Below are 57,671 nucleotides of genomic sequence, written 5' to 3'. Positions count from 1 at the left end.
CCATGACGCGCATCCTGTCGTCGTGCCCGGATCAGCCGGCGATGACGTCGGCCTTCGCGCCCGCCCCCAAGCCGGCTCCCAAGCCCGTCGCGACCGTTGCGCCTGCCCCGGTCGTCGTTGTCCCTGTGCCGATTCCGGTGCCGGCTCCGGTCGCACCGGCTCCGGCGCCCGCGCCCGCGACGGCTCCTGCTCCAGCCCCTGCCCCGGCCCCGGCTCCCGCCCCCAACGTCGTCCACCCCGGAGCGTTCTGCGCTCCGGCAGGGGCAACCGGTGTCACGACCATCGGTACGCCCATGATCTGCGGCACAACAACCAACAGCCCCGACCGGGCTCGCTGGCACAAGCGGTAGCGCTGAGGGAACGCGCAAGGGTCACGCGCCCAGGGGCCGCAGCATCCGCGGATGCCTGCGCATCCGCGGATGCCTGCGGCCGATGAACGCGACCTGAGAGAATAGGAGCAATTATGAAGACCCTCCTCAACATCATCTGGCTCCTGCTCTCGGGCATCTGGCTCTTCCTCGGCTACATGCTGGCGGCGCTGATCATGTTCGCGCTCATCATCACCATCCCCTGGGGAATCGCGGCGGCGCGGATCGGCGTCTACGCGCTCTGGCCGTTCGGCAAGACCGTGGTCGACAAGCCAAGCGCGGGCGTCGGCTCCCTCCTCGGCAACGTCGTCTGGGTGGTGCTGGCCGGCTGGTGGATCGCGCTCGGACACCTCGTCTCCGGCATCGCACTCTGCATCACGATCATCGGCATCCCGTTCGGGATCGCCAACTTCAAGCTGATCCCGGTCGCGCTCATGCCGCTCGGCAAGCAGATCGTGGACATGCCCTAAGCGTCTCGCCGTAGGCACTCACGCTCGTCCCTCAACCCCTCAGCGGCCAAACAGGGGCGCGGGTACGGGCTCGGGCGCGAGGGCGGGCTCGGGCGCGGGCGCGAGGGCGGGCTCGGGCTCGGCCGACGAGCGACGCTTCGTGCGCCCCCAGGCCGCGCGGCCCGCGATCGCCAGCAGAGCCGGCACGAGCACCAGCATCACGACGAGCGCGTACACGGCGATGGCCATGGCCAGGCCGAAGCCGAACATCGTCACGGTGCGCTGGTCGTTGAGAATGAAGCTGCCGAAGACGACGACCATGACGGATGCCGCGGCCAGAATGACCCTGGCCGTCGCGGCCAGCCCGTCCCGAACCGCCCGGTTCGGATCTCCCGTGCGGGCGAGCTCCTCCTTGACCCGGCTGAGCAGGAACACGGTGTAGTCGGTGGACAGGCCGAAGAGCACGGCGAAGAGCATGACCGGAACGAACGACTCGACCGGGCCGGGCACAACCCCGAGCAGTTCGGCCGGCCACCAGCCCCACTGGAACACGGCGACAACGGGACCGTAGGCGGCCCCCACCGCGAACAGGTTCATGACCACGGCCATGGCCGCGATGAACGGCGCCCGGAACTCGATCAGGAGAACGATGAAGGCCAGCACGACGACCACCAGGATGAACCAGCCGATCTGCGCCAGCAGCGTGTCGGCCAGGTCGATACTGGTCGCCGTCGCCCCGCCGACGTGGGCGGCCGCGCCCGGCGCCGCCTCAGGCAGGACCGTGTCGCGCAGGTCGTGGACCAGCGTTTCCGTGGCCGCGTCATCCGGCGAACTCGTGGGGATCACCGTGTACAGCGCGGTCGCCCCGTCCTCCCCGAGCCGCGGCGGGGTGACCGCGCTGACGCCGTCGGTTGCCGCCAGTTCGGCGTGCAGTTCGGCGCTCGCGGCCTGGTTCTCGGCCGGCGTCGAATCGTCGCCGAAGTCGACGGTGACCAGGAGCGGGCCGGCCCAGCCCGCACCGAACCCGTCCACGATCAGGTCATAGGCCTTCCGCTGGGTGGTGTCCGCGGCCTGGGATCCGCCGTCGGCCGTGCCGAGGCGCAGCGACAGCAGCGGCAGGGCCAGAATGGCCAGGACGAGAACGGCGGCGAACGCGGCGACCCATCGGCGGCGCTGAATGCCTCCCACCCAGCCACGCCAGCCCGACGCGGGCGAGGATTCCGGCTGGCCGGCAGCAACCCGGCCGGCGGCATCCGTCGTGGCCGGGGTCTTCTTGCCAATCTTGCGCACCCGCACCCGGTCGAGGTTCCGGCCGAAGATGGCCAGCAGCGCCGGCAGCAGGGTGACGGATGCCAGCATCGTCGCGCTGACCACGATGGCGCTGGCCAGGCCCAGTGACGACACGAACGGGATGCCGATGGCATAGAGGCTGAGGATGGCAATGATCACCGTGGCCCCGGCGACGAGCACAGAGCGGCCGGCGGTGGTCATGGCCGCTGCGATCGACTCGTTCGGGGCCAGGCCCCGGGACATCCCCTCCCGGTGTCTGGTCACGATCAGCAGGGCGTAGTCGATGCCTACGCCCAGGCCGATCATGGCGGCAACGATGGGACCGGACGTGCCGATCGTCACCGACGAGGCGAGCATGGAAATCGAGGCGAGCCCGATGCCGAGGGCCATCAGGGCGGTGAGCAGCGTGACCAGCATCGCGAACAGTGAGCCGAACACCAGGAGCAGCACCAGGGCCGCCGCGAGCAGCCCGAAGGCCTCGCCGCCGGATGGCCCGGACTCGGCCTGCGCGGCGGGGCCGCCGAATTCGACCTGGCCGCCGGCATCCCGCACGCCCTCGAAGGCCGCCTGGGCCTCGGTCACCGTCTCGACCGGGATGTCCTTGGCTCGCTCGGTGAACTGGATGGTCACCATCGCCGTCATGCCGTCCTCGGACACCATCGGCTGGGGCGGCCCGTACGGCGACCGCGCGGCGGCCACGCCGTCCAGCGCGGCAACCGTGGCCACGGCATCCTCCACCGCGGCGCGCAGGGCCGGCGATGTGACGGGCTCGCCGGCATCCGCGCTGTGAACGATGGCCTGCATGCCGTCACCGGCAAGCTCGGGGAACTGCTCGCGGAGGGTGTCGTAGGCGGCCTGCGAGTCGGTGCCGGCGAGGGTCAGGTCGTTGTTGAACGTTCCGCCGATCGCCCGGCTGCCGAGCAGAGCGCCCACGATCAGCACCAGCCACACTCCGACCACGATCCAGCGGTACCGGGTTGACATGCGAGCGAGTGCAGAGAGCACGGGTAGTCCCATCACGGTTCATCGAGTCCGGCGGCACCATTCGGGCCGCCTGAACCGAGACTAGACGAAATGAGACACCGTTGTCTAGTTTTGTCGATCGCCCGTCGAGTCGTCCGCCGCGATCCCGCCGACCAGGGTGCGGAAGATCAGGTCGGACACCTCCGCGTCGGAGTGTTTCGTTTGCGGCGCCGCCCGCACCGCCGAAATGAGCAGCGAGGCCATGGCCGTGACGATCCACTCCGGCGAGAGATCGGCACGGATGTCGCCCTCGGCCTGCCCCCGCTTGATGACCTCGACCAGGGGGGCGAGCACCTGGTCGCGCTGGGTGAGGAATCGCGCGTTGTGGTCGGACGCCCGGATCAGAATGATCCGGAAGCGCATCCCGTGCTTGCCCAGCGAACCGATCACGCGCCGGAGCACCTCCAGCGCGTTCCCCTCGTCGAGGCGACACGCGATGAGGGTCTCCGACGCGCGCGCGAGGGCCTCGGCCTGGATGGCCCCCAGCAGACTCTGCCGGTTGCTGAAGTGGCGATACAGGGTCGCCCTGGTCAGATTTGCCGCCTGCGCCACATCCGCCATGGAGGAGTCGGGGTCGCGGGCGAGTTCATCGGCCGCGGCCTCGAGGAGGGCCCGACGGTGGCGTTCGACGTCGATGCGCGGGACCGCTGGCTGTTTGGGGCTGGGCATGCTGCCTTTCCGGGGAGTGCGTCGACCTCGACGATACGCGACGAGAACGGATCAGCCGGTGTTGGACGCACTCCGCCGGCCCCGGCGCCGCGTGGCAGGAGCAGCAGCATCAGCACCAGCACCAGCACCAGCACCAGCACCAGCCGGCCGCTTCCGAAGCTGAACGCCGAGCATGACGAACCAGAGCGGCCAGGCGAGCCAGACCCCGCCGGCGATGAAGACTCCGAGGCCGAGGGTAAGCACCTGCGGCACGGTCAACCACGGAAACAGCGCGCTGACGCCCACGATGAGCAGCCCGACCAACAGTCCGGCTCCCACGAACTCACCGCACCGGCTGAGCAGCCTGGTGAAGACTCCCAGTTGGTACAGGCTCGTGTTCGCCCACAGCATCCAGACGGCCTGGAGGAGGAGCGCGATGATCGCGATGACGGTGGGGGCCTCGAACGCGAGCAGGCCGAGGGCGAGCAGGCCGAGGGCGAGCATGACCGAGGAGACCGCCGCGACGACCGACGCGGCAGCGACGAGGCGCACGAAGACGCGCGACCCCGGCGAGTTCTCGGCCGGCCGACTCACGTGCCACACCAGCACCGCGACCATGACGTTGCCGACCGCGGAAAGAGCGTCGTTGACTCTGCCGTAGTTGTAGGGCCCGGTGAAGGGCACCTCGACGATGAACATGGCGATGAAAAACGCACCGGCCGTGAGGGTGACGCCCGCCGTCGCGAACGCGACCCAGGACATCCGTGCATTCGTTTCCTTGGTGCTCATGCTCAAGGGTCTCACCCCGAAGCTGGCAAAGGCGCGATGTTCTGGTTGAGCCGGAAGAAGTTCTCCGGATCCCAGGCGCGCTTGAGAGCGCGGAGCCGCGTGTACTTCGCCTCGCCATACGCCTGCCGCACGCGCTCCTCGCCTTCGTCCATCAGGAAGTTCACGTAGACGCCGGTGTGGAAGGGAGCGAGGTCCGACCAGAAACTGCGCACCCAGTCGCGTTCCCGCTCGAAGCCGTCGGCGCCCTCGGTGGCGGCGGTGATGTTGAACGTATGGCCGGCCGCGCGCCCGTGGAAGGCGGTGTCGTCTTCGCCCACCCTCGCCGCCGCTCCCCCGCCGTGCCAGATCGGGAATGCGGTCAGCGGGGACGTGATCCGTGCCGCGTGGTCGGCGGTGATGTCGATGACCTCGTCGGTGAGTTCGGCGACATCGCAGGAGCGCATGTAGTACCACCAGCCGGGCGGGTAGCCGGGGTCGAACATGGCCTGATGCTCCAGGAACGGCTTCGGCCGGCACAGGTCCAGCACCGGGGACCCGAACTCCTTCAACGGCCGGATCACTTTTTCGCCGTCCTCCACCGGCCCCGCGTAGCAGCTGACCACGGCGACCACGGGCTGCCCCCGCAGTTCGGCCGGTATATAGGGGACATCGGCGGCACGGCGGTGCACGACCATGGTCATGAGCTCGTCGGGCGCATCGGCAATCCAGTCGCGGTAGAAACGCAGCACCTTCGCCGAATCGGCCCCGGGCCAGAAGACCGGCCCGGCCATCACGATCGGACCGACCCGGCTCAGCGCGAACTCGAACTCGGTGACGATGCCGAAGTTGCCGCCGCCCCCGCGCACTCCCCAGAACAGCTCCGGGTTCTCGGTGGCACTCGCCCGCACGAACCCACCGTCGGCGGTGACCATCTCCACCGACAGCAGCTGGTCGATGGACAGTCCGTACTTGCGCATCAGCCAGCCCAGCCCGCCACCGAGGGTCAGCCCGGCGACACCGGTGTGGGTCACGATCCCCGACGGCGCGGCGAGCCCGTACTCCTGCGTGGCGCGGTCCAGGTCGCCAAGGAGCGCGCCGGCCTCCACGCGCGCCGTGCGGGTCTCGGGATCGACCCGGATGCCGTTCATCGGCGACAGGTCGATCACCAGTCCGTCGTCGCAGGCGGAGTACCCGGGAAAACTATGCCCGCCGCCGCGCACGGCGACCAGGACATTGCTGCCCCGGGCGAAGCGAACCGCCGCGATCACGTCCTCCCGCGATGCGCAGCGCGCGATCAGGCCCGGGAACCGGCTGATCGAGCCGTTCCACACCCTGCGCGCCTGGTCGTAGGCCGCGTCGCCCGGTCGAACCAGCTCGCCGTTCAGGTGCGTCGCCAAGTCGGCGACGGCGCGCTCACCGACGTCGACGCGGCCGCTGCTGATGGTCGCCAACATGGTCATGGAGTCCTCATCCTCGCGTCCCCGTGACCATGGTAGAACCGAGCCGCGCCCCGCGACAGGGGCCGGTGCGAAAGACCGCGTGCAGGGATGCCTCAGCCGGGCTGGTCCGCCGAGTCGCCCGCGGGGTCGTCCGCCGAGTCGTCGCCGCCATCCTCCTGCGCCATCGCCCGCGCCGACGCTTCGGGCATCCACTTCACGTCGCCGAGGTCGGCATTGGCCCCACGGGCCAGCACGAACAGAAGTGACGACAGCCGGTTCAGGTACGCGGCCCCCAGCGGGTTGACGGACGTCGGGTGCTCCTCGACGGCCGCCCAGACCCCACGCTCCGCACGGCGCACGACGCCCCGCGCCTGGTAGAGCAGCGCTGCGGCGACCGTGCCCCCCGGCAGCACGAAGCCGCTCAGGTCGGCGGCCTGCTGCGCGAAGTGATCGACGGCACGCTCGAGCCGGGCGAGGTGCGACTCGCGGATGCGCGCAGCCGCCGGCTCGGGGTCGTCGAGCGGAACCGACAGGTCGGCCACCAGATCGAATAGGTCGTTCTGCACGCTGGCGAGGGTCGACGTCACCTCGAGGGGCAGACCACCGACCGCCATGGCGACGCCCACTGCCGCGTTGGCCTCGTCACAGTCTTCGTAGGCGGCGACCCGTGCGCCGGTCTTGGCAACGTCACCGTGCCGGCCGAAGCTGGTGCGGCCGGAATCGCCCTTGCCGGTGTATGAGGCCGGTTGAGCCGGTTCGAATTCATCGAGGTCAGCCATAGCGCCACTATAGTAATCTCCCCGGCATCCGCGTAGCGTCTCGCGTAGAGATCAAGGAAGAGTTTTCGTTCAGCGAGGAGCGATATGTCCAGGGTTCCATCGGGCGGCGGCATCGAGTCCGCACTCGGGGACGCGGTGAGTGAACCGCGCCGAACGGGCTGGGCCACCGTCGACAAAACGGTCTTCTTCGTTTCCGCCGGCATTATTCTGGTGATCTGCCTGCTCGGGGTGCTGTTCACCGAGACGGTGGGCGAGGTTTCGACATCCGTTCTCGGCTGGGTCACCGGCAACGTCGGTTGGCTGTTCATTCTCGCGGCGTCGGGCTTCGTCATCTTCGCCCTCGTGCTGGCGTTCGGGAGGTACGGGAGCATTCCGCTCTCCCGCGAGGGGCAGGGCACCGAGTTCTCGACGCTCTCGTGGGTGTCCATGATGTTCAGCGCCGGCATGGGGATCGGGCTGATGTTCTTCGGCGTCTACGAGCCGGTCACCCACCTGGCCACGCCGCCGCCGTTCGTCGACGCGGCGTCGAACAGTCCGGAGGCCGCCAACGCGGCGATGGCGTACACGTTCTTCCACTGGGGACTTCATCCGTGGGCGATCTACTCGGTGGTCGGCCTCGCCCTGGCCTATTCGACCTACCGAATGGGCCGCGGCAACCTCATGAGCGCCCCGTTCCAGGCCCTGTTCGGCAAGGAGCGGATCGAGGGCAAGGGCTGGGGCAAGCCGATCGACATGCTGGCGATCATTTGCACCCAGTTCGGTTCGGCGACCTCGCTCGGGCTCGGCGCACTGCAGATCGCGGCCGGCGTGTCGCTGCTGCGCACGGGGCAATTCGAGGAAGAGCCCGCGGCGGCCCTGCCGATCATCATCATCTGCGTGCTCACCGTGGGGGTCGTGCTCTCCGCGGCGAGCGGGGTTGCGAAAGGCATCAAGTGGCTGAGCAACACGAACATGGTGCTGTCTGCCGTGCTCGTTGTGTTCGTCTTCGTGGTCGGCCCGACGGTGTTCATCCTGAACCTGCTGCCGTCGTCGATCGGGGCGTACCTGACCGATATCGTTCCGATGAGTTTCCACTCCGCGGTGTTCGGCGGCGGCGACTGGCTGGCGAGCTGGACCATCTTCTACTGGGCGTGGTGGATCTCCTGGACCCCGTTCGTGGGCACCTTCATCGCCCGGATCTCCCGCGGCCGAACCATTCGCGAGTTCGTTCTCGGCGTGCTGCTGGTGCCAACGGCGGTCAGCATCCTGTGGTTCGTCGTGTTCGGCGGCATGGGCCTGGATCTGCAGCTGAACGGCACCGATATCGCCGGCACGGGCAGCGCGGCGGCCGGGTTCTTCGCGGCGTTGCAGCAGTATCCGTTCTTCATCGGCTCGGCCCTCGTGGTGATGGTACTGACGGCCGTCTTCTTCGTCAGCGGGGCGGATGCCGGCGCGCTCGTGCTCGGGACGCTGTCGAGTCGCGGCCGCAAGGAGCCGTGGAAGCCGCTCGTGATCTTCTGGGCAGTGCTCAGCGGCGCCGTCGCCGCGGTGCTGCTGTTCGTGGGCGGGCTGCCTGCCCTGCAGACGTTCACCATCCTGGCGGCGACCCCGTTCGTGCTGATCATCATCGGCCTGTGTGTGTCGCTCTACGTCGACCTGCGCCGCGACCCGTTGCGTCAGCGCACCATGGGGCCGGTGCGCACCTCCTCGGAGGCGCTCGGCACGGTCCCGTTCACGAATCCGGCCGCGGAGAGCGCCGACGTCGAGGCGCCACCGGAGGCCGCGTCCCCCCTCGACACCGAGTCCCCCCGGCATTCTGAGGGCACGTAGGCGATCGGCTCCCAGCCGACCCGACATCAATCCGACCCAGGGCGCCTACTCAGTTCGACCCAGGCGCCCGCGCCCTTCCGCGCCCAGAACGGTCCGCCCATGTGGACGAGCCAGACCTCCAGGGATCGGGCGACCGGGCCCGGAACATCGTCGGTCACGACATCCGCAGCCGCGGCATCCGCCACCGAGGCGACCGAGCCCGCGGCATCCGCGAATCGATAGAGCAGGATTCCCGCACTGTGTTTGGGCATCCGCTACCTCCGTTCGTCACCGCCGTCACGCCCAGTTTGCCCATTCCGGTCGAATTTGGCAGGCACACCAGGCAAACTCGACCGCAACCGGCAATCTCGGCGCACGGGACGGCTACGCGGGGGCCAGGCTGACGCGGTCGCGACCGGCGCGCTTGGCCTCGTAGAGGGCGGCATCCGATCGGGCGAGCCATTCCGACACGACCTCGAACGGCTTGAGCTGGGACACGCCGGCACTCACCGTGCAGGTCAGCCCGGGCGCGATGGTCTCCCACGGGTAGGTGCGCACCGAGGCGAGCAGCCGCTCGCAGACGAGCTCGGCCTGCTCGAGGCTGGTGTGCGCGAAGATGAGCAGGAACTCCTCGCCGCCCACCCGCACGGCCAGGTCGGTGTCGCGGGTGACCGCGCGCAGCAGGTTCGACATCGCGGTCAGCACCTGGTCGCCCGTGGCGTGGCCGTACTCGTCGTTGACCCGCTTGAAGTGGTCCAGGTCGATCATCGCCGCGCAGAGCGGCTTGGCGCGCTCGTCGCCCATCAGCGGCGGCAGCTCGCGGTCGAGGGCCCGCCTGTTGGGCAGGCGGGTGAGCGGGTCAGTGTGCGCCTCGTGGTCCAGCTCCTCGGCACGGATGCGTTCCATCTGCGCCTCGATCCGCGACCGCTCCGCCTCGTGGTGGGCGTGTTCGATCTCGATGGTGTTGATCAGCATCTGGGACTGCAGCCCGGCGGTCTGGATGGTCATGTCGAGCATGCGGACATCCATTTGCTCGTGATGCGCCAGCGCCTGCTCGAAACGCCCGCTCGCCTTGTGCATCTCGAACAGCGACTTGTGCAGCTCGATGATCAGGGCGGGGTTCTGTTCGGCGTCCGGGTCCGCCAGCTGGGCCTCCATCATGGTCACGGCCTCGTCGAGGTTGCCCTCGGCCCGGACGATTTCGGCCAGCTGCGCGTCGTTGCTCAGCTCCATGTACCGAGAACTCTGGGCCTGGGCGAGGCCCTTGACCAGGCCGGCCTGCTCGCGGGCCTCGACGTAGCGTTCGAGCTCGATCAGGATGCTGACCAGGTTGGTCCGCGCGATCATCTCCCAGAAGGAGTGAGCCTGCTCGTGGGCCATCTGCACGGACTCCTCCACGAGCGCCAGCGCCTCCTGCAGGGCCAGCGACGCACTCTGGCCCTGGGCGAGCTGGGCCCGGGCCACGGTCAGGCAGGCGTCGCCGAGGTTGTTCAGTCCGGCGAAGCGCGCCTCGGGGTCGTCGAGCGTGCGGGCCAGGGCGAGGGCCTGCCGGCCGAGTTCCAGCCCGTACTGGGGGTCGCCGAGCGCCTCGTGCACCATGCCGGCCCGGCTGAGCGCCCAGAACTCCAGGGTCGGGCTGTCGCAGGCCCGCGCCGCGTCGAGCGCCGACACCGCGTGGCGGAGCGCGGTCTCGTTCAGGTGCGTCTCGGTGAACGCCAGCGCCAGGATGCAGTGCAGCTTCGACTGGCGCACCAGGTCACCGCTGCCGGTGAGGAACTCCAGCGCGAGCAGGCCCTCCTTCACCGAGGCTTCGTGCTCGCCGAGGCGCAGCCGGTGCAGCGACAGCAGGTGCCGGGCGTACGCCTGCTCGGTGGGCGTGACGCCGGGCCTGAGTAGGACTTCCTCGGCCTGTTCGGCGCCTTCGCGGTGCCGGCCGTCCATGCTGGACACCTCACAGGCGTCGAGCAGTTCGTCGATGCTCGGCTTCGGGGCGAGGGCGACGGATGCCGCGGCATCCGTCATGTCCGGCTCAGGGTTCACGATGCGTCGACCTCTCCCCAGCTGACCTGGTCCCGGCCGCCGTGCTTGGCCGCGTACAGCGCGGCGTCGGCGCGCGCGAGCCAGGTCGAGACGCTTTCGGAGGGTTCGAGTTCGGCCAGGCCCGCGCTGACCGTGCAGGCCAGGCCGGGGGCCAGGGTGTCCCAGGGATAGGCGCGGACCGAGGCGAGCAGGCGTTCGCAGACCACCGCCGCGCCTTCGAGGGTGGTGTCGCCGAAGACGAGGAGGAACTCCTCGCCGCCGACCCGGACGGCCAGGTCGGTGTCGCGGGTGACGGCGCGCAGCATGGTGGCCATGACGGTCAGTACCTCGTCGCCCTTCGCGTGGCCGTGCACATCGTTGATGCGCTTGAAGTGGTCGAAGTCGATCATCGCCGCGCAGAGCGGCTTCACGCTGTCCTGGGCGTGTCCCATCATCGGCGGCAGGTGACGGTCGAGGGCGCGCCGGTTGGGCAGCCGCGTGAGCGAGTCGGTGTGCGCCTGCACGTCCATTTCCTCGGCGCGGAGGCGCTCCATCTGCACCTCGAGCTGGGACCGCTCGGCCTCGTGGTGGGCCTGTTCGATCTCGATGGTGTTGATCAGCATCTGCGACTGCAGGCCGGCGGTCTGCACGGTCGCGCGCAGGGACAGGGCGTGCAGTTGCTCGTGGTGCAGCAGCGCCTGTTCGAACCGCCCGCGTTCCTTGTGCATCTCGAACAGCGCCTTGTGCAGCCGGGCAAGGAGGGTCGGGTCGTCCTCGACGTCGTGGTTGGTCAGCTGCGAGGTCATCATCGTGGTCGCTTCTTCGAGGCGGCCCTCGGCCCTGACCACGTCGGCCAGCTGGGCGTCGATGTCGATCTCGAGGTTGCGGAATCCGTTGGCCTTCGCCAGGGCCTTGGCCAGCCAGCCCTGTTCGCGGGCCTCGTCGTGCTGCTGGAGCCCGATCAGCACGCTGACGAGGTTGGTGCGGGCGATTGTCTCGTAGAAGTAATGCCCCTGCGCCGCCGCGACGGCCACCGACTCGCGCGCGAGGACCAGCGCCTCCTCCAGGGCCGCCGTGGCATCCAGGCCCTGGGCGTGCTGGCCCCGGGCGATCTGCAGGAAGCTATCGCCGAGGTTGTTCAGCCCGACGAAGGCGGACTCGGGGTCGTCCAGTGTCTGCGCGAGGGCGAGCGCCTGCCGGCCCAGGTCAATGTCGCGCGTCCAGTCGCCCATGGCCCCGTGCACCATGGAGGAGCGGCTGAGCGCCCAGAACTCCGCGACCGGATCCCCGGATTCACGCGCCGCCGAGAGCGCCCCGAGCACGTGGTGGAGCGCCGTCTCGTGCAGGGCCGTGTCGGCGAACGCCAGCGCCAGGGTGCAGTGCACCTTCGACTGGCCCAGGAAATCGCCGCTGGCCGTGAGGTATTCCAGTGCGAGGAGGCCCTGCGCGACGGATGCTTCGAAGTCGCCCAGCCGCAGCCGGTGCAGGGACAGGAGCCGGCGGGCATGGGCCCGCTGCCGGGGCGTCACGTCCGGCCGGGTCAGGATTTCCTCGGCCTGCTCGGCGCCCTGGCGGTGCCGCCCGCCATCGTTCGACAGCTCAGACTCCGCGAGCAGATCGTCGATGGTGGGCATGGCCGCGGCGATCACCACATCCTGTGCGTTCACGGTTGAGCCCCCCGGCTGCTATCTGTACGTAGAACCTAGCAGCGGTTTTGCGGGGTCGTCGGCAACCACGCAGCCAGGCCGCACCCCCGTGCAAGGGGTGGACAGGCTGACGCGAAATCGGCTCGGGGACGGGGACTGTGGCTGCGTTCGCGGCCTCGGTGGCCCGGGAAGACCCGGATTTGTCCGGCGGCGCTCCCAGGGAAACAGTAAATGCATACACATAAGATCGATGCATGACCGATCTCGCCGCCCCCGCTGTCCCCGCTGCATCCGCCGAGCGCATCACCCTGTTCGGTGCGGAGTGGTGCGGCGACTGCCGCCGCTCGAAGCGACTGCTCGACACGCTCGGCGTCGACTACGACTACGTCGACCTCCTGGCCGTCGAGGACGGCGCAGACCGTGCCACCGCGATCAGCGGCCGCACCCAGATCCCCGTCGTCGTGTTCCCGGACGGAACCCACGTCGTGGAGCCGAGCGACGCGACCCTGCACGCGAAGCTGACGGAGCTCGGCACGATTTAGAGCCTCCTCCAGGAGGTCGCCCGCCCGGGCCGGCGGCTACCGGCTGCTCGTGCGCATGTGCTGCCGACCGGATGCGCGGCCCGGGCCGAGGGCTAACGTGAAGCCATGGAGACTCCCGCGGCACCGATCACCTTCGTTCCCGACGTTCGCGCCGGCACCACCATCGGCCCGAGCGGCCTCGGCCACTCGACCGTGCTCACCTCACCGGACGTGCGCGTGGTCGTGCTCACGTTCGACGCCGGGCACGTGATGAAGGAGCACAGGGCGCCGAAGACCCTGCTCCTGCAGGCGCTCGACGGACACCTGCGAATCACCGCCGGCGGCGAGGTCACCGAACTGGTGCCCGGGTCGCTGCTCCGGTTGGAGCCGGCACTCACGCACGAGGTCGAGGCGCTCGAGGCATCCCGGCTGATGCTCACCCTGATCGGCTAACGCGGGCTCGGCGTCACGCCGACCTTGACACTTGCGGTCGAGTTTGCCCGGCACACCCAGCCAACTCGACCGGAACGGTCAAACTCGGCGAGCATCAGCGCACTACGACAGCCGCTGCAGCGACTCCTCGCCCACCAGCGACTGCTCGCTCACCGCCGGCGTCCCCGACCCGGCGCCCTCGGCCGCGAGCAGCGCGGCGCGGAAGCTCTCGATCGGGTGCGCATGCGGGAGCACCCGCTGGATCTCGGCCAGAGCCTCGTCCGCCGGAACGCCCAGGTGGCGCACGGAGTACAGCGCGCCGACCGCGGGGGTGCGGCTGATCGCCTGCACACAGTGCAGCAGCACGGTCTTGCCCTCGGCGCGAAGCGCGGCAACGGCGTCCGCCGCGTCGGCGAGCACGAAGTCGAGATTGGGGTTGTCGCCGTCGCGGTCGACCAGCCGCACCTCGATGTGGTCCGAGCGCGGGATCGCGGCGGCCGGAGCGCCGACGCGGCAGAGCGACACGACCGCGTCGATGCCGTCGGGCAGCGCCTCGAAGCGTGCGACCCCGCCGAGCCAGACGCCGGGATCGCGCGGGTGGGCGGCGAGCGAGCTCACATCGCCGTGTGCGGAGTAGTCGACCACGGGCGCGGCCGGCCAGCTGGAGGCATCCGATCGGCCGCCCGCCACGGCCAGCGCGGCCAGGCGCACCAGTTCGCCGGACCGCTCGCCCGGCCAGCCGTGCATCACGCGGCGCCAGCGCGCCGGCACGGCGGATGCTCCCCAGCGCGCCCCGAGGAGCCCGCCGGCGATCGCCGCCACGGTGTCGGTGTCGCGTCCGCCGCGCACTGCGGTCTCCAGGGCGGCCGCGAAGTGGCCGCACGGGTACTGGTCGATGACCGGGTCCAGCTCGGGAACGGGCGTTCGGGTGATCGCAGACCAGGCGCCCTGCAGCGCCTCGACCACCCAGCCGTTGTGGTTGAAGCGGGTCGGCGAGTTCCGTTCGGCCTCGTCGAGCCGCTCGGCCCAGATGGCGGCGCGGTCGGCGGGCAGGCTGCCCAGGGCCGCGCGCACGCCGTCGAATGTGCCGTGCAGCACCGCGTGACGGATGCCGAGGCTCCAGATCACGCAGGCCTCCACGGCATCCGGATGCGTGTGGGTGAGCTGCGAGAGCGCCGTCGCGGCCTCGACCAGGGCGTCGGGGTCGTCGAGGTAGGCGAGGGCGACCGGGGCGACGCGCATGAGCGACCCGTTGCCGGACGAGCGGTGGCTGCGGGCGCTGTAGGCGACGGCGGCCTCGCGGAGGCCCGCGGCGGTGGGCGAGGACGCGCGCCGGATCACGGCGCCGATCTGGATGCCGACGTCTTTCGCGTCGTAGGCCCAGTCGGCCCAGGTCGCGGCGATCCGGTCGAGCACGGCCTCGTCGCGAAGGTCGAGGCCGGCTGCGGCGGCGCGGGCGATCGGGATGGCCATGGCCGTGTCGTCGGTCCACTCGCCCGGTTCCCAGCCGAGCTGGCCGCCGCCGAACATGCCCACCGCGATCTCGTCGGGCAGCGGCGGCTGGAACTCGTAGCGGGCGCCGAGCGCGTCCCCCGTGGCCAGGCCCAACAGAATCCCGGTCGCGCGATCGTTCTGTGCGGACGTGAGTTTCATGTCGACCTCCTTGAGGGTGTGCCAGTGCGACCGGGTCGGGTACCAGGGGGCCGTTGACACTACTCCTGCTTTTCGACACTATGCGTGCTGCGAAGAAGTTTCTCGGCCGCTTTCGGGGGTCAGCGGGGGTGTTTGGGGGGCGTGCGTGGGGGCGTGCTCGAGACGCGAGAGTGCGCGGGGCGCGAGGGCCGCACTGAGTCGCGGAAAAGGAACCTTCCCTCGCGAATTGAAGGTACTTTGTCCGCAATTCAATGTGATTGACTTCTGGGGCGTGCGCGGGGGCGCGAGGGCGAGGGCAAGGACGCAAGGGCGCGGACGCAAGGGCAAGGACGCAAGGACGCAAGAGGGCGAGGGCGGCGCTGAGTTGCGGAAAAGGAACCTTCCCGGGCGAATTGAAGGTACTTTGTCCGCATCTCAATGTGATCTGATACCCATTGTGCGTCGCGGGGGTCGTTCGTAGCCTGAACGTATGAGCAATCACAGCGACCCCAAGGACAGGGACCCGAAGAGCGCCGATCCAAAGGAGAGGGAACCGAAGGGCGCAGACCCGAGGGGCGCCGACCCGAAGGGCGCAGACCCGAGGGGCGCCGGCCCGAGGCCGCCCGTGCGCCAGCTGCGCCTGGTCGTCGAGGCGGCCGATTACGACGCCGCGGTGCGCTTCTACCGCGATGCGCTCGGCCTCACCGAGGAGGAGTCGTTCGAGGACGAGGGCGAGGGCGAGGCCCGCGGGATGGTCCTCGACGCCGGCCGGGCGACCCTGGAACTGCACAACCCGGCGCAGCGGCGGATGATCGACGGGCTTGAGACCGACGGCATTCCGAGCGGGCACATCCGGGTGGCGTTCGAGGTCGCCGACGCCGCCGAGACGACCCAGGCGCTGACGGATGCCGGCGCCGCGCTGATCGCGGCCCCGCGGGTGACCCCGTGGCAGTCGCTCAACTCCCGCCTCGAGGCTCCGGCGGGCCTCACCGTGACCCTGTTCCAGGAGCTCGCGGCGGGCGAGCGCACCCCCACCGACCTCGAGGGATCGGACTACGAGATCTGAGCCCGACGAAACCTGACCCCTGCGAAATCTGAGCCCGACGCAATCTGACCCCTGCCAAATCTGAGCCCGGCGCAATCTGACCCCTACGAGCTCTGGCCCGACGAAATCTGAGCCCAGGTCTGACCCCAACGCAATCTGGCCCCTACGAACTCTGACCCCGGCGCAATCTGAGTCCCAGGTCTGACCCCAACGCAATCTGGCCCTACGCGATCTGAGCCCTACGAAGCCCGGCCCACGAAATCTGGCCCTACGAAACCTGAGCCGCGGGCCCTGAACTGCGGGCACTGAACCGCGACCCTGAACCGCGCTGCACGCAACCCTCGAGATGGCTCCGCCGCCGACGTGGGACGAGGCCGACGAAACGGTGAATATGCGGCAACGCGTGCGCGCGATCGCGCCCCGCTGACCTGGGGAAATGGATTTCGCACCTCCATCGCTCAGCGCGTCGAAAGTTGACGCGACGCCCGGTCACGCCTACTCTTTCATAAGACAGAAGATCCCTTCCATATTGTGGAATATCCGACGATCGCAACCGAAGGACGCACATGCCGTACACCGTGAACTGCTCGATCCTCCTGACGGAACTGCCCCTGCTTGAGCGCCCGGCAGCCGCCAAAGCCGCCGGCTTCGACGCCGTGGAATTCTGGTGGCCTTTCCCCACCGCCGTGCCGAGCGACGTCGAGGTCGACGCGTTCGAGAAGGCGATCACGGATGCCGGCGTGCAGCTGAGCGGACTGAACTTCGCCGCCGGGGACATGCCTGCCGGCGACCGGGGCCTGGTGTCCTGGCCGGCCCGGTCCGACGAGTTCCGCGACAACCTCGCGGTCGTCGCCGGCATCGGCGAGCGCCTCGGCTGCAAGGCATTCAACGCCCTCTACGGCAACCGGGTCGACGGCGTCACCCCCGAGGAGCAGGACGACCTCGCCGCAGAAAACCTCTCCCTGGCCGCGCAGGCCGTGGCTCCGATCGGCGGAGTCGTGCTGCTCGAGCCGGTCAGCGGCGCGCCCCTCTACCCGCTGCTCACCGCCGACGACGTGCTGGGCGTCATCAGGACCGTCACGGCCCGCCACGGCGACACGAACATCAAACTTCTGGCCGACTTCTACCACCTGGCCGTCAACGGCGACGACGTGAACGCCGTCATCGAGCTGCACGCACGCCAGTTCGGCCACATCCAGATCGCGGATGCCCCGGGCCGCGGGGAACCCGGAACGGGCACCCTGCCCATCGACGCCTGGCTCGATCGGAGCTGGGAACTCGGCTACGAGGGCTACGTGGGGCTCGAATACAAGTCGGCGGCCGAGCATCCGTTCGCCTGGCTGGCCAGCACCCAGCCGGCCAGCACAGAATCAGCCACCACCGCACCGACCACCAGCACCGAGGAGATCACCAAATGAGCACCGTTGCCGTCATCGGCCTGGGCATCATGGGCCTGCCCATGGCCTCCAACCTGAGCAAGGCCGGCCACGACGTGATCGGCTTCAACCGCAGTCAGGGCCGGATCGACCAGCTCGTCGCCAACGGCGGCCGCGGCGCGACGAGCGTCGCCGACGCCGTCAGGGACGCCGACGTGATCATCACCATGCTGCCGGACTCCCCCGACGTCGAGAGCGTCGCCGGCGGTGACGACGGACTGATCGCCAACGCGAAGTCCGGCGCCATCTGGGTCGACGCCAGCACGATCCGCCCGGATGTCGCCATCCGGCTGGCCCAGGCGGCGAGCGCCCGCGGAATCCGCCCGGTCGACGCCCCCGTCTCGGGCGGCGAGCAGGGCGCCATCGAGGCGGCCCTCTCTATCATGGTCGGCGGTGAGGCCGCCGACGTCGAGGCCGCCCGCCCCGTGCTCGAGGCGGTCGGCAAGACGATCGTGCACGTGGGCCCGTCCGGCTCCGGCCAGACCGTGAAGGCCGCGAACCAGCTGATCGTCGCCGGCACGATCCAGCTCGTCGCCGAGGCGCTCGTGTTCCTCGAGGCGCACGAGGTCGACACCGAATCGGCCATCACCGTGCTTGCCGGCGGACTCGCCGGCAACCGCATCCTCGACCGCAAGGCGGCCGGGATGGCGGCCCGCACGTTCGAGCCGGGGTTCCGCGTCGACCTGCACCACAAGGACCTGGGCATCGTCACCGCCGCCGCCCGCGAGGCCGGCGTCGCCATCCCGCTGGGCGCCATGACCGCCCAGCTGATGGGCTCGCTCCGCGCGCAGGGCCACGGTTCGCTCGACCACTCCGCGCTGCTGCTCATCGTCGAGCAGCTGTCCGGCCGCTCGCGCGATTAACCAACAGCGCAGCTCACCACCAGCGCCAACCAACCAGCCCCGCCAGGCACCAGAACCACTAGGAGAATCATGCCCAAGATGCGAGCCGTCGATGTCGCCGTCGCCATCCTCGAGCGCGAAGGCGCCACCCAGGCCTTCGGCCTGCCCGGGGCTGCGATCAACCCCTTCTACTCGGCCATGCGCGCCCACGGCGGGATCCGCCACGTGCTCGCTCGCCACGTCGAGGGCGCCGCGCACATGGCGGAGGGGTACACCCGCACCGCACCGGACAACATCGGCGTCTGCATCGGAACCTCCGGCCCGGCCGGCACCGACATGATCACCGGGCTCTACTCGGCCTGGGCCGACTCGATCCCGATCCTCTGCATCACCGGGCAGGCGCCCGTGAACCGCCTGCACAAGGAGGACTTCCAGGCCGTCGACATTGCGGCCATCGCGGCCCCGGTCACGAAGATGGCGGTCACCGTGATGGAGGCCGGCCAGGTGCCCGGCGTCTTCCAGAAGGCGTTCTACCTGATGCGCACCGGGCGCCCCGGCCCCGTGCTGATCGACCTCCCGATCGACGTGCAGCTGACCGAGATAGAGTTCGACATCGACACCTACCAGCCGCTCGAGGCGCCCAAGCCCGTCGCCTCCCGCGCCCAGCTGGCCAGGGCGCTGGACATGCTCGCCGCCGCAGAGCGCCCGCTGATCGTCGCTGGCGGCGGCATCATCAACGCGGATGCCTCGGCCGAGCTCGTCGAGCTCGCCGAGCTGCTGAACATCCCGGTGATCCCCACCCTGATGGGCTGGGGCGCCATCCCGGATGACCACCGGCTGATGGCCGGCATGGCCGGGCTGCAGACCTCGCACCGCTACGGCAACGCGACGATGCTCGAATCCGACTTCGTGATCGGCATCGGAAACCGCTGGGCCAACCGCCACACCGGCGGCCTCGACACGTACACGCAGGGCCGCACGTTCATCCACATCGACATCGAGCCGACCCAGATCGGGCGGGTCTTCTCCCCCGACTTCGGCATCGTCTCCGACGCCCGCGCCGCCCTGGCCGGGCTGCTCGAACTCGCCCGGGAGCGGAAGGCCGCCGGCCTCCTGCCGGACTGGGAAAGCTGGGTGGAGAGCTGCGCCGTGCGCAAGGCCACCCTGCAGCGCAAGACCCACTTCGACGACGTGCCGATGAAGCCCCAGCGCGTCTACGAGGAGATGAACAAGGCCTTCGGCCCGGACACCCGCTACGTGTCCACGATCGGGCTGTCCCAGATTGCCGGCGCGCAGTTCCTGCACGTGTACCGCCCGCGCCACTGGATCAACGCCGGCCAGGCCGGCCCGCTGGGCTGGACCATGCCGGCGGCGCTCGGCGTGGCCGTGGCCGATCCGGAGGCCACCGTCGTCGCGCTCTCGGGCGACTACGACTTCCAGTTCATGATCGAAGAGCTCGCCGTCGGCGCCCAGTTCAAGATCCCGTACATCCACGTCGTCGTGAACAACTCCTACCTGGGCCTGATCCGGCAGGCGCAGCGCGGGTTCAACATGGACTACGAGGTCTCCCTCGCCTTCGACAACGTCAATTCCCCCGAGCTGGAGGGCTACGGCGTCGACCACCTCAAGGTCGCTGAGGGCCTCGGCTGCAAGGCGATCCGGGTGCGCGAGGCCGGCGACATGCAGGGCGCCTTCGAGGAGGCGCGCGACCTCATGCTCGAGTTCAACGTGCCGGTCGTGGTGGAGGTCATCCTGGAGAAGGTCACCAACATCGCCATGGGCGCCGCGAACATCGACGCGGTCACCGAGTTCGAAGAGCTGGCGACGTGCGAGGCGGATGCTCCCACCTCGATCTCCCTGATGTCGCTGATGGCCTAGGCATGCGCATCGTTGTCGCTCCCGATAAGTTCCGGGGCTCGCTGAGCGCACCGGATGTCGTCGCCTTCCTCGAGGCCGGCCTGCGCTCGGTCGACCCGGGTCTCGTAATCGACCGGGCGCCGGTGGCGGACGGCGGCGAGGGAACCCTCGACGCCGCCGTCGGTTCCGGCTTCACCCGCCAGGTCGTCACCGTGACCGGGCCGACCGGACTGCCCCTGCAGGCGGCCTTCGCCGTGCGCGGCGAGGAGGCCGTGATCGAGATGGCCACGGCATCCGGGCTCGCCGCCCTGCCGGACGGTGTTCCGGATGCCCTCCGCGCGACCAGCCGCGGCACCGGCGAACTCATCGCCGCAGCCCTGGCCCAGGGCTGCACCCACATCATCCTCGGCATCGGCGGCAGCGCCGGAACCGACGGCGGGGCCGGCCTGCTCTCCGGCCTCGGCGCCCGGCTGCTCGACGAGGCCGGGGCCGTTCTGCCCGACGGCGGCGGCGCCCTGGCTCGCCTGGCGAAGGTCGACCTGTCCGGCCTCGACCCGCGCCTCGCCTCCGCGCGGATCACGCTCGCCAGCGACGTGGACAATCCCCTGCTCGGCGCGACGGGCGCCGCTGCCGTCTTCGCACCCCAGAAGGGCGCCGGGCCGGCCGACGTCGAGCTGCTGGAGTCGGCCCTGATGAACTACTCGCGCGTGCTGGCCGCCGAAATCGGCGCTGTCGCCCTGACCGCCACCGAGGCGCCCGGCTCCGGTGCCGCCGGCGGCGTCGGCTACGCCGTGCTGGCCGTGCTGGGCGGGGAACGCCGCGCGGGCATCGACGTTGTACTCGAGTTCACCGGCATGCAGACGCGCGTAGCCGGGGCGACCCTGGTGATCACCGGCGAGGGATGCCTCGACCACCAGAGCCTCGGCGGCAAGGCCCCCGTCGGCGTGGCCCAGGCCGCGGCCCGGGCGGGCGTTCCCACCATCGCCGTCTGCGGTCAGTCCACGCTCACGCCGGAAGAACTCATCGACGCGGGGTTCGACCGCACCTATGCGCTCACCGATCTGGAACCGGACACGGATCGGTGCATGAGCGAACCCGGCCCCCTACTCACCCGCATCGGCGCGCTCATCGCCACGAGGCTCGGCGACGACCGCTAGCTCACCGGCACCTGCGCCACCGCCGCCGCCGCCACACTTTTTCGCCCGAAACAAAGGAGTTTCCGTGACTACCACCCAAGATCTGCTCGGCACCACTCGGCCCAGCAGCGCACCGGCCGACACGCTCGGAGACCACGTGCTCGCATCGCTCCGCGCGGCCGTGGCCGACCCGACCCGGGTGAAGACCCGCGCGCTGGATCTGCACGCCAACGCCCACGACGCCTCTCACTTCCTCCTGATTCCGCGCGCCGTGGTGGTCGCCCGCGACGCCGCCGAGGTGGGCCGGCTGCTGCAGGCCAGCGCGGCCCAGGGCATCCCGCTCACCTTCCGCTCCGGCGGCACCAGCCTGAGCGGCCAGGCCATCTCCGACGGCGTGCTGGTGGATGTGCGCCGCCACTTCAAGCAGATCGAGGTGCTCGACGACGGCGCCCGCGTGCGGGTGCAGCCCGGCGTCATCGTGCGGGCCCTGAACGCCCGGCTGGCGAAATACGGCCGCAAGTTCGGGCCGGACCCGGCCAGCGAATCGGCCGCCACGATCGGCGGCGTCGTGGCCAACAACTCCTCCGGCATGGCCTGCGGCACGGTGGACAACGCCTACCAGACGCTCGAATCGGTGACCGTCGTGCTGCCGAGCGGCACGGTCGTCGACACCGGGGCAGCGGATGCCGACGAGCGGCTGCGCGAGCGGGAGCCCGACCTCTACGACGGTCTGCTTCGGCTCGCCAGGCGAACCCGCGAGAATCCGGCATCCGTCGCCACCATCAGGCAGCAGTACTCGATGAAGAACACCATGGGCTACGGGGTGAACTCCCTGCTGGACTACGAGCGGCCGGCGGACATCCTGGCGCACCTGATCGTGGGCAGCGAGGGCACGCTCGGGTTCGTGGCCGAGGCCGTCTTCCGCACGGTGCCCCGGCTGCCGCACGTGACGACCGCCCTGCTGATCTTCCCCGGCCTGGAGCCGGCCACCGCCGCGCTGCCGGCGCTGGTGGCCACCGGCGCGGCGACCCTCGAGCTGATGGACGCCCTGTCGCTGAAGGTCGGGCAGTCGATGCCCGGCACGCCCGACATCGTGCGCGACCTGGTCGTCGAGGACCACGCTGCCCTGCTGGTGGAGTACCACGCCGAATCCCCCGAAAGCCTCGCCGAACTGCTGCGGACCGGGCTCGAGGTCGTCGACGGGCTGGGGCTCACCCTGCCGGCCGACTTCACGACCGACGCCGGTATCCGCGGCCAGCTGTGGCACCTGCGCAAGGGAATCATCCCCGCCGTCGGCGGCACGCGCCCGCAGGGCACCAACGCGCTGCTCGAAGACATCGCCGTGCCGGTGCCGGCGCTGGCCCGCACCTGCGTGGAACTCATGAGCCTCTTCGACAAGTACGAGTACCAGAACGGCATGATCTTCGGCCATGCCAAAGACGGCAACGTGCACTTCATGCTCATCGACGACTTCGCCAGCCCCGAGGGCACGGCCCGCTTCAGCGCGTTCACCGAGGACCTCGTCGAGCTGGTGCTCCGCGAGGGCGGCTCGCTCAAGGCCGAGCACGGCACCGGCCGGGTGATGGCGCCGTATGTGCGCCCGCAGTTCGGCGACGAACTCTACGACGTGATGTGCCAGATCAAGCTGCTCTTCGACCCGACCGGCATGCTCAACCCGGGCGTGCTCATCAACCCCGACCCCGAGGCGCACCTGAAAGACCTCAAGGCCGTACCGGCGGTGGCCGCCGAAGTGGACCGCTGCACCGAGTGCGGCTGGTGCGAACCGGTCTGCCCGAGCCGGGACCTGACGCTGACCCCGCGGCAGAGGATCGTCAGCCTGCGCGCCATCGAAGGGGCCAGGCAGGACGGAAACCTCGCCCTGGTCGCCGAAATGGAGAAGGACTACGAGTACGACGCCGTGCAGACCTGCGCCGTCGACGGCATGTGCCAGACCGCCTGCCCGGTGAACATCAACACCGGCAGCCTGGTCAAGAGGCTCCGCGAAGACGCAGCCGGACCGGTCGACAAGGGCATCTGGAACGTCGCGGCGAAGAACTGGGGCGCGGTCACGAGCGGCGCCGGCCTGGCGCTTCGCGTCGTGAAGCACGTGCCGGCCGGGGTCCTGGCCGGGCCCAACAAGCTGGCCCGCAAGGTGCTGGGCACGGATGCCGTGCCGCTGTACTCCGCGGAGCTCCCCGGCGGCGGCCCCAGGCGCAAGCGCCCGGCGCCGACCTCCGCGGCGCAGGCCGTGTACTTCCCCGCCTGCGTGCAGACCATGTTCGGGCCGGCCACCGACGCCACCCCCGGGGTTCAGCTCAGCTTCGAGCAGCTGTGCGAGCGCGCCGGAGTCACCCTGCTGGTGCCGCCGGAAATCGACGGGCTGTGCTGCGGCACCCCCTGGTCGTCCAAGGGCCTGGTCGACGGGCAGGCAGCCATGCGTCAGAAGACCCTGGCCGCCCTGCACGCCGCCACCAACGACGGCGAACTGACCATCATCTGCGACGCCTCCTCCTGCACCGAGGGGCTGCGGCAGACGATCGAGAGCGACACGAGTGCCAACCGCCTGCGGGTCGTCGACGCGGTCGAGTTCGCGGCCACGAGCATCCTGCCGCAGTTGCCCGAGTACGAGAAGATCGAGTCGCTCGCGCTGCACCCGACGTGCTCCTCCACCCGGATGGGCATCAACGGCGCCCTCGACACCCTCGCCGCGGGCGTGGCCGAGAAGGTGCAGGTGCCGGAGAACTGGGGATGCTGCGGCTTCGCCGGCGACCGCGGCCTGCTGCAGCCCGAACTCACCGAATCCGCCACCCGGGCCCAGGCGGCCGACGTCGTCGCCATGGGCGCCACGGCGTTCGCCTCCTGCAACCGCACCTGCGAACTCGGGATGACCCGGGCCACGGGCAAGGACTACCGCCACGTGCTCGAACTGCTGGAGGAGGTGACGCGGCCCTCGCCCGACAAGGCGACCCCCTCGAGTCACTAAGCGCACGCCACGCACTATCTACACCTTTTTGCGTTCCACACTCTCGAAAACAAAGGAGTTTTTGTGATTTCCACCGATGTGCCTTTCCAGCAGATCACCGACCCGATCCTCGGGTCCCTGGTCTTCTCGGCGATACTCGCCGCGCTACCCCTCATCCTTCTGTTCGTGCTCCTCGGCGTGTTCAAGGTGAAGGCGCCCAAGGCGGCACTGGCCAGCTTGTTGCTGTCCATCGTGCTGGCCATCGTCGGCTGGCAGATGCCGATCGGCCAGACGCTCAGCGCCGCAGCGGCGGGGGCCGTCTACGGGCTGTTCCCGATCCTGTGGATCCTGGTGAACGCGCTCTGGATCTTCAAGCTGACCGTCGCGACGCCCTGGTTCGAGGTGCTCGGCCGCACCATCCGCTCGATCAGCAATGACCTGCGGATCCTCGCGATCCTGATCGCGTTCTCGTTCGGCGCGCTGCTCGAGGCCCTGGCCGGGTTCGGCGCACCGGTGGCCATCTCGGCCGCGATGCTGATGGCAGCGGGCATGAAGCCGCTGAAATCGGCCATGGTGTCGCTGCTGGCCAACACGGCCCCGGTTGCGTTCGGCGCGATGGCGGCACCCATCGTCGCCCTGAGCGGTGTGACGGGCCTGCCGATGCAGGACCTGTCCTCGATGGCCGGACGGCAGACCCCGTTCATCGCGGTGCTGGTTCCGCTCATCCTCGTCTTCATCGTCGACGGCAAGCGCGGCCTGAAGCAGACCTGGCCGGTGGCCCTCGTGGCCGGCGCAGTCTTCGGCCTGGCCCAGTTCGTCACCTCGAACTTCATCGCCGCCGAACTGACCGACGTCGTCGCCGCCGTCGCAACCGTGACTGCCGTTCTGTTCATGCTGCGCTTCTGGCAGCCGGCCGAAGTCGTGAGCACGGACCACGCCGCGGATGCCGCCGAAACCGCGCTGCTCGCGGGGTCGGCCGGCGCAGGGCGCGGCGCCGCTGGTTCGTCCGCCGCATCCTCTGTCGGCTCGTCTTCTGGTTCTGGCTCTGGTTCTGGTTCCGGTTCTGGTTCTGGTTCTGGTTCTGCGGGCGTCGGTGCGACCGGAGGGGGCACGGCCACCGCGCTGCTCGACAACGAGCCGCCGGTCACGTCTCGCCCGCCGGCCCGTCAGGTGCTGACCTCGGTCGCGCCGTACCTGATCATCATGGTGATCTTCTCGATCGCGCAGATCCCGGCCATCAAGGCCTGGCTTGCCGTCGTCGGCAGTGTCACCTTCCAGTGGCCCGGCCTGAACGTCACCGATGCGGCCGGCAACGCGGTTGCCGCGCAGACGTTCAAGCTCGACCACATCAAGGCCACCGGAACCCTGCTGCTCTTCTCCGGCCTGGCCACGATGCTCTTCTACAAGGTTTCGGCACGTGAAGGCCTGCGCATCTACTGGGCCACCCTGGTGCAGCTGCGCTGGACGATCGTCACGGTCACCGCCGTGCTCGCGCTGTCGTTCGTGATGAACCTGTCCGGCCAGACCAACTCGCTGGGCGTCGCGCTCGCCACCACGGGCGGCTTCTTCGCCCTCATCTCCCCCCTGCTCGGCTGGATCGGTGTGGCCCTGACCGGGTCGGACACCTCGTCCAACTCGCTCTTCGGGCAGCTGCAGGTGACCGCAGCGGCAGAGACCGGCCTCTCGCCGGTGCTGATGGCCGCAGCCAACTCGTCGGCCGGAGTGCTGGGCAAGATGCTCTCGCTGCAGAACCTCGCCGTGGCCGCGGCCGCCGTCGGGATGGAAGGCGCCGAGAGCACCCTGTTCCGCAAGCTCATCGGCTGGAGCCTGGGACTGCTCGTGCTGGTCACGATCCTGATCGGCCTGCAGAGCACCCCGGTGCTCGGCTGGATGGTTCCCTAACCGGCCACCGGCCACCGGCCACGTCGGCGCGAGGGCCCCCATCGTACGCAAGATGGGGGCCCTCGCGCGATCCCGGCAGGGCGTTCGCACGCCGTGTCCGATGGCATCCGTGCGCAGCAGGGCGTTCGCGGCATCCGTTCGCGGCAGGGCGTTCGCACAGTCGGAGATTCTGCCGCTCGGGCGACAACTCCCAGCCCAGACGCACCGCACACCCCCGGGAGCAACGGATGCCGCCACAGCTGGGAGTTATCGCCACCCTGCCGCACCTGTTGCCACAGATAGGCGCGAGCAGACCGAGCCGCTCTTACTGCAGCAGCTTGAGCGACTCCCCCAGCGCCTCGGCCGAGCGGTGCAGCAGCGCGACTTCCACGTCATCCATCGGCACGTCGACCACGCGCTCCACGCCGCGGGCACCCACGATCGAGGGAACGCTCAGGGCGATGCCGTCGATGCCGCGGTATCCGTGCAGCACGCTCGACACCGGCAGGATCGCGCGCTCGTTGCGCAGCACCGCCTCGACGATGCGGGCGCCGGAGAGCCCGATCGCGTAGTTCGTCGCACCCTTGCCGGCGATGATCTTGTAGGCGGCGTGCACCACATCGTCGGTCAGCGACTCCAGCCGCTCGCGCGGGAACAGCCGCGTGCCGGCCTCGTCGGTCCAGTCGCGCAGCGGCGTCTGGCCGATCGTGGCATCCGACCAGAGCGGGAACTCGCTGTCGCCGTGCTCGCCGACGATGAGCGCGTGCACATTCTGGGACGCGATCCCGGCCGCCTCGGCAATCAGCCAGCGCAGCCGGGCCGAATCCAGCACGGTGCCGGAGGAGAAGACCCGGCCAGGCGGAAGATCGACGAGCCCCTCGGCGACCACCGTGAGCACGTCGCAGGGGTTGGTGACGAGCACGAACACGGCGTTCGGGGCGAGGGCGACGAGGCGCGGCATGAGCTGCTCGAGGATGCGCGCATTGGTCCCGGCGAGCGCCAGACGCGTCTGCCCCGGCTCCTGTTTGGCGCCCGCGGTGATGACCACGACATCCGAATCGGCGACGAGTTCGATGTCGCTGCCGCCGCTGATTCGGGATGCCCCGGTGAACGGGGTCCCGTGCGCCAGGTCGAGCACCTCCGCCTCCGCTTTGGCCTGGTTCACGTCGTACAGCACCACCCGCTGGGCCGAGTTGCGGATCAGCGCGGCGTAGGCGAGGGAGGACCCCACGCTCCCGGCGCCGATGACGGACAGTTTGGTCTCGCGCACGAAGCTCATGGCTCCATTGTTGCGGCTGCTCCGGCCTCCGCACGAGCCTCCGTCCCGGATCTCCCGCCCGATCCCCCGACCCGGCGCCCGAGTCCCGGCCGCGCCCTGTGGCCAACTCAGGAGAATCGGGAGATTGCGGGGGCGGGCCCGCGGAATCACGCGGCCGCGGTCTGCGACATGACGGAATCTCCTGAGTTAGCCACAGCGCGCGGGGCCGACGACGGATGCCGGAGCCGATCTCGGCACGCTCGATCTCCGGGTCACGACAGGTGCCCTGTGGCCAACTCAGGAGAATCGGGAGATTGTGCGTTCGGGCCCGCGGAATCACGCGGCCGCGGTCGGCGACCCAACGGAATCTCCTGAGTTAGCCACCGGGCGGGGCGAGCACTCGGGCGGCGGGATCCGGGCGGGCTCGATCACCGGACGGACTCGATCACCGGGCGGGCTCGATCACCGGGCCCTCGCCCAGCGCAATTGGGTAGTGTGAAGGGAATCCCACACGGCCCTGCCCGGGCCCCAACCGGAGGAGTTTCATGCCCATCACCGTTCAAGGCGTCATCGTTCGTTCGAAGGGTGCCCCGGTGGAACTCACCGACATCGTGATCCCCGACCCCGGACCCGGCGAGGTCGTCGTCGACATCGAGACCTGCGGCGTCTGCCACACCGACTTCCACTACAAGGAGGGCGGCATCGGCGACGACTTCCCCTACCTCCTCGGCCACGAGGCCGCCGGCCGGGTCAGCGTGCTCGGCGAGGGCGTCACCCACGTCGCCGTCGGCGACTTCGTCGTGCTCAACTGGCGCGCGGTCTGCGGCGACTGCCGCGCCTGCAAGCGCGCCGAGCCCTGGTACTGCTTCAACACCTTCAACGCGAGCCAGAAGATGACCCTCGCCGACGGCACCGAGCTCAGCCCGGCCCTCGGCATCGGCGCCTTCGCCGAGAAGACCCTCGTGCACGAGAAGCAGTGCACCAGGGTGGACGCGAGCGCCGACCCCGCTGCGGTCGGGCTCCTCGGCTGCGGCATCATGGCCGGCATCGGCGCGGCCATGAACACGGGCAACGTGAGCCACGGTGACTCGGTCGCCGTGATCGGATGCGGCGGCGTCGGCAACGCGGCGGTCGTCGGGTCGAAGCTGGCCGGGGCATCCGTCATCATCGCCATCGACCGCGACGCGAAGAAACTGCACAAGGCCGAGCAGCTCGGCGCCACGCACACGATCGACTCGTCGGGCCTCGACGAGGCCGGCGTCGTCGCGGCCGTGCAGGCCCTGACCGGCGGCTTCGGCGCGGATGTCGTCATCGACGCGGTCGGACGTCCCGAGACCTGGCGCCAGGCGTTCTACGCCCGCGACCTCGCCGGCACGGTCGTGCTGGTCGGCGTGCCGACGCCCGAGATGATGCTCGAGATCCCGCTGCTCGACGTGTTCGGACGCGGCGGCTCGCTCAAGTCGTCCTGGTACGGCGACTGCCTGCCGGAGCGCGACTTCCCGATGCTCACCGACCTGTATCTGCAGGGCCGGCTGCCGCTCGAGCAGTTCGTCAGCGAGCGGATCGGCATCGGCCACATCGAGGAGGCCTTCGAGAAGATGGCCCGCGGCGAGGTCTTGCGCTCGGTCGTGGTGCTCTGATGGGCGCGCGCATCGAGCACCTCGTCACGTCGGGAACGTTCAGCCTCGACGGCGGCACCTGGGCCGTCGAGAACAACGTCTGGATCGTCGGCGACGACGCCGAGTGCGTGGTGATCGACGCCGCCCACGACGCCGACGCCATCCTCGCCGCGGTAGGTAGCCGCAAGCTGCTCGGCATCCTCTGCACGCACGCGCACGACGACCACATCGGCGCCGTGGGCGAGGTGCTGGCGGCGCGCGATGCCCCCGTTTTTCTGCACCCGCGCGACGCGATGCTGTGGGACTCGATGTACCCGGATGCCCCGCCGCACCCCCTCGCCGATGGCCAGCGGATCGCGGTGGCCGGCCTCGAGCTCGAGGTGCTGCACACCCCCGGCCACTCCCCCGGCGCGGTCTGCTTCTACGCGCCGGCGCTCGGCGCATCGGGCACGCTGTTCAGCGGCGACACGCTGTTCCACGGCGGCCCCGGCGCGACCGGCCGCTCGTTCAGCGACTTCCCGACGATCGTCGAGTCGATCACGAGCAAGCTGCTGACCCTTCCCGCCGAGACGGTCGTGCTCACGGGGCACGGCGAGTCAACGACGATCGGCAACGAGGCCGGGCACCTGGAGGAGTGGATCGCCCGCGGCCACTAGCGCCGGCCGGTTGTCCGGCAGGACGGGTAGGCCGGTTTTTTGCTGCGGGCTAAGATCCCCTGCCGGCGCCGCTCACCGGTGGCCGCGCTGACGCGTGGCCAACTCAGGAGATTCCGTTGTCGCGCCGCACGCAACCCCGTGTTTCCGGGCCCGGATGACACTGCGTACCCGATTCTCCTGAATTAGCCACCATGGGAGGCGATGCCCAGCCGGGGCCGTGGTGGCCGCGCCGGCCTGTGGCTAACTCAGGAGATTCCGTCGTCGCGCCAGGCGCGACCGCGTGTTTCCGCGGCCGGAAACCGCGGCGCACCCGATTCTCCTGAGTTGGCCACCGTTCGGGGCGGGTAATCCAGGGTGGGCGGGGGCGTGCAGGGGCTACGGCGGGTCAGCGGCGCACGACGGAGCGCATCAGGCGCAGGGCCACCGAGAGGGATGCCATGTCGTCGCGTCCGAGGGCGTTGACCTCCTCGAAGACGCTCCGTGACCGGCTCAGCTGCTCCGCGTTGAGGGCCTCCCAGGCGAGCATGCGTTCCTCCGCGGTGCCGGCAGCCGTGGATTCCAGCACGCGCGTGGTCATATCGGCCACCGTCGAATAGAGATCGTCGCGCAGGGCCGCGCGGGCCAGGGCCTGCCAGCGGTCCTTGCGCGGCAGCGCCGTGATGCGCTCGAGCAGGTTGTCCACCCGGAAGCGGTCGTAGACCGTGTAGTACACCGCGGCCACATCCTGCATCGGCGCCTTCGCCTGGGTGGCGATCTTGGCCACGTCCAGCAGCGCGAAGGCCTCGAAGAGCTCGATCCACCGGCGTCCGAGATCCTCCGGAACGCCCCAGTCCTTCGCCGTTTGCAGCAGGGAGTGCATGCGCTTGAGGTCCTCGCCCTGCACGTAGTCCACGAGGTGTGCGCGCATGACGTCGGTCTGCGGCTTGTACTGGGCGACGACCTCCGCCACGGCGGGCGACCCGCCCTGGTTGACCTGCCAGCGCACGGCACGGTCGAGCAGGCGACGGATGTCGAGGTGGATCGCCGACCAGTGTTCGGTCGGGAACGACGACGGCAGCGCGTTGAGCTCGCCGACCATGATGTCCAGCTCGAAGACCTCGCGCAGGGCGACGAACGCCCGCGCAATCGTGGCCGGGTTCGCGGAGGTCTCCTCCATCGTGCGGAAGGCGAAGGTCACGCCGCCGAGGTTGATCATGTCGTTGGCCACGACCGTGGCGATGATCTCACGGCGCAGCGGATGCGTGTCGATTTCGGCGTCGAAACGCTCCGACAGCTGCCTCGGGAAGTAGCGTCGCAGGGTCTTGCCGAACCACGGGTCGTCGGCCAGGTCGCTGTCCCGCAGCGCCGTGGCCAGCTCGATCTTGGCGTAGGCGGCCAGCACGGACAGCTCCGGCGAGGTCAGGCCCTGCCCCTGCTCCAGCCGTTCCCGCAGCGTCGCCGTCGTCGGCAGCGCCTCGAGGTCGCGCTTGAGATCGCCGGATGCCTCCAGCCAGTCCATCAGCCGTTCGTAGCTGGGGCTCCAGTTGACGACCTTCACCCGGTCGTTGAGCAGCAGGATGTTCTGGTCAACGTTGTCCACCAGCACCAGCCGCCCGACCTCGTCGGTCATCGAGGCGAGGAACTCGGTCCGCTCCGCTGCGTCGAGCTTGCCCGCCGCGACCATCCGGTCGACGAAGATCTTGATGTTGACCTCGTGGTCGGAGCAGTCCACCCCGGCGGAGTTGTCGATCGCGTCGGTGTTCAGGATGACGCCGTTCAGGGCCGCCTCGATTCGACCGAGCTGGGTCATCCCGAGGTTTCCGCCCTCGCCGACGACCTTCACGCGCAACTCCCGGCCATCGACACGGATGGCGTCGTTCGCCTTGTCGCCAACCTGCGCGGCCGTCTCACTGCTCGCCTTGACGTAGGTTCCGATGCCGCCGTTGTAGAGCAGGTACGCCGGCGCCGTGAGGATGGCGCGGAGCAGTTCCGGCGGGCTGATCTTCGTCGTGCCGCCCGGCAGCCCGAGCGCCACCTGCACCTCGGCGGAGATCGGGACCACCTTGGCGTGGCGCGGATAGACCCCGCCGCCCGCGCTGATCAGGGCCTCGTCGTAGTCGCCCCAGGAGGAACGCGGCAGGTCAAAGAGCCGCCGGCGTTCGGCGAAGGAGGCCGCGGCATCCGGGTTCGGGTCCAGGAAGATGTGCCGGTGATCGAAGGCCGCGATGAGACGGATGTGCTCCGACAGCAGCATGCCGTTCCCGAACACGTCGCCGGACATGTCGCCCACCCCGACGACGGTGAAGTCCTCGGTCTGGGTGTCGACGCCGAGCTCGCTGAAGTGGCGCTTGACCGACTCCCACGCGCCGCGGGCCGTGATGCCCATGGCCTTGTGGTCGTAGCCGACCGAGCCGCCCGAGGCGAAAGCGTCGCCCAGCCAGAAGCCGTAGTCGGCGGCCAGCCCGTTGGCGATGTCGGAGAAGGATGCCGTTCCCTTGTCGGCGGCGACGACCAGGTACGAGTCGTCGTCGTCGTGTCGCACGACGCTGGCCGGCGGCACGACCTGTTCGCCGTCGGCCGTGGCGACCAGGTTGTCGGTGAGGTCCAGCAGTCCGCTGATGAAGGTCTTGTAGCTCTCGACGCCCTCGGCCATCCAGGCCGCGCGGTCGACGGCGGGGTCGGGGAGCTTCTTGGCGAAGAATCCGCCCTTGGCGCCGGTGGGCACGATGACGGCGTTCTTGACCGTCTGTGCCTTGACCAGGCCGAGGATTTCGGTGCGGAAGTCCTCCCGGCGGTCCGACCAGCGCAGGCCGCCGCGGGCGACCTTGCCGAAGCGCAGGTGCACGCCCTCGACGCGCGGCGAGTACACCCAGATCTCGTACTTCGGCCGCGGGAACGGCAGCGACTCGATCAGGGTCGGGTCGAGCTTGATGCTCAGGTACGGCTTCTGCTGGAAGAAGTTGGTGCGGAGCGACGCTTCGATCAGATCGATGAAGGTGCGCAGCACGCGGTCGGCGTCGAGGGTCGCGACCTGCTCCATGGCGGCGGTGAGCTCGGCGCGCACGTGCGCCAGGCCGACGGTGCGTTCGTCGTCGGTCAGCTTGGGGTCGAAGCGCGCCTCGAAGAGCGACACCAGGCCGCCGGCGACGGCCGGGTTGGCGAGCAGCGTGTCGGCGACGAACTCGTAGGAGTTCGTGTTGCCCATCTGGCGCATGTACTTGGCGTAGCTGCGCAGGATGACGACCCGGTGCCAGGCCATGCCCTCCCGGAGCACCAGGCGGTCGAGGCCGTCCGATTCGACGGCGCCGCGCACGGCCGCGCCGAACGAGTCGGCCAGGAGCCGGCCGGTCGCGACCGGGTCGACGCCGGCGGGGTAGTTCAGGCCCAGGTCGTAGAGGAAGAAGTCGCGCCCGTCGGAGGTCTCGATCTCGAAGGGGACCTCGTCGAGAACCTCGAGGCCGAGGTTCTGGAAGTACGGCAGGATCTGGCTGAGGCTCTGCGACTCCATCATGTAGAGCTTGACCCGGGCGTCTTCGGCCTCGGGTTCGTCACGCGACGCATCCGGCAGATACACGTACAGCCCCGGCGCCGCGGGCCCGTCGCCGGATGCCTCGGACGCGGTCGCCGCGGTCGCGCACGCCTCGAACCTCCCGATGTCCTCGAGCGCATCCTCGATCTCGTAGTCGACCCGGTAGCTGTCGGGGAACGCTTCGGCCCAGAGGCCGGACAGGTGCTCCGCCTCATCGAGCGAGCGGTGTTCGCGGAGTTCCTCGGTGATGCCCTCCGACCAGGCACGCACGGCCATGACCAGGCGGCGCTCGAGCGCGACGGCGTCGACGCCCGCGACCTGGGCATCCTTCGGCAGGCGGATGCGGAAGAAGAGGCGGGCCAGGGCGGATTCGGTCATCCGGGCCTCGAAGTCGAGGGACTCCGCGTGGAAGGTCTCGCGCAGTTCCTTCTCGATGCGCAGGCGCACGGCCGTGGTGTACCGGTCGCGGGGCAGGAAGACCATCGCGGACATGAAGCGGCCGTAGATGTCGGGGCGCAGGAAGAGGCGGGTGCGGCGGCGTTCCTGCAGGCGCTGGATGGCGAGGGCCGTGGTGACCAGGGCGTCGACATCCATCTGGAACAGCTCGTCGCGCGGGTAGGTTTCGAGGATGCCGAGGAGGTCCTTGTCGCTGTGCGAGCCGACCGGGAAGCCGATCTTGGACATCACGGCGTCGACCTTTTCGCGCAGGATCGGCACGGCCCGAACGGAGCTCGTGTACGCGCTGGCGGCGAAGAGGCCGATGAAGCGCTGCTCGCCGTTGACGTTGCCGTTCTCGTCGAAGCTCTTGATGCCGATGTAGTCGAAGTAGGCGGGGCGGTGCACGCTGGAGCGCGAGTTGGCCTTCGTGATCACCAGGGCGCGTCGCTCGCGCGCCATCAGGCGGCCGGCCTCGGTGAGGTGCTGGATCTGGTGGCCGTCTTCGGAGGAGCGCAGCAGGCCGAGGCCGCTGCCGTCACGGATGGTGAGCACGTCTTCGCCGTCGACGGTGCCCAGGTCGTACTCCCGGTAGCCGAGGAAGGTGAAGTTGTCGCGGTCGAGCCAGCGCAGCAGTTCCTGGGTCTGGTTGAGGTCCGGGATGCCCTCGGCGTGGGCGACCTTGCCGAGCGCGTCGGCGATCAGCACGGACTTCGCGCGCATCGGCTGCCAGTCCTCCACGGCGGCCCGCACGTCGCTGAGCACCCGGGTGAGGCCCGCGATGAGCTTGCCCTGCTGCTCGTCGGTGGCGCGGTCGATCTCGATCGCGATCCAGGACTCGAGGTGCGGGGAGTCGTCCTCGTTGCCGAGCAGGTGGGAGATGTCGGGCATCGCGGAGGTGTCGCCGCTGGAGATGCCGACGCTGGACGGAATCCGGTTGACGTCGATGAGGTCGTTGGTGACCCGGTTGCGGGTGACCGCCAGGAGAGGGTGCACGACCAGGTGGATGGCCGAGTGCTGGCGCACGAGTTCGGCGTTAACCGAGTCGACGAGGAACGGCATGTCGTCGGTGACGATGTAGACGACGCTGCGGCCGGACTCGTTGCGGATCTCGACGTTCGCCGTCTTCGGCCGGCGGTTGCGCGCGACCTGCCAGTGGTAGCTGGCCCGTGCGCGCAGAACGTTCACGTCGTAGGCCTGGGCGTCTTCACCCGCCAGGTGCTCGTAGTAGTCGGCGATGAAGGCCTCGAGCTCGCTACCCGTCGGGGACTGACCCGTGCGGGTGGATTCTGACGACATGAAAAGAAACGCCTCCATTAAGTGCTCTGATCTTCGCTGATCGGGCCTGCCGATCCGGCGGTAAACGTGGAGGCCCCTTGCTCAACCCATCGTAGTTTCACTGAGCAGGATGCGCACATCGAACCACCGCAGGGTCTGCGATTTTGCGGTGGTCGGATGCCGGTGGATCCCGGTCGATGATTCGCAGCGCTGAGGTCTTCCGCACTCCCGGGAGCGATAGGCGGTCTCAGGACTGGGACTTGTCGCCGCACGTCTAGTCGAGATCGAGCGGATGCGTCCCGTACTCGGTCATCCAGACCGGTCCAGTCCTGTTCTTCGACTTCCTCGCCGCGACTGCTGCTGCCTTGCGACGGCCAGAGCGGATGTTCCACGCGAGGTAGAGCGCCGCAACGACCGCGAAGACTCCGAGGAACAGCAAGAACGTGAGATCAGTCGGCATGCGTTGACCGTACTGGTGCGGGCGGCCCGGCCGCCAGCCGCCAGTTCGGGGAGCGACAAGCGCGCCCGCCCCCAAGTGGTTATCGGCCGTGACCCAAGGGCGTCAGGCCGCAGCGCATCAGATAGGCATAGGTGTCGTCGTAGTAGCTCGGGGGACGAGTTGGATCGAGCGCATCGCCGGCGGGTACAACGTTCGCGACGCCCTCGGGCGGGACTGTCAGTGCGCCTGCTGCCCGAACGCGCCTCAGGCTCGGCACGCTCTAGCCGGCGCGATGACCGCCGGGAGGACAGGCGAGACCCCGTGTTGCTTGGACTGTCAGGGTGTCAAGGGCAGGTCTCGACGGGCTCGACCACCGGCCGGGACGAGCGGTCCGACTCCGCGCAACCGTTCATTTTGACCGACCCCTGGTTGAAGTGAGCAGTTTTTATGCACATTTCTTGCGTAAGTGCGCACTGTGTGGCACAGTCATTTCACTTGACAGCATCGTCATGGGTCGGTTACCAGCGGTGAGCGCCTTTCCGCGCTTTCCAGGAACGGAAGGTTTGAAATGGCTTCACTGCGTAAACACACACGGACGGGCGCAGTCCTGGCGAGTGTGGCGATCCTGGGCCTCGGCCTCTCCGGCTGTTCACCTGCCGCGGACAAGTCTTCCTCAGAGACCAAAGGCGTGACGATCACCGTCGCCCTGTTCACGGCTCCGCCGCCCAAGGCCGCTCTTGCCGAGTTCACCAAGGACACGGGCATCAAGGTCAAGTGGTCGACCATCGACTGGGACAGCCTCCAGACCAAGATCGCTGCCTCATCGGCCGCCAAGACGTACTTCGCCGACGCGACAGACGTGGACTGGTCGCGGGTCGGGCAGCTGGGCACGCTGAAGTGGTTCGAGCCCCTCGAGGACTACCTGGACACGGAGTCCTACAAGAAGGACATGCCGCAGCTGGACTCCTTCGTGTCGGACGGGCACGTTGTCGGAATCCCCTTCGACGCCTCCTTCCTCACCACGACGGTGAACACGGAGATGTTCGAGAAGGCCGGGATCACGACGATGCCGACCACCATCGCGGAATACACCGCGGACCTGGAGAAGCTGAAGTCGAGCGGCGTAGCCGAGCACCCCCTGAACATCCCCTTCGCCGCTGCGGAAGGGCTGTCCACATACTGGTACCAGACCACGGCCGCCTTCGGTGGAACCGTTCTCGACGGCGACGGCAAGCCCCAGTTCTCTGACCCCGATTCCGCCGGCTACAAGGCGGCCGAGTGGATGGTCAACGGCGTCAAGTCCGGGCTCGTTCCCCCGGGAAACATCAACGTGAGCGACACGCAGGGCCAGCAGACGCTCATGGCCAAGGGCGGCGTCGCATCCACGTTCGCTGACTACTCCGGCAACGTCGGCAGCCTCTACGACATCCCCGACACGTCCAGCGTCGTCGGCAAGGTCACCTACCTGCCCACGCCCGGCGTCGACGGTGTCGGGCCGAACGTCAGCAACCCGGACGGCATCGGGATCCCCGTCACCGCCAAGTACAAGGAAGCGGCCGCCAAGTTCATCGAGTGGTTCACCTCCCAGAAGGCCCAGTACGGGTTCGCGGGCGGCGAAGGCCCCGACAACGTCTTCCCCGGCTACTTCCTCCCCTCCCGCCTGAGCGCCATCGAGCAGCTCACCGCGGATGGCGAGCTGGCCGGCGGAGACGTGCTGACCTCGATCCTGAAGGACAGCGCCCGGCCGGTCTTCCCCGAGGGTGCGCCCGCCTGGTACCCGGAGTTCTCCCGAGCGGTCAACACCAACCTGCACGCGGCCGCAGCGGGCTCCATGAGCGTCAAGGATGCGATGAAGGCGATCTCCGACACCGCTGACAAGCTCTCAAGCGGCTCGTGACCCGAACCCGACGCGCAACCCGACCCGAAACGCAACGGTGAACGCTGATACCCGGGTCAAGAACGCCCCAGTCGTAGGCCCTGGGGGACGCGCGAAGCTCGCGTCCCCCGGGGCCAAACGGCGCGGCCGATTCGACATCCTGCCCTACGCCCTCGTCACCCCGCTCGCACTCTTCATCATCAGCCTCGCCCTGATCCCCGCGCTCTTCACGATCGTGGCCTCGTTCTTCAAGGACCAGGCGCTGAATCCGCCCGTGCGGTTCAACGGCTTTGAAAACTTCGTCAACCTGTTCAACGACGCCGGCGTGCTCTCGAGCATGGGCAACACGGTGATCTACGTGCTCGTCGGCGTCATCCTGTCGACGGTGCTCGCGGTGTTCTTCGCGGTCATCCTGCGCAAGAAGTTCCTCGGTCGCTCCCTGCTCATCGCCGTGCTGATTCTGCCCTGGGCCCTCCCGGGCGTGGTCAACGGGATCATCTGGAGCAACATCTGGGACAGCAATACCGGCCTGGTCAACAGCCTGCTGACCTCCATGCACCTGATCGACACGTACCAGGTCTTCCTCGGCCAGAACAAATTCATGACAATCCTGGCCATCGAGATGGTGCAGGTCTGGCAGATCACCCCGCTTTCCACCCTGCTCGTGCTGGCCTCAATGCAGAACATCCCCGATGAACTCTATGAAGCCGCGAGCCTGGACGGCGGGTCGCCGTGGAAGGTGTTCTGGTCGGTCACCCTGCCGCTCACCGCGCCGGGCATCACCATCGCGATGGTGCAGGCGGTGATCGCGACCCTCAACATCTTCGACCAGCCCTACATTCTCAACGGTGCTGCCAGCACCGGAGCATCCGTCACCATGCAGACCTACTTCATCAGCTTCCAAAACCTTGACTTCGGGCAGGGATACGCGTTGTCGCTCATCATCACGATCGTCACGCTGGTGCTGTCGCTCGGAATTCTCAAGCTCGTCTACCGCCCTGTGGAGTACTGATGAATCGCCGTCCGCACTGGTTCCGATGGTTCGGAGTCGCCTTCATCGTGATCTGGTCGCTCGTGCCCGTGTACTGGGCGCTGAACACCAGCCTTCAAACGGATGCCCAGGTGAGCTCGAAGCCCTCGAATTACGTTCCGCCCACTCCGACGTTGTCCAACTACCTGGCGCTGCTCACCGGCGAGGGTGAGACCGCAGCGGCCATTCGCCAGTCCTCCATCAACATCCTGATCGAGTGCACGCTGGCCACCGTGATCACCGTCGTGCTGGCGACGCTCGCGGCGTACGCATTCGCCCGGATGAAGTTCCGGGGCGGGAAGATCCTGTTCTACGCCGTGCTCGCCACGATGGCATTCCCGGCGTACACGACCCTGATCCCGATCTACCGCATCCTGAGCACATTCGGCCTCGTGAACACGTATACGGGCATCGTGCTCGTGTACGTCTCGGGGTTCCTCCCGCTCGCGACCTGGATTCTCTACAACTACATGTCGAGTCTTCCGTTGGCCATTGAGGAAGCCGGCACCATGGATGGCGCCAGCCGGATGAAGATCCTGTGGCACATCGTGATTCCCCTGGCGCTGCCCGGAATCATCTCCACCGCGATCATCACGTTCCTGTTCGCGTGGGGTCAGTTCCTGTTCCCGCTCGTGCTGTCGAGCGACCTGTCGACGCAGCCTTTGACTGTCGTCATCGCCGCGCTGCAGGGCAGGCACGTCGTGCCCTTCTCGCTGCTCAGCGCCGCCGGAATCATCGCCATCGCCGTTCCCGCGGCCATCGCCCTGATCCTGAACAAGTACATCGTCAGTGGGCTGCTCGCCGGAAGCGTGAAGTAGCCGGGGCCGGCTAAGCGTCCGGGGAGGCGGCCTTCGCCTGCTTGAGGCGTGACGGCCGCGCCCCGGTGAGATCGACGACGTGCACCTGCACGCCGGCGTCGGCGATGCGCTCCAGCTCGACCGGGTCTGCATTCGAGTCGGTGATCAAGTCGCTGATCTGGGACAGGTCCGCCATTTTCGCCAGGGTCACCCGCCCGACCTTCGAACCGTCCGCGACCACGATCACTCGCTGGGCGCTGGCGACCATCGCGTTGTTCGTGCGGGCCTCGGTGTCATCGTGCGTCGTCACCCCGCCGGCGGCCGTGATGCCGTCGGTGCCGAGGATGGCCGTGCCCACGTTGATCGCCTTGAACGTGTTCTCCGACAGTGACCCGACGGCCTCGAACGAACTCAACCGCACGACCCCGCCGGTGATGATCACCTTGAGCTGGGGCCGCGCCGCGCACTCCAAAGCGGTCGTGAGCGAGTTGGTCACGATCGTCAACTCCGCGCGATTGCCGAGGGCCCTGGCGACCTCCGCCGTGGTGGTGCCGCCACTGATCGCCACGGCATACGGGCCGGAGGGGATCATTTCGACCGCGCGCCTGGCGATACGTTGTTTGGCTTCCCTGAACTGGGTGTCGCGAAGCCGGACCGGAATCTCGCTGTGGGATTCCAATGCGCGGGCGCCTCCGTGGGTGCGCACGAGAAGGCCCTGCTCGTCGAGGTCGGCCAGATCCCGCCGGAGAGTCGCGGCCGACACCCCGAGGTCCCTGGCGAGAGAGGCCAGGGACATTGTGTTCTGCTCCTGAAGCGCGGACAGGACCGCTCGCATCCGGTCGGAGCGCTTCGCGGATACTGCGCGAGGATGGGCTTCGAAGTAGCCGTCAGTGGACATGATTCGCTTTCTTGTCTCAAATGCGCATTGTTTGTGCCCACTTTAGCGCCAAAACGCTCGTGATATTGCGTGAAGCACGCAGTATGTCGCAGTATTTACTAATGACTAGTCCGCTCACCTCACCCGGCGTCCTCACCCCCGGCCCCGGCTCTGTAGCCACGGTCCGCGAGATCCTCCAGCAGCCCGAGGTCTGGGGCGAGGCCGCATCCGCGATCGCGGCTCTGCGCCAGGATCTGGATGCATTCCTCGCGCCGCTGCTGGCCCGCCCCGATCTGCGCATCGTGCTGACCGGAGCCGGCACGTCCGCCTTCGTCGGGCAGATCGCGGCTCCGGCCCTCTCCCGGCTTCTCGACCGTCGCGTCGACGCCCTCGCGACCACGGACATCGTCTCGAACCCGCGGGACGCTCTCGCGGAGGATCTGCCCACACTGCTCATCTCCTTTGCCCGATCGGGCAACAGCCCGGAGAGTATCGCCGCAACCCGCCTGGCCGACGAATGCCTCACCGACGTGAGCCACCTGGTGCTGACCTGCGACCGGGTCGGCGGCCTCTACCGGGAGCACGAGGGTCGCGAGAAGTCCATGACCGTGCTGATGCCCGAGCGCTCCAACGACGAGGGGTTCGCGATGACCTCGAGCTTCACGTCGATGCTGCTGTCGTGCCTGCTCATCCTGGGGGGCGAGAATGACGCAGCAGTCAGCGCCCTCGCCGCCGCCGCGACGCAGGTCATCCAGTCCCGGCAGCAGGCGATCCGCCAGCTCGCCGCGGGCGGATACGACCGGATCGTGTACCTGGGAAGCGGCCCGCTGACCGGCCTGGCTCGCGAATCGGCCCTGAAGCTCCTGGAGCTCACCGCGGGCCGGGTCGTCACCTACTTCGACTCCGCATTGGGCTTTCGCCACGGCCCCAAGGCCGTGCTCGACGACCGCACGCTCGTGCTCGTCTACGTGTCATCGGACCCGTACACCCGCCAGTACGACCTGGACATCATCGCCGAGCTCCGCTCAACCCAGAAGCCGGAAAGCGTCATCGCGATCGCCTCAGAGCCGCTGCCTGCGTCGCTCGGCGAATCGTGGGTTCTCGAGGGGCTGGCCGGCCTGAACGACGCGTACCTTGCCGTAGGCTACGTCGTCGTGGCACAGATCCTGGGTTTGTCGTTCGCCCTAGAGCTCGGCACGACAGCAGACAACCCGTTCCCCGGAGGCGACGTCAACCGCGTTGTCCAGGGCGTCACCATCCACCCGTTGGCGCCTGCCGCGGGCGAAACCGCGGGCGCGAGCGCCCGGCCGTGACGCTGTTCCTGGGCGTCGACGGTGGCGGCTCGAAAACCGCCTTCGTGCTCCTCGACGACTCGGGACAGATTCTGGCCGAGGCACAAACGCAGAGCTGCTACTACTTCACCGAGGGAATCGAGCTCGTCGAACGGGTGCTCGCTGACGGTGTCGGCCAGGTGTGCCGCTCTGCGGGCGTCGAACCAACGGACATCCGTCAAGCCTTCTTCAGTCTGCCCGGCTACGGTGAGGCGAGCGACGACGTCGAAACCCTGAACGCGCTTCCCCGTAACGTTCTCGGCCACGACCGGTACTCCTGCGACAACGACATGGTCTGCGGCTGGGCCGGGTCACTGGGCGGCATCGACGGCATCAACGTCATCAGCGGAACCGGCTCCATGACCTATGGAGAGCGTGACGGCCTGGGCTATCGAGCCGGCGGATGGGGCGAGCTGTTCGGCGACGAAGGCTCTGCGTACTGGATCGCCATCCGAGGCCTGAACGCCTTCACCCGGATGAGTGATGGCCGGCTCCCCCGCGGCCCCCTGTACGACGCGATCAAGTCGCGGGTCGGCGTGACGAGCGACCTCGACCTGATCCACATCGTGGTCGACCGCTGGCAGGGCCGGCGAAGCGATATCGCCGACCTGTCCCGGACGGTCGTCGATGCGGAGTTGCAGGGTGACGCCGTTGCGGCCGGCATTCTGACCGACGCGTGCGTTGAACTGGCCGCGATCGTCGAAACCACACGTGTCGAGCTCGGCTTCGGCGTGGACGACCTTGTCCCGGTGTCGTACTCGGGCGGGATGTTCAACGCGGAGTTCATTCGCCGGGGCTTCGAAGACGCCCTGGTCGCGGACAATCCGAACTACGACCTGCGCCCACCCCTGTTCAGCCCCGTCGTGGGCGCCGCGCTCTATGCGGCAAAGCGAGCCGGCACCCCGTTATCGGAGAAGGCGCTCGCGGTTCTTCGCTCTCGCTGAGGGGTGTCCGGTGAACCTGGGTCGACCACCGAGGGCTCGACCACCGAGGGCTCGACCACCGGGGTGAACGTCAGGAGAACACGCCTCCGGGCTTCACGCTGGGCAGCCGGGACACCCCTACTGTTGGGGTAGACAGATTCGATTCGTTGGAATCGGTCCCGTGGGGCGTGCACACAAGAGTGCGTGGTGGACGCCCGTTGATCGTGGGACCGGGGGCTCTCTTTCTTTGGGTGAATCAGGCCAGGGGCGCAGGTGGCCAACGCCCAGAAACCCGATGTGCAGCATCGGAGACCGCGCCCACCGCGGCCCTGCCCAATCCGCATCCTGCGGGTCCATTGAGAGGGAGAGCACCATGACCAAATTCCAGCTTCTATCCACCCCGCGCAAACGGCTTCTGGCTGCCCTGGTGGCCATCGCGGTGGTCGGAGTCGGCAGCGCCGGCCTCGGCGGAGCAGCCGTCGCGAGCCCCACCCCCCAGGCGCCCGTCGCCCTCGGCGTTGCCGGCACCTTCGCGATCCTGTCACAGACCGGGGTGACGGATGTCCCCTCCTCGGCCGTCACCGGCAACGTCGGGTCGAGCCCGATCACCGGTGCCGCCATCCTGCTGAGCTGCCCAGAGGTGACCGGCACCATCTACTCGGTTGACGCCGCCGGCCCGCCGTGTGCGGTCACGGATGCCACGCTGCTCACGACCGCCGTCGGCGACATGGGCATTGCGTACACGGATGCGGCCGGTCGCGTGAACCCGGACTTCGTCAACCTCGGTGCCGGAGAGATCGGCGGACGCACCCTCGTCCCGGGCCTCTACAAGTGGAGCACCGACGTTTCGATCTCCAACGACGTCAAACTCTCCGGGGGCCCGGACGACGTCTTCGTCTTCCAGGTCTCCGGCAACATCGACCAGGCGCCGGCCAAGAACGTGACCCTCGTGGGCGGCATTCAGGCCAAGAACGTGTTCTGGCAGACCGCCGGCGCTGTGACGCTGGGCACGACCGCCCACTTCGAGGGCACCATCCTGAGCAAGACCATGATCGCCATGAACACCGGCGCATCGATCAACGGCCGCCTGCTGGCGCAGACGGCGGTCACCCTGCAGAGCAACACAGTCACCGAACCGGCGAACTAGCTACTACTTCGCAGGCCAGGAGCTGGGGCCGGGGAGACGACGTTCGTCGTTTCGCCGGCCCTTCGCGATTCGGCCAGCGTCGCGGCGGGTCTCGACCGGCTCGACCACCGGTGCGACTCGACGACCGCGAGTGGGACGCTCGTAGGATGAGCGCATGCGCGCAATCCTCGTGAACGCCCCCGGCGGGCCCGAAGCCCTTTCCCTCGCCACAGTGGACGATCTGCCTGTCGGCGCCAGGGACATCCGGATTCAGGTGGCCGCGGCGGGCGTCAACCGCGCGGACGTTGCGCAGCGGCAGGGGCGCTACCCGTCGCCGGCCGGGGCGCCGCAGTGGCCGGGGCTCGAGGTGTCGGGTGTGGTGACCGAGGTCGGGGCCGAGGCGACGCAGTTCGCGGTCGGCGACCGGGTGTGCGCGCTGCTCGCCGGCGGCGGCTACGCCACAGAGGCCGTGGTGCACGAGGACCTCGCGCTGCCGGTTCCGGACTCGCTCGACCTCGTCGAGGCGGCCGGGCTGCCCGAGGCGCTGGCGACGGTGTGGTCGAACGTGTTCATGAGCGCGGGCCTGACCGCCGGCGAGACGCTGCTCGTTCACGGCGGCGCCAGCGGCATCGGCACGACCGCGATCCAGCTGGGCGTGCTGGCCGGCGCGCGGGTGGCCGTGACGGCCGGATCGGCTTCGAAACTCGCTGTGTGCCGCAGCCTCGGGGCGGAGATCCTGATCAACTACCGCGAGCAGGACTTCCCGGCCGAAATCGCGGCCGCGACCGACGGGCACGGGGCCGACGTGATTCTCGACATCATCGGCGGCTCGTACGCGGCGCGCAATGTGGCGGCGCTGGCGATGGGCGGACGCATCATGGTGATCGCCAACCAGAGCGGCGAGAACGCGAGCTTCAACCCGTTCCACCTCATGCAGAAGCGGGGCCGGTACTGGGGCACCACGCTGCGCTCGCGCCCGTTCGAGGAGAAGGCCGCGATCATGCGCGGCATCCGAACGGATGTCTGGCCCTGGGTCGAATCCGGAGCCTTCCGCCCGGTGATCGACAGCCGATTCCCGTTCTCGTCGGCGGCGGATGCGCACCGGCGGATGGAGTCGTCGGCGCACGTGGGGAAGATCCTGCTGGCGCCCTGAGGGGTGGTGTCGGAGCGGACTGGTGCCGGAGTCCGCGGCTGCCCTTCCTCCACAGGCGCCAACCCGCCGGAGTTATCCACAGAAAATGCGGCTGACCGGTGCTTTGTCGGTAGGAATGTCGGTGGTTCGGCGGAGACTTAACGTATGGACACCCCCACCGAAGCCCCTGAGTCAGCCGCCGGATCGGCCGCCGCCGACGGTGCGGATGCGCTCGCGTCGCTGGCCGTGGCCACCGCGCAGATCGGTGAGGCGCTGCGCTGTTCGGACGTGCGGGGCTTCGGCGACGACGGGCTGCTGATGGTGACCGCGGCGATCGAGGCGGCGGGCCGTCGGGTCGATGCACTGCGGGTGGCGGCGGCCGCGGAGATCGCCGACCGGTCCCGATTCGAGCTCGGCACCGGGCGGCTCTCGGCGAAGAAGGGCTGCCGCACCCCGTCGGAGCTGGTGCAGCGGATGACCCTGGTGTCCGGGTCGACTGCGAACCGGCGGATGCGGCTCGGGTCGCAGGTGCGCACCGACTACTCCATCATCGGCGAGGCTCTGCCGCCGAAGTTCCCGGCGACCGCGGCGGGCCTGGCCACCGGGGCGCTCGGCCTCGACGCGGCCGAAGCCATCCTCGGCTCCCTCACTCCGACACTGAACCGCGCAAACCTCGAAAACGTCCAGCTGGCCGAAACCGAACTCGTCGCCGCGGCGACCGGCCAGAGCATGGACACCTGCGTGCCGGCCACGGCCGATGAGATCCGGTTGCAGGCCTCGGTGTGGAAGTCGGTGCTCGATCCCGACGGCGCCCGCCCCGACGATGAGCGTGCCTTCCAGGAACGCGGGCTCCGGCTCGGGCGCGAACGGGGCGGAACGATCCCGGTCTCGGGGCGGTTGCTGCCCGAGATCGGCGGGCAGCTGCAGCGCCTCTTCGACGCGTATCTCTCGCCCAAGTCCGCCCCGGTCGCGTTCCTCACCCCGGAGCAGGCGCAGGAAGAACTCGAACGGTCGGTGCTTGAACGGTCGGTGCTGGAACGGTCGGTGCTTGAGCGCGACGATCGCACCTTCGACCAGCGGCGGCACGACGTGCTCGCTGTCATCCTCGACGTCGCGGCGCGCAGCGCCGAGGCCCCCACCATCGGAGGCGCCGCCCCGACCGTTCTCGTCACCGTCCGGCAGAAAGACCTTCTTCAGGAGCAGGGAGTGGGCTGGATCGACGGCATCGAGACGCCGCTCTCAATGCGGGCCGTGAAGCAGAAGGTCTGCACCGGCGGCATCCAGCCCGTCGTCTTCGGCGACGAAAACGCGATCTGCTCCCTCGGCGTGCCCGACCGTTGCTTCAATCGGGAGCAACGCCGGGCGATCTCCGCCCGGGACGGCGGCTGCATCATCCCCGGCTGTCAGATCCCGGCCAGCTGGAGCGAGATCCACCACGTCATCCCGGACGCCTTCGGCGGCGATACCCACACCGATAACGGGGTGCTTCTCTGCTGGTTCCACCATCGAACGATCGAGACCTCCGGCTGGAAGATCCGCATGCTCCGAGGCGTTCCCCAGCTCAAGGCACCCCCCTGGCTCGACCCCGGCGGCGGCAAATGGCGCTACGTCACCACCTCCCGCACACGTATCGCGGATGCCCTCGATCTTCGTATGGGCCAATCGGACTGAGGACGGGGCGCCGGGTTGCGGCACTGGCTTGCGGCACTGGCTTGTGGCCTGGCTTGCGGCCTGGGGTAGGCGGCACTCGGGTAGCCGGCACTCGGGTAGCCGGCGAGGCCACCCCTTGTTCTCGCATACACCTGGCCATCGTGCCTGTCCACGGTCTGGCCGCCCGATCCAGACCGCCGCATGATGGCAGCGCGAATTCGAACAGAGGAGATACTGATGGCACCGATCAGCGACCTGGGCACCCTGGCTGATGAGATCATGGCCCTCGACGGGAAGCTCAACGCCCTCTCGGAAGAGGGCAAGGGCATGAGCGACCCGGAGTGGAGCCGGACGGACGATCGACTGACGGCAATCGGTGAGGAACTCCACGCCGAGGGTGGTGAGGCGCTCATGCAGACTGCACTGCAGCTTGCCGTGCAGAAGGGAATGCGCGGCCGCTACGTTGAACGTCACTGGACCGGCATCGGCAGCTGGATGGGATAGTAGGAACCCTACGGCGCCATGTCGTCATGCGTCATGCGTCACGCAGCAGAGTTCGATCCCGCCGCCCGGCAGCGGCCAGTGGTGCAGGCTTCTGGTGGCCCTCGATCTTCGCCTGGGCCAATCGGGCTACGCGCCAGCCGGACTAAGTGCTGGGGCGAGGTGCGGCGGTGACGCTGCGTCGCCGCAGCCAGGAGTCGATCAGGAACAGCACGCCGATGACGACCGTGGGTCCGGTCACCAACGGGGCGTATGCCCACTCGGGGTAGTAGCTGAAGACCATCACGACTGAATACGCGAGGAACCCGATGGCTCCGACCAGCGGCCAGCGCCAGCCCAGCGCGACGGAGGCGACCAGCAGCAGGGTGGGGAGAACGTGCGTCGTGATCGCCCATTGCTCAAGCCAATCCCCCTGGTCTCCGCGGGCTTGAACTTCATTCCACCAGCCATACGACTGGAGCAACACGAACAGGAGGCCGAGGACCAGAGCGACCCAGCCCGCCAGCGTTACTTTTCGTGCGCTCATCGCCGATTCCTTCCATCGATGGTGCTGCAGCGGATAGTAGCCTCGTTAGCAAATGGGCGGAACTGGCCCGGGCTCGCCGCGGCGTGATTGAATGCGACCGGCAGGAGCGCGGGGACCCACGCCCGACGATCAAGGAGGATCGATGACGCAGACGGTGATTATCACGGGCGGCGCGGGTGGCATGGGCCTGGCGACAGCGAAGATCATGGGGCGCGACCATCGCGTGGTCATCGCGGACGTGAACCGGGAGCGGCTCGACGCCGCCGTCGCAGAGCTGACCGGGCTCGGCATCGAGGCCGAGGGCGTCGTCTGCGACATCACCGACCGGGCATCTGTGGACGCGCTGTTCGCGACAGCGACAAGGTCCGGCACGGGCACCGGCACGGGCACGGGCACCGGCACGGTGCGCGCCGTGGTGCACTCCGCGGGCGTCAGCCCGCAGATGGGCACCGCGGAGCAGATCATCCGGATCAACGCGCTCGGGACCGTGAATGTCACTCAAGCGGCCCTCGCGATCGCCGGCGAGGGCTTCGCCCTGGTGAACGTCGCGTCGATCGCCGGCCACATGACGCCGAAGTTGCTCACACCCACGCGCTCCTTCCGGCTCGCTCTGACCGATCTGCCGCGATTCGTCCGGAAGCTGACCTCGGCAGCGAAGCTCGCGCCGAAGTCGATGCACTCGGGCTCGGCGTACTCCGTGAGCAAGGGCTTCGTCATCTGGTACAGCCAGGAGATGGCTGCGGCGTTCGGTGCGAAGGGAGCCCGCATCGTGTCCGTCTCACCCGGTAGCTTCGACACCGCGATGGGCCGCCTCGAGGAGGCGAAGGCCTCGGGAAAGCTCGTCGAGTACGCCGCTCTGAAGCGGTTCGGCAAGCCGGAGGAGGTCGCCGAAGTACTCGCGTTCTGCGCAAGCGACAAGCCCGGCTACCTGACCGGAGTGGACATCCTCTGCGACGGCGGCACGAAGGCGGGGCTCGACTTCGAGAGCATGATCGCGATGGCCCGGGCATCCTGAGGCTCGTGACGTGAACACGCAGGAGCCGGCGTCATCCCGACGCATCCCGCGCCGCGAGCGTACTCTGGGCGCATGACGGATGCCGCGCTGATCGGTCCGGTGACCGAGCCCGACCTGCACGTGATGACGTACAACATCCGTCGGCGTTCCCGCAATCTCCTGCCGGGGAGTCCCGATCGCTGGGCCACGCGGAAGCCGCTCGTTCGACGCATCCTCGCCGCCGAGCAGCCGACGCTTCTCGGCGTGCAGGAGGGGTTGGCCGACCAGGTCGACTTCGTTTCCGACGCCCTCGGACCACACTACCAGTGGGTAGGCCACGGCCGCTACGCCTCCGGACGGGACGAGCGGTGTGCTGTGTTCTACGACTCGCGGCGGCTGGAGCTGACCGCCTGGCAGCAACGGGCCCTGTCCGCGACGCCGGAGAAGCCCGGGTCCAGATCGTGGGGCAATCTGACGCCGCGCATCGTCGTGTCAGCGGACTTCACGGATACCGCGACCGGAGCACGGCTCCTCGCCTTCAACACCCATTTCGATCACCTCTCGTGGCGGTCGAGGCTCGAATCGGCGAACTTCATCCTGGACCTCGTGCTGGCCGCTCGCTCCGCAGAGCCGGACGCCGCGATCGTGGTGATCGGCGACTTCAACGCCGACGCGGACTCGGCCGTCTACCGCCGGCTGACGGCAGACGGGCCGCTCAGGGACACCTGGGAGGAGGCGGCCGAGCGGGTGACGCCGCAGTGGGGCACCTTCTCGAACTACCGACGCCGCCGCCCGGGCGGCAAACGCATCGACCTCATCCTGGTGGGGAACGGCGTAGACGTGATGAGCACGGGCATCAACGCCGCGCGATTCGACGGCAGCGCGGCATCCGACCACGAACCCGTGCAGGCGGTGCTGCGCTACGGAGACCGTTCGGCCGGGGCGTCCGACTCGGCTAGAGTGCTGCCATGATCCGGACATACCTGCCGGCTCCGACGGGAGCCGCCGAGACGGTCGCCGACGCGCTGCGGATGCTGGCTGCGATCGGCATCGTGGTCGCAGGCGTCGGCTGGGGCCCGGCGGCGGGGTTCAGCCTCGCGTTCGTGACGGTCGGGATGTTCCTTCCCCGGCTGCTGGGCGTTCGGCCGGGCTTCGACATCGCGTTCGGCATCGTGGTCCTGGCCTCCGTGTGGAGCAGCGTGCTGGACATCTACATCTCGACGCGCTGGTGGGATCTTCCGATGCACTTCCTCACCAACGGACTCTGCGCCGCACTGGTCTACATCGGGCTCGTACGGCTCGGACTCCTGGCCGACGCCGCGACGCTCCTGAGGCCGATGGCGTCGACCGCCGTGATGACCTTCGCCCTGGGGCTGTCTCTCGGAGTGCTCTGGGAGATCTTCGAGTGGTTCGGGCACACCTACATCGACGAGGAGATCTTCGTTGGCTACGTCGATTCGATCGGGGACCTGGCCTGGGGCGGTATCGGCGCCCTGCTCGCAGGGTTGAGCAGGCCGCTCATGGAGGGCCAGTCTGCGACGGCGAGGCCGCGAGCCACGAGCTCCCCTCTTGGGTGAGGGCTCCCTGGACACACCGTGGCGCCGAGCGCTCCCCGACACGATCGAGACAGCCGCGGCGGGACTGGCCGAGCGACTGCGTGAGCGACTGGGCGAGCGGCCGCGTGAGAGGCTGCGTGAGCCGGGCGAGCGGCAGGGCGGGGAGCCGGTCGAGCGGCAGGGCGGGGAGCCGGGCGGGCGCATCCTGCTGGGCCTCTGCGGTCCGCCGGGGGCGGGCAAATCCACCCTCGCCGCCGAGCTGGCCCGGATCCTCGGGCCCGACACGGCCATCGTCGCGCCGATGGATGGCTTCCATCTCGCGACCGACCTCATCCGGGGCACACCGCTGGCCGAGCGCCGCGGCGCCATCGACACCTTCGACCCGGGCTCGTACCTGTCGCTGCTGCGCCGGCTTCGCGCCCGCGACGAGGACGTGGTCTACGCCCCGTCGTTCCGCCGCGGCCTGGAGGAGCCGATCGCGGCATCCATCGCGATCCCCCGCAGCATCCCCGTGGTCATCACCGAGGGCAACTACCTGCTGGCGGATGCCCCCGCGTGGCGCGCGATCCGCGGGGAGCTCGACTCGGTCTGGTACCTCGAGGTGTCGGCAGCAGTGCGGCTCCCGCGCCTGATCGGGCGGCACGTGGAGTTCGGACGCGGCGAGGCGGATGCTGCGGCCTTCGCTCGCGGCAGCGACCAGAGCAACGCGGACCTCATCGAGTCGACCCGGCAGGGTGCCGACCTGATCGTGGTCCTTCGGGGCTGACTCCTGAGGTCCCGAGGGTCGTCCCGAGAGTTGAGTTGCGGAAAAAGTACCTTCATTTGCGCGGGGAAGGTTGTTTGTCCGCAAGTCAGTTGGGCTGGACCCCGGGGCGGGCGTGCGGGGCGGGCGTGCGGGGCGCTCGACAGGCCCGACCTCGGGGCAGACTCGACCTCCGTGGCGGCGGGCCGACTTGACCTCCGTGGCGGGCCGACCTCCGGGCCGTCCCGAGGGTTGAGTTGCGGAAAAAGTACCTTCATTTGCGACGGGAAGGTTGTTTGTCCGCAAGTCAGTTGGCCTGAAGCCCGGGCCAGACCCGACCTCTGGGGGCTTACGGCTCCAGCTCATCGTGCGTCCGAACGCCGACGAATTCGATCCCGCCGCCGGGCAACAGCCAGTAGTGCAGGCGCCGGGCTGCCGGGGTGTGCTGTTCGATGGCGACGCGCAGGCAGCGGGCGCCGTCGGAGCGCACTCGAGCGGCGGACGCCCCGCCAGTCCCTTCTCGCAGGGCATGCTGTTGGCGACCGTTCACGCTGCCCACTCGCCCGGTGAGCACGTCCACGCACGCCTTGAACGCCTTCGCCAGTTGGCCGTCATCGAGGCTCGCGAGCGAATCGGCGAAGCCGTTTGCCAAGGCGTACTCGTCGGGCAACGACCACGTCGCGCGTTCGGTCGCGCCGACTCGGTCCACCCAGCCAGGTAGAGCTCGTGGCGCACCCAGCCGTCGGCATCCGCCCACTGCGCGCGGCGATCCTCGAATCCAGCGGCGACCGGCGCGGGCGCAACGGTGCGCCGCGATTCCCGCAGGTTGCGCTTCTGGGTGCGCTGCTCGCTGCGTAGTTCGGCTTCGATTCGCCGAAGTTCTCCGAGTTCGGCCAGCGCTTCCCGATGCTGCAGTTGGGTCGTTCGCACCAGCTCCAGCAGCTGGGCGTGCTGGGAGTCCGACGCCCCCGCATCCGCCAGCTGCGCCTCGAGTCGCTGGATGCGCCCCCGTGCCTCGGCCAGGGAAAGCTGCGTCGACAACAGGGAAACGCCGGTGGCGACCGGGTGTGCTGCGGATGCGGCGGCGGTCTCGGCGGGCTGCACGGACGCGGCCGTGGGTGCGGGCGCGGGTGCCGGCCGCGGGCGCGGACACCACTGCGGGCACGGGCACGGCCGCAGGCACAGGCACAGTGACCACGCGCATCACGCCGGGCCCGGGTCGAGGCCCGGCTGCGCAGGGGGCCGCGGGCGGGCGGCCGTTCGGCAGGCGCGGGGTCTCGACCGGCTCGGCCCCCGCCGCACGCGCCTCGACAGGCTCGACCCCCGGAGAGCGGGTGCGCACAGGCTCGACCACCGGGGCAACGCCGAGCCACGACTCGACCACCGGAGCACGGCCGAGCACGGGGAGCGGGGGTGCGGCAAGATCCACGTCCGGGAGGGGTTCGATCGCCGCCACCAGCGGGCGGTTCTCGCACAGCCAGCACGGGCCGTTGCTCACCAGGGCAAGCGGCGGCAGCACGGGCTCGTCGTCGTCGACATCGGTCAGCCGCAGGTGAAGTGAACCGCTCTGAAGGTGGACGACGCGCACCGCCACCACGTCGCCCTCGGACAGGAGCGTATCGACCTGGTCGAGCGGGTTCGGGGAGATGTCCGACCGCGAGATAAGGATCGGAACGTGCGGGTGCAGTGCCAGGGCCGCACGCTCCTTGCTCACGTGCTGCACCAGCGCGAGGGTGATGCTGTTGTGCGGGAACCTCTCGGCGAGCGCGTCAACGCTCGGCGTGCTGACCTCGACATTCAGGCGGCGGGTGTCCAGGTCGAGCAGGCCGTCGACGCGCTGCCCGCGCTCGAGCGTCCAGTCGAGGGGAACGGGCGGGTAGGTGAGCTCCTGCCAGATGGTGGCTATCCCGCCGCCTGCCAGCTCGACGAGGGCTCGAGATCCCCCGGGCAGGAACCCCTTCACCGTTCCCGTGACGGGCCGGGCGGATGCCGGGGCGCGCGCAAAGAGGCCGGCCTGGTGGGCGTGGGCGAGGGCATCCGTCACCAGTTGTTCGGTGGCCCGCTGCGGATTGTCGTAGGCGAAACGAAGCCGGGACCGGCCAATGTCGGTGAGCGCGTCGGCGCCGACGGGGTAGGAACGCCCGGCGCCGCCGTAGACCTGGAAGCGGTCGGGCAGGAGGTCGCTCAGCTCGCGGGTGAGGGCGCCGGTTTCGAGCAGGAATACCTCTGTGACGTCGGCAATGTCCTCGGCGAGCTGGTCGAGCAGGATGTCGGGCGTGCGAGACCCGAAGCGAGAGGTCACCACGACCCAGGGACGGGCGCGGGCGGCGTCCTGCAGCCCGGCGGCCAGCTGCTGCACGGCGGCGCTCGACTCTACGCGGGTGTACGTCATTGCCGTCCCCTTTCGGCCAGGGTGGAGCGTCTTGGGTAGAGGCTACGGCCCACCACCGACATGGGCGGGAGTTGTGGGCGCGATTCGTTCTGCGGTCTGCGCGTCTGCGCGTCTGCGCGTCTGCTGGCTGTGCGTCGCCCCTCAGGGTTGAGTTGCGGGGAAAGTACCTTCGTTTGCCGCGGGAAGGTACTTTCTCCGCAACTCAATTGGGTGGGCGAGCGCGCGGGTGGGCAGGCGGGCGCGCGGGTGGGCAGGCGGGCGCGCGGGTGGGCAGGCGCGCGCGCGGGTGGGCAGGCGCGCGGGACGGGACGCGGGACGGGACCGGGGCGGCTCGCGGCAGGCGCGACGTCCGGGGAACTAGCTCGCCGCGATGATCACCGCGAGCACACCGAGGACCAGGGCGAGCGGGCCCATCGTGTACCGCTCGGGCCGGCTGCGCGAGACGAAGTTCATCACCACGCCGAGCAGCAGGTATCCGGCGATCACCCACATCAGCACGGCGATGAAGCCGTCGCTCGGGATGAGGTCGATCAGGCCCACGCGTTCGAACGCGACGAAGGCGAAGGCCGCATAGAGCAGGATCGACACAACGCTCCCCCAGCGCAGTCGAGCAGGCAGAACGCGGTTCTGGCCGCCCCACGCGAAGCGGCCGAGGGGCGCGCCGGCAATCAGCAGGATCTGGAACACGGCAAGCGCGGCCAGCAGGGCGCAAAACAGGTACACCGCGATCGTCGTCATGGCTCAGGATTCTAGGGGCTGGACGGTCCTCCGCCGGGAGATCCGCCGGGAGATCCGCCGGGAGATCCGCCGGGAGGCCCGCCGGGAGGTCCGCCGGGAAACCCGCTGGCACATCCGCCGGACCCAGGGTTCAGAGCTCGTCGGCGTAAAGGCTCGGCGGGCTCAGAGCTCGGCGGGCTCAGAGGTCGGCGCGCATCGCGAGCCCGCGCACATAGGCGGCCTGGCCCGCGTGCTCCAGGTCGTCGGCGATGATGCTGACCAGGCGCACCGCGACCGTGACCGGCGGGTTCCACCCGCGGTCGACCACCCGCGCGAAATCCGCCTCGGCCAGGGTCGGCAGGTACGCGATCGTGCGGGCATGCACGGCGTCGAAGTACCCGCCCAGCAGCTCGGCGCTCGACCGCACGGCCGCGACCTCGTCGGCCGTGTGCCCGTACCCCGTGGCGCTGGGCCCGAACGGCAACGCGAACCTCACCGACCATCCGTCGGCGGTCCAGACCTGTTCCTCCCCGATGAGGGGCGCGATCTGCGCGTCCTGGATGCGGGCCAGGTGCCAGACCAGCCAGGCGATCGTGTTCGCCTCCGGGTCGGGCCGGTAACCGAGCACCCCCGGACCGGCATCCTGCAGCACCGCATGCACGACGCCCGACACCCGGTCGAACGCGTCAATCAGCAGGTCTGACGACAGCATCCACAACTCCCCTCGCACCGGAACCGCGCGTGGCTGCGACGCTGTCGCGGCGCCGCTCGGTTCGCGCTCATTCTGCCCGGGAAAACGGATGCCCGGAAGGCGTTCCCTGGCGACAGCGTACGGCCAGCGTGGGGGCTCAGCGCCCGGGCGTGAGTGCGGCGCGGGCGAGGGTCTGTGCGCCGATCGAGTCGAGGCGGCTGGGCGCGTACATCTGCACCCGGAACGGTCGCGGATCCGCCAGCGTGCCCGAAGCCGCCCACTCGAGCGCCTCCCGGGTATGCCGCGGCTTGTAGACCGCGGACCCGTTCCCGTAGCGGCCGTTGCCTTCGAGCTGCATGCCGGCCACGGCGCTGACCAGATCCAGTGACTTGCCGAGGGCGATGAAAGACCCCACTTCCCCGGCCGCGACCAGCAGCAGCAGCAGGAGGGCGGCATCGCTTGCCTGCTCTTGGCGCTCCACCGGAAGCCGGGAGGCGATGTGGCGCCACAGCGCGAGCGGCGACTCGCGCACAGCCAGCCCGAGCTTCGTCGGAAGCAACATGCCGTTGCGTTTCCGCACCAGGCCGAGCTCCGTCACGGTCTGGCGCAGATCGAGCAGCGGCCGCGTGTTGGCCTCGCGATTCGCCTTGCCGTACGCCTTCTTGTCCGGATCGAGCTCCGCCATCAGCGCGATCACGGCCGCAGGCTGCAGGAATCCGGCCTTGCTGAGCTGGAGGCCGTCGCCGACGTGCCGCAGGAAGGTGCGGATGACGAGCGTCGCCGACTCCGCCGCTGCCTCATCGATCTCGAGCGGCTCCATCAGGCGGGCACTGGCCACGAAACCGGCAAGGTAGCGCTGAGCCTCCTCGCCGACTCTCGCGATCAGGTCCGCAATCGGCGAACCGGCCCCTCCGCGGCTGGCGCGCAGCCAGGCCAGGGCGGCATCCGCTCCGGCGAGGCGGTCGAGACCCCGGTTGATCGCGTCGAGGTCGATGTCGTCCGTGACGCTGAACAGGTCGTGGTAGGCGATCGTCTCGATCAGGTCCGAGTAGGCCGGGTCGCGCGGGTTCAACGCCGCCGCCAGGACTTGCTCGTAGCTGTGCATTCCGCCGATGTCCTCCGGCGGCCCCAGGCGCCGTCCGGCAAGGCAGCGGACGGTGGCATCCGTCGGCGCGCCGGCCTTGGGCGGCTCGGCCGCTTCGACCGCTTCGACCGCTTCGACCGCTTCGAGGGTGACCGTGTGTTCCCAGTTGTCGCCGAAATCGTAGGTGTAGCGCAGGGTGTCGCCCGTGCTCGCGAGGAACTGGTCGAGCCGCAGCTCGCTCTCGAGCACGCCCACGTCGCCCTCTTCCACGTCGAACGGGGTGAGGATGCCCACCGTCTCCTCTCCGTGCGGGTCGTCGGTGAGCGTGAACTGGTGCAGGTGGCTGTTGGTCCAGCCGAACGCGGTTTGCAGCACGTCGTGCAGCCGGTCGAGGGCCAGGTTCGAGGGCAGGCTCAACCGACGCCAGATCGGAGGTTTCGAGTCGACGAGATCAACGCGCACACGGAAGCGCACGGGCGTTGCGGGCGGTGTCAGCAGGGGCAGCGGCTTCTTCGGCCGGTCGCGGCGGGCGCGCGAGGCATCCTGCATCGCCTGCTGCATCGAGTCGGCGTCGCTGTCGGCCGCTGCGGCCAGGAAGCGCCGTCTGGCGTCCTCGAGGTCGATCACGTTGTCGGGCTCGGATGTCGGTGGTCCGGACTTCGATGGCCCGGAATTCGATTGCTCAATCATCCCGACACAGTGTACGGCGGCTGCGGCCCCCGCCCGCGTGTTCACTTGCGGAGAAAGTACCTTCGTTTTCGAAATGAAGGGTGTTTGTCCGCAACTCAGCGGGCTGGGCTGGCTGGGCAGGGCTGGCGGGCGGCAGCTAGATGCTGAAGTCGCCGGCAGCGCCCGGCGTGGGGGCGGCATCCGGCAGGGTCACGGTGCTCTCGTGCGTGTACGTCGAGGTCACCAGGATCGGCATGTGGTCAGAGGTGCCGCTGGGCAGGGTCTCCACGTTGTCGATGGTGAGGCCGATGGATGTCGCCAGGTCGAAGTGTCCGCGGAAGAACTTGTAGCGCGTGTAGGTCCTGCTGTCGCTCAGGGTGAGGTCGTAGCCCGACTTCTTCACGTGGGCGCTGAGGTGGTCCTTGAACATCGGGTAGTTGTAGTCGCCCACCATGAGGGTCGGCAGTCCCGGCCCGAGGGTGTGCAGTTCCTCGTGGGCGGACCGGATCTGGTTGCGCCGCAACGAGTTCAAGGCTGTCAGCGGGGCAGCGTGGAAGGATGCCACGACCAGCTCCCGCTGGGCCACATCGTCGATCAGGCGGGTGCCGATCAGGCGCTCGTGCGCCGGCGTGAGCACGCGGTCGTGCAGTGACTTTTTCAACGCGAAGGTTTGCGTCTCGACCGCCGTGAAGCGGTCCTTGCGGTAGTAGATGGCGAGGCCGAGCCGGTTGCGCGTGGTCGAGTCGGCCAGGTGCAGCAGCCCGATTTCGTCGGGGATGTCGAGGGTGTCGCACTCCTGCAGGCAGAGGAGGTCGGGCTCGTAGCGCTCGACCAGCGCGATGAGTTCACCGATCGCGCTGTGCTTGCGCAGGTTGTAGCTGATGACCTTCACGACAGATCCGTTCCAGTTCGAGGGGCAGGAACAGCCTACTTTCCGTTACCCCGAACGTGGAATCGAAAGTCGTGGCATCACGGTAAATCCCTTGCGGACGCACAGCAACTCCCTGCAGAGGTCCGTGGCGAAGGGCGGAGGCGTCGGGGGTACCCGATGTGGGGGCTGCGTGATTCTCCCTCAGCTTCTAGGCTCGGAGGGGCACCGCCGCCCCAAACGAAGGACACACCTGTGACTATTCCGAACCCAGGCTGGTATCCAAACCCGGAAAACGGCCGGCAGGTTCGCTGGTGGAACGGCGTCAGCTGGTCGGAACAGCGCAAGGTTCGAGTGGCCGAGGGGGACGGTCTCGCCGGTTCCGGCGCCGACATCCCGGCCGTGTCGCACATCACGAATGCGACCGTGATCGCGGACCGGGGCCGCCCGTGACCGCTCCCGCTCCCGGAGCCGGCCGGCACGCACGCAGCGCACGCAGCGCACGCAGCGCCCGGCGCGTTCGCCGCGCCCACCCGCCCGCGAGCACGTGGGTGCTCGGCGGCAGCGCCCTGTACCTGGCGATGGTCGGACTACTCACCGGCGGACCGGCCGGTTTCCTCCTCGTGGTCGGCGTGACCGGGCTGGTCACGGCCAGCTACGCCCTGCTCACGGGACGACGCAGCTGGGCGCTCCTCCCGTCCCCCGGGGTCGCCGCCGCGTCCCTCGCGGCCTGCCTGATCCTCACCTCGTTCGGGGCGGCGCTCTCGCACCCCGGTGACGACGACCTGGACCTGGCAGCGAACAGCTCCTCCAGTGCCGCGTCCCCGGAAACGGCCGAGGGTTCGAGAGCCGAACCGGCCTCGGCGTCAGACTCGGCGGCGGCGTCGTCAGACTCGGCGTCGGAATCGGAATCGGCGACGGCAGCCCCCGCTCCCCCGGCCGAAACCACCATCGACACGGCGCGCGTGGCGCCCCCGATCATCGCCGAACGCACGGTCATCGGCACGGCCATCGGCACGCGTGGCACGATCATCG

General features: G+C 69.0%; 48 protein-coding genes (2 of these 48 only partly in view). 29 read left to right on the top strand and 19 right to left on the bottom strand.

Features of this window, described 5'->3' with window-relative positions:
* Positions 1–350, top strand: the 3' portion of a protein-coding gene (locus BLQ39_RS00485; RefSeq protein ID WP_241987003.1) for an HNH endonuclease family protein. 1,000 nt of this gene lie to the left of the window's left edge; 350 of the gene's 1,350 nt are visible here — the last part of the coding sequence; its start codon lies beyond the left edge, outside the window; the stop codon is at positions 348–350.
* Positions 351–463: 113 nt separating this feature from the next.
* A complete protein-coding gene (locus BLQ39_RS00480; protein WP_092321122.1) occupies positions 464–838 on the top strand; it encodes a YccF domain-containing protein in 375 nt (124 codons plus the stop codon).
* 39 nt (positions 839–877) lie between these two features.
* On the opposite strand, the gene BLQ39_RS00475 is transcribed toward BLQ39_RS00480, so the two are convergent.
* The 5 genes from BLQ39_RS00475 to BLQ39_RS00455 all read right to left on the bottom strand — a co-directional run bounded on the left by BLQ39_RS00475 (position 878) and on the right by BLQ39_RS00455 (position 6,764).
* A complete protein-coding gene (locus BLQ39_RS00475) occupies positions 878–3,091 on the bottom strand; it encodes an MMPL family transporter (protein WP_167738582.1) in 2,214 nt (737 codons plus the stop codon).
* Positions 3,092–3,196: 105 nt separating this feature from the next.
* On the bottom strand, positions 3,197–3,799 hold the full coding sequence (locus tag BLQ39_RS00470; protein WP_092321120.1) for a TetR/AcrR family transcriptional regulator: 603 nt from the start codon (positions 3,797–3,799) through the stop codon (positions 3,197–3,199).
* A gap of 51 nt (positions 3,800–3,850) precedes the next feature.
* Entirely contained in the window at positions 3,851–4,567 is a 717-nt protein-coding gene (locus tag BLQ39_RS00465) for a hypothetical protein (RefSeq protein WP_135109461.1), read from the bottom strand.
* 11 nt (positions 4,568–4,578) lie between these two features.
* Entirely contained in the window at positions 4,579–6,006 is a 1,428-nt protein-coding gene (locus BLQ39_RS00460) for an FAD-binding oxidoreductase (protein ID WP_198417121.1), read from the bottom strand.
* A 92-nt stretch (positions 6,007–6,098) separates the two neighbouring features.
* On the bottom strand, positions 6,099–6,764 hold the full coding sequence (locus tag BLQ39_RS00455) for a cob(I)yrinic acid a,c-diamide adenosyltransferase (protein WP_092321118.1): 666 nt from the start codon (positions 6,762–6,764) through the stop codon (positions 6,099–6,101).
* A gap of 84 nt (positions 6,765–6,848) precedes the next feature.
* Here BLQ39_RS00455 and BLQ39_RS00450 point away from each other — a divergent pair, with 84 nt between their 5' ends.
* Positions 6,849–8,573, top strand: a complete 1,725-nt coding sequence (locus BLQ39_RS00450) for a BCCT family transporter (protein ID WP_092321117.1) — start codon at positions 6,849–6,851, stop codon at positions 8,571–8,573.
* A 26-nt stretch (positions 8,574–8,599) separates the two neighbouring features.
* Here BLQ39_RS00450 and BLQ39_RS00445 read toward each other — a convergent pair whose 3' ends face one another.
* From BLQ39_RS00445 to BLQ39_RS00435, 3 genes are all read right to left on the bottom strand, one after another.
* A complete protein-coding gene (locus BLQ39_RS00445) occupies positions 8,600–8,824 on the bottom strand; it encodes an NUDIX hydrolase (protein ID WP_092321116.1) in 225 nt (74 codons plus the stop codon).
* A gap of 112 nt (positions 8,825–8,936) precedes the next feature.
* Entirely contained in the window at positions 8,937–10,592 is a 1,656-nt protein-coding gene (locus tag BLQ39_RS00440; RefSeq protein ID WP_135109463.1) for a tetratricopeptide repeat-containing diguanylate cyclase, read from the bottom strand.
* Entirely contained in the window at positions 10,589–12,238 is a 1,650-nt protein-coding gene (locus BLQ39_RS00435; RefSeq protein WP_134574858.1) for a tetratricopeptide repeat-containing diguanylate cyclase, read from the bottom strand. The genes BLQ39_RS00440 and BLQ39_RS00435 overlap by 4 nt, the downstream gene beginning before the upstream one ends.
* 233 nt (positions 12,239–12,471) lie before the next feature.
* Here BLQ39_RS00435 and BLQ39_RS00430 point away from each other — a divergent pair, with 233 nt between their 5' ends.
* Both BLQ39_RS00430 and BLQ39_RS00425 read left to right on the top strand, forming a co-directional pair.
* A complete protein-coding gene (locus BLQ39_RS00430) occupies positions 12,472–12,759 on the top strand; it encodes a glutaredoxin family protein (RefSeq protein WP_092321113.1) in 288 nt (95 codons plus the stop codon).
* Between the two features lie 105 nt (positions 12,760–12,864).
* The gene (locus tag BLQ39_RS00425; protein WP_092321112.1) at positions 12,865–13,191 is read left to right on the top strand and encodes a cupin domain-containing protein; all 327 of its coding nucleotides are present in this window, start codon (positions 12,865–12,867) and stop codon (positions 13,189–13,191) included.
* 102 nt (positions 13,192–13,293) lie between these two features.
* Here BLQ39_RS00425 and BLQ39_RS00420 read toward each other — a convergent pair whose 3' ends face one another.
* Positions 13,294–14,823: an ADP-ribosylglycohydrolase family protein gene (locus tag BLQ39_RS00420; RefSeq protein WP_092321320.1), complete on the bottom strand. Its 1,530-nt coding sequence runs from the start codon at positions 14,821–14,823 to the stop codon at positions 13,294–13,296.
* A 469-nt stretch (positions 14,824–15,292) separates the two neighbouring features.
* Here BLQ39_RS00420 and BLQ39_RS00415 point away from each other — a divergent pair, with 469 nt between their 5' ends.
* From BLQ39_RS00415 to BLQ39_RS00385, 7 genes are all read left to right on the top strand, one after another.
* The gene (locus BLQ39_RS00415; protein ID WP_092321111.1) at positions 15,293–15,868 is read left to right on the top strand and encodes a VOC family protein; all 576 of its coding nucleotides are present in this window, start codon (positions 15,293–15,295) and stop codon (positions 15,866–15,868) included.
* Between the two features lie 545 nt (positions 15,869–16,413).
* Complete coding sequence (locus BLQ39_RS00410; protein ID WP_092321110.1) at positions 16,414–17,265, top strand: hydroxypyruvate isomerase family protein; 852 nt, start codon at positions 16,414–16,416, stop codon at positions 17,263–17,265.
* Positions 17,262–18,146, top strand: a complete 885-nt coding sequence (locus BLQ39_RS00405) for a 2-hydroxy-3-oxopropionate reductase (protein ID WP_241987004.1) — start codon at positions 17,262–17,264, stop codon at positions 18,144–18,146. The genes BLQ39_RS00410 and BLQ39_RS00405 overlap by 4 nt, the downstream gene beginning before the upstream one ends.
* Before the next feature lie 69 nt (positions 18,147–18,215).
* Complete coding sequence (gcl, locus tag BLQ39_RS00400; protein ID WP_092321109.1) at positions 18,216–20,003, top strand: glyoxylate carboligase; 1,788 nt, start codon at positions 18,216–18,218, stop codon at positions 20,001–20,003.
* Between the two features lie 2 nt (positions 20,004–20,005).
* On the top strand, positions 20,006–21,139 hold the full coding sequence (locus BLQ39_RS00395) for a glycerate kinase (RefSeq protein ID WP_092321108.1): 1,134 nt from the start codon (positions 20,006–20,008) through the stop codon (positions 21,137–21,139).
* Positions 21,140–21,275: 136 nt separating this feature from the next.
* Positions 21,276–24,101, top strand: a complete 2,826-nt coding sequence (locus BLQ39_RS00390; RefSeq protein WP_092321318.1) for an FAD-binding and (Fe-S)-binding domain-containing protein — start codon at positions 21,276–21,278, stop codon at positions 24,099–24,101.
* Between the two features lie 63 nt (positions 24,102–24,164).
* Positions 24,165–25,982, top strand: a complete 1,818-nt coding sequence (locus tag BLQ39_RS00385) for an L-lactate permease (RefSeq protein ID WP_422386385.1) — start codon at positions 24,165–24,167, stop codon at positions 25,980–25,982.
* 304 nt (positions 25,983–26,286) lie between these two features.
* Here BLQ39_RS00385 and BLQ39_RS00380 read toward each other — a convergent pair whose 3' ends face one another.
* Positions 26,287–27,240, bottom strand: coding sequence for an L-lactate dehydrogenase (locus tag BLQ39_RS00380; protein ID WP_092321107.1), 954 nt, complete (start codon positions 27,238–27,240; stop codon positions 26,287–26,289).
* Between the two features lie 524 nt (positions 27,241–27,764).
* On the opposite strand from BLQ39_RS00380, the gene BLQ39_RS00375 reads away from it, so the two are divergent.
* Both BLQ39_RS00375 and BLQ39_RS00370 read left to right on the top strand, forming a co-directional pair.
* The gene (locus tag BLQ39_RS00375) at positions 27,765–28,859 is read left to right on the top strand and encodes an S-(hydroxymethyl)mycothiol dehydrogenase (RefSeq protein ID WP_092321106.1); all 1,095 of its coding nucleotides are present in this window, start codon (positions 27,765–27,767) and stop codon (positions 28,857–28,859) included.
* The gene (locus tag BLQ39_RS00370) at positions 28,859–29,494 is read left to right on the top strand and encodes an MBL fold metallo-hydrolase (protein WP_092321105.1); all 636 of its coding nucleotides are present in this window, start codon (positions 28,859–28,861) and stop codon (positions 29,492–29,494) included. The genes BLQ39_RS00375 and BLQ39_RS00370 overlap by 1 nt, the downstream gene beginning before the upstream one ends.
* A gap of 385 nt (positions 29,495–29,879) precedes the next feature.
* Here BLQ39_RS00370 and BLQ39_RS00365 read toward each other — a convergent pair whose 3' ends face one another.
* Positions 29,880–34,736 (bottom strand): NAD-glutamate dehydrogenase, encoded by a 4,857-nt coding sequence (locus BLQ39_RS00365; protein ID WP_092321316.1) that lies wholly within the window; start codon positions 34,734–34,736, stop codon positions 29,880–29,882.
* Between the two features lie 253 nt (positions 34,737–34,989).
* Positions 34,990–35,175, bottom strand: coding sequence for a hypothetical protein (locus BLQ39_RS00360; RefSeq protein WP_092321104.1), 186 nt, complete (start codon positions 35,173–35,175; stop codon positions 34,990–34,992).
* A gap of 667 nt (positions 35,176–35,842) precedes the next feature.
* On the opposite strand from BLQ39_RS00360, the gene BLQ39_RS00355 reads away from it, so the two are divergent.
* From BLQ39_RS00355 to BLQ39_RS00345, 3 genes are read left to right on the top strand one after another with little or no spacing between them, the layout of a single operon-like run.
* Positions 35,843–37,051 carry an extracellular solute-binding protein gene (locus tag BLQ39_RS00355; protein WP_167738583.1) on the top strand — a complete coding sequence of 403 codons (1,209 nt, stop codon included), beginning with the start codon at positions 35,843–35,845 and terminating at the stop codon, positions 37,049–37,051.
* Between the two features lie 37 nt (positions 37,052–37,088).
* Positions 37,089–38,042 carry a carbohydrate ABC transporter permease gene (locus BLQ39_RS00350; protein ID WP_092321102.1) on the top strand — a complete coding sequence of 318 codons (954 nt, stop codon included), beginning with the start codon at positions 37,089–37,091 and terminating at the stop codon, positions 38,040–38,042.
* Positions 38,042–38,878, top strand: a complete 837-nt coding sequence (locus tag BLQ39_RS00345; protein WP_092321101.1) for a carbohydrate ABC transporter permease — start codon at positions 38,042–38,044, stop codon at positions 38,876–38,878. Before BLQ39_RS00350 ends, BLQ39_RS00345 begins: the two co-directional genes overlap by 1 nt.
* 10 nt (positions 38,879–38,888) lie before the next feature.
* Here BLQ39_RS00345 and BLQ39_RS00340 read toward each other — a convergent pair whose 3' ends face one another.
* Positions 38,889–39,755 (bottom strand): DeoR/GlpR family DNA-binding transcription regulator, encoded by an 867-nt coding sequence (locus tag BLQ39_RS00340; protein ID WP_092321100.1) that lies wholly within the window; start codon positions 39,753–39,755, stop codon positions 38,889–38,891.
* A 101-nt stretch (positions 39,756–39,856) separates the two neighbouring features.
* On the opposite strand from BLQ39_RS00340, the gene BLQ39_RS00335 reads away from it, so the two are divergent.
* From BLQ39_RS00335 to BLQ39_RS00310, 6 genes are all read left to right on the top strand, one after another.
* A complete protein-coding gene (locus BLQ39_RS00335; protein WP_092321099.1) occupies positions 39,857–41,047 on the top strand; it encodes an SIS domain-containing protein in 1,191 nt (396 codons plus the stop codon).
* Positions 41,044–42,009: an N-acetylglucosamine kinase gene (locus BLQ39_RS00330; protein ID WP_198417122.1), complete on the top strand. Its 966-nt coding sequence runs from the start codon at positions 41,044–41,046 to the stop codon at positions 42,007–42,009. Before BLQ39_RS00335 ends, BLQ39_RS00330 begins: the two co-directional genes overlap by 4 nt.
* Positions 42,010–42,361: 352 nt before the next feature.
* On the top strand, positions 42,362–43,135 hold the full coding sequence (locus BLQ39_RS00325; protein ID WP_092321098.1) for an ice-binding family protein: 774 nt from the start codon (positions 42,362–42,364) through the stop codon (positions 43,133–43,135).
* A gap of 154 nt (positions 43,136–43,289) precedes the next feature.
* Positions 43,290–44,267, top strand: coding sequence for an NAD(P)H-quinone oxidoreductase (locus BLQ39_RS00320; protein ID WP_092321097.1), 978 nt, complete (start codon positions 43,290–43,292; stop codon positions 44,265–44,267).
* A 144-nt stretch (positions 44,268–44,411) separates the two neighbouring features.
* Positions 44,412–45,917: an HNH endonuclease signature motif containing protein gene (locus BLQ39_RS00315; RefSeq protein ID WP_092321096.1), complete on the top strand. Its 1,506-nt coding sequence runs from the start codon at positions 44,412–44,414 to the stop codon at positions 45,915–45,917.
* A 216-nt stretch (positions 45,918–46,133) separates the two neighbouring features.
* The gene (locus BLQ39_RS00310) at positions 46,134–46,400 is read left to right on the top strand and encodes a hypothetical protein (protein WP_092321095.1); all 267 of its coding nucleotides are present in this window, start codon (positions 46,134–46,136) and stop codon (positions 46,398–46,400) included.
* 142 nt (positions 46,401–46,542) lie between these two features.
* Here the strand turns inward: BLQ39_RS00310 and BLQ39_RS00305 are convergent, their stop codons facing one another.
* Entirely contained in the window at positions 46,543–46,923 is a 381-nt protein-coding gene (locus BLQ39_RS00305; RefSeq protein ID WP_092321094.1) for a DUF7670 domain-containing protein, read from the bottom strand.
* A 142-nt stretch (positions 46,924–47,065) separates the two neighbouring features.
* Between BLQ39_RS00305 and BLQ39_RS00300 the strand changes: the two genes are divergently transcribed.
* The 4 genes from BLQ39_RS00300 (at position 47,066) to BLQ39_RS00285 (ending at position 50,239) form a co-directional block, all read left to right on the top strand.
* Entirely contained in the window at positions 47,066–47,938 is an 873-nt protein-coding gene (locus tag BLQ39_RS00300; RefSeq protein ID WP_092321093.1) for an SDR family NAD(P)-dependent oxidoreductase, read from the top strand.
* Positions 47,939–48,010: 72 nt separating this feature from the next.
* Complete coding sequence (locus BLQ39_RS00295) at positions 48,011–48,889, top strand: endonuclease/exonuclease/phosphatase family protein (protein WP_092321092.1); 879 nt, start codon at positions 48,011–48,013, stop codon at positions 48,887–48,889.
* Positions 48,886–49,494, top strand: coding sequence for a DUF2238 domain-containing protein (locus BLQ39_RS00290; RefSeq protein ID WP_092321091.1), 609 nt, complete (start codon positions 48,886–48,888; stop codon positions 49,492–49,494). The genes BLQ39_RS00295 and BLQ39_RS00290 overlap by 4 nt, the downstream gene beginning before the upstream one ends.
* Positions 49,487–50,239, top strand: coding sequence for a nucleoside/nucleotide kinase family protein (locus BLQ39_RS00285; protein ID WP_241987005.1), 753 nt, complete (start codon positions 49,487–49,489; stop codon positions 50,237–50,239). The genes BLQ39_RS00290 and BLQ39_RS00285 overlap by 8 nt, the downstream gene beginning before the upstream one ends.
* Before the next feature lie 325 nt (positions 50,240–50,564).
* Here BLQ39_RS00285 and BLQ39_RS00280 read toward each other — a convergent pair whose 3' ends face one another.
* From BLQ39_RS00280 to BLQ39_RS00260, 5 genes are all read right to left on the bottom strand, one after another.
* The gene (locus tag BLQ39_RS00280; protein ID WP_092321090.1) at positions 50,565–52,607 is read right to left on the bottom strand and encodes a S1 domain-containing protein; all 2,043 of its coding nucleotides are present in this window, start codon (positions 52,605–52,607) and stop codon (positions 50,565–50,567) included.
* A gap of 357 nt (positions 52,608–52,964) precedes the next feature.
* Complete coding sequence (locus BLQ39_RS00275; RefSeq protein ID WP_092321089.1) at positions 52,965–53,345, bottom strand: hypothetical protein; 381 nt, start codon at positions 53,343–53,345, stop codon at positions 52,965–52,967.
* Positions 53,346–53,523: 178 nt separating this feature from the next.
* Positions 53,524–54,036 (bottom strand): mycothiol transferase, encoded by a 513-nt coding sequence (locus BLQ39_RS00270; RefSeq protein WP_135109469.1) that lies wholly within the window; start codon positions 54,034–54,036, stop codon positions 53,524–53,526.
* Positions 54,037–54,172: 136 nt separating this feature from the next.
* On the bottom strand, positions 54,173–55,789 hold the full coding sequence (locus BLQ39_RS00265) for a plasmid pRiA4b ORF-3 family protein (RefSeq protein WP_167738584.1): 1,617 nt from the start codon (positions 55,787–55,789) through the stop codon (positions 54,173–54,175).
* A 136-nt stretch (positions 55,790–55,925) separates the two neighbouring features.
* On the bottom strand, positions 55,926–56,660 hold the full coding sequence (locus BLQ39_RS00260) for an endonuclease/exonuclease/phosphatase family protein (RefSeq protein ID WP_092321086.1): 735 nt from the start codon (positions 56,658–56,660) through the stop codon (positions 55,926–55,928).
* 231 nt (positions 56,661–56,891) lie between these two features.
* On the opposite strand from BLQ39_RS00260, the gene BLQ39_RS00255 reads away from it, so the two are divergent.
* Entirely contained in the window at positions 56,892–57,089 is a 198-nt protein-coding gene (locus BLQ39_RS00255; RefSeq protein WP_167738585.1) for a DUF2510 domain-containing protein, read from the top strand.
* Positions 57,086–57,671, top strand: partial view of a hypothetical protein gene (locus BLQ39_RS00250; RefSeq protein WP_092321084.1) — the 5' portion only. Its footprint extends 110 nt past the window's final position; only the first 586 of its 696 coding nucleotides appear in the window; the start codon lies at positions 57,086–57,088; its stop codon lies beyond the right edge, outside the window. The genes BLQ39_RS00255 and BLQ39_RS00250 overlap by 4 nt, the downstream gene beginning before the upstream one ends.

The organism is Cryobacterium psychrotolerans (genome assembly GCF_900101115.1).
Lineage (GTDB): Bacteria > Actinomycetota > Actinomycetes > Actinomycetales > Microbacteriaceae > Cryobacterium > Cryobacterium psychrotolerans.
Note: the sequence above shows the minus strand (reverse complement) of the source record. Positions and strands in the feature narration are given on the sequence as shown.

Excerpts from the sequence above, each read along its gene's own strand:
- BLQ39_RS00295 (WP_092321092.1), top strand. The coding sequence starts at position 48,011 with ATGACGGATGCCGCGCTGATCGGTCCGGTGACCGAGCCCGACCTGCAC.
- BLQ39_RS00430 (WP_092321113.1), top strand. The coding sequence starts at position 12,472 with ATGACCGATCTCGCCGCCCCCGCTGTCCCCGCTGCATCCGCCGAGCGC.
- BLQ39_RS00365 (WP_092321316.1), bottom strand. The coding sequence starts at position 34,736 with ATGTCGTCAGAATCCACCCGCACGGGTCAGTCCCCGACGGGTAGCGAG.
- BLQ39_RS00270 (WP_135109469.1), bottom strand. The coding sequence starts at position 54,036 with ATGCTGTCGTCAGACCTGCTGATTGACGCGTTCGACCGGGTGTCGGGC.
- BLQ39_RS00470 (WP_092321120.1), bottom strand. The coding sequence starts at position 3,799 with ATGCCCAGCCCCAAACAGCCAGCGGTCCCGCGCATCGACGTCGAACGC.
- BLQ39_RS00360 (WP_092321104.1), bottom strand. The coding sequence starts at position 35,175 with ATGCCGACTGATCTCACGTTCTTGCTGTTCCTCGGAGTCTTCGCGGTC.
- BLQ39_RS00340 (WP_092321100.1), bottom strand. The coding sequence starts at position 39,755 with ATGTCCACTGACGGCTACTTCGAAGCCCATCCTCGCGCAGTATCCGCG.
- BLQ39_RS00325 (WP_092321098.1), top strand. The coding sequence starts at position 42,362 with ATGACCAAATTCCAGCTTCTATCCACCCCGCGCAAACGGCTTCTGGCT.
- BLQ39_RS00465 (WP_135109461.1), bottom strand. The coding sequence starts at position 4,567 with ATGAGCACCAAGGAAACGAATGCACGGATGTCCTGGGTCGCGTTCGCG.
- BLQ39_RS00480 (WP_092321122.1), top strand. The coding sequence starts at position 464 with ATGAAGACCCTCCTCAACATCATCTGGCTCCTGCTCTCGGGCATCTGG.
- BLQ39_RS00320 (WP_092321097.1), top strand. The coding sequence starts at position 43,290 with ATGCGCGCAATCCTCGTGAACGCCCCCGGCGGGCCCGAAGCCCTTTCC.
- BLQ39_RS00265 (WP_167738584.1), bottom strand. The coding sequence starts at position 55,789 with ATGATTGAGCAATCGAATTCCGGGCCATCGAAGTCCGGACCACCGACA.
- BLQ39_RS00415 (WP_092321111.1), top strand. The coding sequence starts at position 15,293 with ATGAGCAATCACAGCGACCCCAAGGACAGGGACCCGAAGAGCGCCGAT.
- BLQ39_RS00455 (WP_092321118.1), bottom strand. The coding sequence starts at position 6,764 with ATGGCTGACCTCGATGAATTCGAACCGGCTCAACCGGCCTCATACACC.
- BLQ39_RS00410 (WP_092321110.1), top strand. The coding sequence starts at position 16,414 with ATGCCGTACACCGTGAACTGCTCGATCCTCCTGACGGAACTGCCCCTG.
- BLQ39_RS00280 (WP_092321090.1), bottom strand. The coding sequence starts at position 52,607 with ATGACGTACACCCGCGTAGAGTCGAGCGCCGCCGTGCAGCAGCTGGCC.
- BLQ39_RS00335 (WP_092321099.1), top strand. The coding sequence starts at position 39,857 with ATGACTAGTCCGCTCACCTCACCCGGCGTCCTCACCCCCGGCCCCGGC.
- BLQ39_RS00345 (WP_092321101.1), top strand. The coding sequence starts at position 38,042 with ATGAATCGCCGTCCGCACTGGTTCCGATGGTTCGGAGTCGCCTTCATC.
- BLQ39_RS00445 (WP_092321116.1), bottom strand. The coding sequence starts at position 8,824 with ATGCCCAAACACAGTGCGGGAATCCTGCTCTATCGATTCGCGGATGCC.
- BLQ39_RS00395 (WP_092321108.1), top strand. The coding sequence starts at position 20,006 with ATGCGCATCGTTGTCGCTCCCGATAAGTTCCGGGGCTCGCTGAGCGCA.
- BLQ39_RS00315 (WP_092321096.1), top strand. The coding sequence starts at position 44,412 with ATGGACACCCCCACCGAAGCCCCTGAGTCAGCCGCCGGATCGGCCGCC.
- BLQ39_RS00275 (WP_092321089.1), bottom strand. The coding sequence starts at position 53,345 with ATGACGACGATCGCGGTGTACCTGTTTTGCGCCCTGCTGGCCGCGCTT.
- BLQ39_RS00310 (WP_092321095.1), top strand. The coding sequence starts at position 46,134 with ATGGCACCGATCAGCGACCTGGGCACCCTGGCTGATGAGATCATGGCC.
- BLQ39_RS00420 (WP_092321320.1), bottom strand. The coding sequence starts at position 14,823 with ATGAAACTCACGTCCGCACAGAACGATCGCGCGACCGGGATTCTGTTG.
- BLQ39_RS00460 (WP_198417121.1), bottom strand. The coding sequence starts at position 6,006 with ATGACCATGTTGGCGACCATCAGCAGCGGCCGCGTCGACGTCGGTGAG.
- BLQ39_RS00375 (WP_092321106.1), top strand. The coding sequence starts at position 27,765 with ATGCCCATCACCGTTCAAGGCGTCATCGTTCGTTCGAAGGGTGCCCCG.
- BLQ39_RS00300 (WP_092321093.1), top strand. The coding sequence starts at position 47,066 with ATGACGCAGACGGTGATTATCACGGGCGGCGCGGGTGGCATGGGCCTG.
- BLQ39_RS00405 (WP_241987004.1), top strand. The coding sequence starts at position 17,262 with ATGAGCACCGTTGCCGTCATCGGCCTGGGCATCATGGGCCTGCCCATG.
- BLQ39_RS00380 (WP_092321107.1), bottom strand. The coding sequence starts at position 27,240 with ATGAGCTTCGTGCGCGAGACCAAACTGTCCGTCATCGGCGCCGGGAGC.
- BLQ39_RS00305 (WP_092321094.1), bottom strand. The coding sequence starts at position 46,923 with ATGAGCGCACGAAAAGTAACGCTGGCGGGCTGGGTCGCTCTGGTCCTC.
- BLQ39_RS00370 (WP_092321105.1), top strand. The coding sequence starts at position 28,859 with ATGGGCGCGCGCATCGAGCACCTCGTCACGTCGGGAACGTTCAGCCTC.
- BLQ39_RS00475 (WP_167738582.1), bottom strand. The coding sequence starts at position 3,091 with ATGTCAACCCGGTACCGCTGGATCGTGGTCGGAGTGTGGCTGGTGCTG.
- gcl (WP_092321109.1), top strand. The coding sequence starts at position 18,216 with ATGCCCAAGATGCGAGCCGTCGATGTCGCCGTCGCCATCCTCGAGCGC.
- BLQ39_RS00425 (WP_092321112.1), top strand. The coding sequence starts at position 12,865 with ATGGAGACTCCCGCGGCACCGATCACCTTCGTTCCCGACGTTCGCGCC.
- BLQ39_RS00290 (WP_092321091.1), top strand. The coding sequence starts at position 48,886 with ATGATCCGGACATACCTGCCGGCTCCGACGGGAGCCGCCGAGACGGTC.
- BLQ39_RS00450 (WP_092321117.1), top strand. The coding sequence starts at position 6,849 with ATGTCCAGGGTTCCATCGGGCGGCGGCATCGAGTCCGCACTCGGGGAC.